Source organism: Nonomuraea sp. NPDC004186, assembly GCF_053603495.1.
Genome location: NZ_JBSGFQ010000009.1, coordinates 162,282 through 207,394, shown reverse-complemented (window position 1 = coordinate 207,394; position 45,113 = coordinate 162,282). Strand labels below are relative to the sequence as shown.

Below are 45,113 nucleotides of genomic sequence, written 5' to 3'. Positions count from 1 at the left end.
ATCGCGGGGGCGGCGCTGGCGTTGGGGCTCGCCCTGGTGCTGCTCGGGGCGCGGGCCGTCGCCGCGGTGTTCAGGCGGACCCCTCCGGAGCCCTCGCCGGAACAGGGGCGCGCGGCTGAGCTGTCGCGGCTTTGACCCTGGTCAGGCGGTGCCGTGGGGGTTGTCGATGACGTAGCGCCATTGCCCGTCCGGGCCGCGGCGGACGACGTCGGTGGCGGTGCCGCTCATGTCGATCTCGGTGCCGTCCCGCGCGGTGCCGCGCATCGACCAGTCGACGATGAGCAGGGCGATGTCGCCGGACACGTACACGTGCTTCGGGCGGGCCTCGATCGGGAGCCCGAAGCTCTGCAGGTGCCGGTTGGCGGCGAGCCGGGCGGGGCCGGTGACGGGGTGGCCGGGGACCGGGACGAGGACGGCGTCGTCCTCGTAGACGTGGTCGAGAGCCTGGGGATCGCCAGAGTTCATCGCAGTGACGAAGCGGGCGGCGGGGCTGTCGGCGTCGCCGGAGAGCACCACGCAAGGCTGGGATGTGTCATGACTATTCATGACAAAATGATCATATCACAGCCTGCCTTTCCCTGGTCGCTGGAAAAGGCAATGGCCCACGAAGGCCTTGTACAGGCGTTCGCGGGGCAGGTCTGGACGTCGCGAGGTAGGCGCGGACAGGACGGTAGCCAGCGCGGCTTCGGGAGTGGGCCACGTCGGCGGGCATCACCGCGGCGATGCGGGTGCGGTGCTTGGTCAGGTAGGTGATCTCAGCCAGGTAGCGGCCGCGTCGGCGAGCTGCTCGCGCGCCTCACGGATGCCCAGCTCGCTACGCCGGCGGCTGTCTGATTGCCGTCTCGGGTGCGGCCGCGTCCGGGGCGGCCAGGTCCCTGTCGCTGGGCGCCATACGGGTACACAATGCACACCCTGTACGGCGGGGGTTCGCTCACTGGGTCCACGTCGTCGTAGGCGAGGGCGACCCGCATGTCCCGCAGCCACGCGTCGGAGGTGCTCGAGCCGATGATCGCCCTCCTACGGCACCTACCCGAGCAGGACCGGTAAGCTCTCGCCGACCTGATCAACCGGTTCGCGCAGGAGGAAAAAACCGGCATCTGACAGCCTGGGAAACGCCCGCAACCCTGGGGTCTCCTGGTCTGACACCGTGTGAACAAAGTCCAGACGCCCGCGTCCTTATGATCGTCCAGCGGGCGGAATTGGGTCGGCTGCCACTCGGCTACCGCTGGTCCGCATGACGCATACCGAGATCGAGGTCACCGGGGAGCTGCTGCGTGACAGCACCCTGACCTTGCCGATTACCCGGTGAGGCTCGGCGCGCGTGGCTGGGACAACCAGCTGTGGCGGCTCGGCGACGACCTCGCCGTCAGGTTGCCCTGGGCGACACAGGACGCGGACGATCAGCTGCGCAAGGAGCACACCTGGGTGCCGGGCGAGCCCGCCGACCGCGCCCCCGTCACACGCGGTGCGGAGACGGGCGACGCCCTGGCCGCCTTCCTGACCGCTCTTCACTAACCCGCCCCGGAAGGGGTGGACACCGTCGGCGGGGGCGCGGAGGGCCGATGGCCGGCTCCTCCGAGTGGGTCGCCCAGCAGCTCGCCGAGGCCACTGAGATGGGGCTCATCCCAGACCCGGACGCCGTCCGCGCGGTCTGGAAGACGCCGCCGCCGCTCCCGACTGGGCAGGCTCGGCGCCATGGCTCCACGGCGACCTGCATCCGGCCAACGTCCTCACCGCGGACGGCACCGCCAACCGCTTCTACGGCACTTACCAACCGACCCCGGACGCCGCGACCCTGCGCCGAGCCCGCGGATGGGCCGTGAACCGCGCCCTCGTCGGCCTCCACGTCAGCGACGTCGGTGTCCATGGCCGGCCAGGCAGCAAAAGGCCACATGGGGTTCGCCTGACAACAAGCCTCCGACGCTCAGGTGCGGTGTTTCGCTGGGCCGGATGACTCGCGAAGCACCAGTTCGGTAGGCAGGCGGATCGCCTCGCCCTCGCGTTGTGATCGTGCGGCGAACTGCTCGATCAAAGGCTCCACCGCGAGCCGACCGGCGTGCGAGCCGGGCCCGGCCAGGGTGGTCAACGAGGGGTGGACGAAGTCGGCGGCGAAGATGTCGTCGAACCCGATCACGCTGATGTCGGCAGGGACTCGAACACCGCGCTGGGCGAGGCGTCGGATGATGCCGATCGCCAGGAGGTCGTTGTGGGCCACGACCGCCGTCGCGCCGGTGCGCAGTGCTCCGTCGGCGGCGGCCCCGCCGCCGGCGACGTTGGGGGCGTACGGACCGATCCGGTGTGCCGTCAGACCGTGCGTTTCGGCCCCGGCGCTCAGTGCCGCCCAGCGCGCCGCGCCTATCCAGGAGCTGGGTGGCCCGGCGCAGTAGGTGAGGGTCTGGTGCCCGAGCGAGGCCAGGTGTTCCAGGATCTGCCGGCAGCCGGCGCCGGTGTCGAACGTCACGCTGGTCAACCCGGGCAGCTCCCGGTTGAACAGGACGATCCGGTGCAGTTTGGCGAGGTCGCGCAGGACCTCGTCGTCGAGTCGGCTGGAGGCCAGCACGAACCCGTCCACGCCGGCGGACAGGTCGCGGATCTGGTTCTCCTCGATGCGCCGGGACTCCTCGGCGTTGACGATCACCAGAGTGACGTCGGACGCCTTCGCGCGCTGCTCCGCGCCCCGGATCAGCTCGAAGAAGTGGGGATTGGTGATGTCGGAGAGCACCATGGCGATGGTGCGGTGGCGTAGTCCCGGAAGAGTGCGGTTCTGCGGTCTGTGCTGGTAGCCGAGCTGCGCGGCGGCGGCGACTATCCGCTGTCGCGTCGCTTCGTTGACCCGGCCGGGCTTGTTGAACGCCCGGGAGACCGTCGACGCGGCCACGCCCGCAGCTTGCGCGACGTCGAAGATGGTGGGCTCCACGAACGCATCTAGCCACGAGAGTGGAAATTTTGGCAACACCTTGCAGAACTTGTCGCAAGGTACCTACGTTGCGATCATGCCGGCCACTCGATGACGTCTCGGACGAGAGGAGCGCGGAGTGTCGCAGCCCGGGCAAAGAGGTCGAGGTGTGCAGCACGACGAGCGCGATATCTCGGGTCGGGCCAGGCGGTGGTACGCGGCTGTGACGGCCGGCGCTCTGCTGGCCGCGTCGCTGACGTCGGTCGGGGTGACACCGGCGCAGGCGGCATCGACCGACTTCACCATCTTCAACGGCCGTACGACCGCTCCGATCCTGATCGACCCGTCCTATGGCGGCGATCACGCCGATCGGGACTACAAGCAGGTGCGCCGCGCGGTTCAGGACCTGCGCCAGGACGTCGCGATGGTGACCGGGGCGATCGATCCCGGTGAGGTGCAGAGCCTGTTCGCCGACGATGAGCCGGCCAAGGAGGCGCGGCTGGCGAAGGCCGACCGGAGCAAGCTCCCGGCTCTGCTGACCGGGGCCGCGGGTCAGAAGACCGCGATCATCGTCGGCCAGATCGGTCAGAGCCGGCTGATCGACGGGATCGTCGGAGCCGGCAAGTTCGAGGAGGCCGCGGGGATCAAGGGCAGGTGGGAGGCGTACGCGACCAAGACCATCAAGAACCCGGTCCCCGGGGTCGACAACGCACTGGTGATCGCGGGCAGCGATGCCCGCGGGACGATCTACGGGATCTACTCGATCTCCGAGGAGATCGGCGTCTCGCCGTGGTACTGGTACAGCGACGTACCGGTCAAAAAGCGCGATGACATCAAGGTCTCAGGCAAGGCCCGGGCCGACGACGGGCCGGACGTCAAGTACCGCGGAATCTTCGTCAACGACGAAGAACGCACCGTCGCGTGGGCGAAGAAGAAGTTCCCCACCGCCAACGGCACGCCTGACGTCAACTACTACCGGCACGTCTATGAGCTGATGCTGCGGCTCGGGCTGAACACGCTCTGGCCGGCGATGCATCTGGCTTCGAGGGCGTTCAACGCGGTCACCGACACCGGGACGTACGACCAGGGGACCCCGGTCAACGCCCGCGAGGCGGCAGCGTTCGGCGTGGTCGCATCCTCCTCCCACGCGGAGCTGATGCTGCGCAACAACGAGGGCGAGTGGCGGCAGTGGTACGCCCGCAACAAGGACGCGCTCGACATCAAGGGCCCGGACGCCGTGGCGGCCTTCGACTATTCGATCAACAAGCCCGCGATCCTGGAGTACTGGCGCCAGCGGGTGGTCGCCAACGCCGCCTTCGAGAACATCCTCGCCCTGGGCATCCGCGGTGTGCACGACAGCGATCCGGTGTTCACGCCCGGCAACCCGTACGGGTTCAAGGACAAGATCGAGATGCTGGCCGACGTCATCCGCGAGCAGCGCAAGCTGATCGCCGCGGTCTACGGCAGCGTCGACGCCGTGCCGCAGGTGTTCATCCCCTACAAGGAGATGAACGATCTCTACAACGCCGGGCTGAAGGACCACATCCCCGGCGACGTGACCCTGATGTGGGCCGAGGACAACCAGGGCTATCTGCGCCAGGTGCCCACCCGTACCGAAGCCGCCCGTTCCGGCGGGAACGGCGTCTACTACCACATCTCCTACTGGGGCGAGCCGAAGAGCTACCTGTGGCTGAACTCGACGCCGATGTCCTTGATGGTGCAGCAGTTGCGTCGGGCGTGGAGTTCCGGTGCGGGGCGCTACTGGATCCTCAACGTCGGGGACATCAAGCCCGGCGAGATCAAGCTCGACCTGTTCGCCAAGCTCGCGTGGGACGTCAAGGGCTATGACGACACGAACATCGCAAGCAGGTTCCTCACCGAGCACGTGCAGCGGGACTTCCGGCTGAGGGGCGCCAACGCCGCCGTGGTCGCCGACGCGCTGGAAAGGTTCGATGCGCTCGAGAACACCAAGCGCGCCGAGTTCTGGGGGGAGATCAACTCGTCCAACGCGAGCTCGGGAAGGATCCACAACGGTCAGGTCTTCCCGTTCAGCGCCACCTCGGACGGGGACGAGCTCCAGCGCTACATCAACGAGTCCGGCAAGCTGGTGGCGATTCTCGAGGATGCTTCCGCGAAGCTCGACCCGCGCTATCGCTCCGCGTTCTATCAACAGGTGCTCCACCGGATCCGGTCCTATCACAACATGGCAGAGCAGATCGGCTACTACTGGAAGAACCAGCTCGCTGCCGCCCAAGGCCGCTACGCCAGCGCGGGAAGCTACGAACTGCTCTCGAAGCAGGCCCGTGAGCGCATCTTCACCGACGAGGACTACTGGAACACGATCAGCGGCGGCAAGTGGGACCACGCCATCGGCCACAGCCATCCCGAAGGCTTCCCGAACGAGGGCGCCGTCATGCTCACCAACGACCGGTATGCCCGGGTGGCCACACCGACCGATGCGGTGGGCGCCGCCGCCGAGGGGAGCAGGGAGCCTGGCCGGGGCACGCTCAGGTTCAACTCGGCCGCGCCCGACGACAAGCGGTTCTTCGACGTGTTCTCCCGGGACGACGTAGCCGACCCGCAGGAGTGGGTCGCCGAGGCGGACGCTCCGTGGATCGCCCTTTCCCGGCGCTCGGGCACGACCGCGACAGAGCAACGCGTCACGGTGACGGTCGCCAGGAACCACCCGGCCACGACGGGGACGATCAAAGTCTTCAACGCCGTCGACGGCGCCAAGACCGGCGACCCGGTCGCGACGTTCACGGTCGACGCGGAGCGGGCAGCCGTGGATCTGCGCCGGGTCGCCGAGCCGGCGCACCTGGAGGCCAACGGATACGTGGCCATCGAGGCCGAGCACTTCTCCGAGAACGTGCGCGGCGCCGACGGGAGCCGGTGGGCCCCCCTTGAGGGCGTGGGGCAGCGCGGGGCGTCCATGGGCAGCTTCCCGGAGATCGCGGCCCGGGTCGACTCCGGCTTCGAGACGACCGCCCGCCTGAGATACCGGGTCTACTTCACCTCCACCGGGAGGTTCACCGGGACCTTCTACCGGATTCCGACGCTGAACGAAGGCACAGAGGACGGCGGCACGCCGCGAACCGCGCGCACGGCGATCGGACTCGACGACCAGGCCCCCAGCCTGCTGCGCGGCAACTCCGTCGCCGGTACGAGCACCAGCACCTGGGGATTCAACGTCATGCATGGAATCGAACCCCTGAACTTCACCGTCGAGGTGACCACGCCGGGGTGGCACGACCTCGTGGTCTACCGCTCGGACGCGGCGATCCTCTTCGACCGGATCATCATCGAGACCCGCGCCGGCTCGGTCGGTGACGGCCTCGTCGGCCCGCCCGAGAGCCCGAACAACATCGCCGCACCCCAGAGGGCCATCGTGGCGCCTCGTCCTGACACGATGCCGGAGCTGCGCCGGCTGCCCGCGATCCGGACGTCGGCAGGCGAGACGAGCACGGTCGAGGGCGTGCGGGATGTGGTGTCCGCGGCCTCCGACAACGAGACCGCCGTGTCGGTCGCGGTGCAGAACGGTCAGGTGCGGGTCACCGGACACCGGGTCGGGACGGCCGAGGTCTCCGTCACCGCCGGTCGTGGTGAGGCGTGGGTGGTGCCTGTCACGGTGGGCAGGGCTGCGGGGGCGCCGGTCGGCGCCTATCTGGAGCGGGACGGTTCGGTCGTCTTCGACGCGGCCGACGCGTTGGAGAAGAGTGCTTTCGCCAACGCGGTCGACAGCAACAACGGGACGCACGGCTGGGCACTGGCCCGCAACGGTCTCCAGGCCGTCCCGCCGGCCGACGCCGGCGCGAAGGCGCAGTGGCTGGCGACCACGGCGGCCCAGGCCGAGGCGTTGTTCGGGGCGGGCCCGACGCAGAAGGTCAACGGGAGCTCCGCGGCGGGAGCACCACCGCGGCTCGACTTCACCGTCGACATCCGGACCGGTGGCACGTACTACCTGTTCGTCAACACGAGCAACCCGAACGCCGACGCCGACTCCTACCACGTGCTTATCGATGGGCGGTGGAGATACCAGTCGAACAAGTCCGGGCCGGAGACCGGGTTCGAGACCTGGTACGGCAGCACGAGCGTCGCCGCGGCCGCGTTGGCGCTCGGGCCGGGTGAGCACACGATCTCGCTGGCGCCTCGCGAGGCCGGGCTGGTGCTCAACCAGATCGTCTTGACCACGGACGACACGCCCGGCCTCACCGGCTTCCAGACCCCCAGCGACCGGAGAGCGAGCGCTTCATGACGCTCTGACACCGAGCGGCGCCTCATCTCATCACGTTGGCCCCTCTAAGCTGGAGCAGCCATTGTGTCCCCCGACTCGCAGGTGTGCCCATGCTCAACCCGGATCCACCGTACGCCGCTCTGATCTTCGACTGTGACGGCACCCTCCTCGACACGGCCGCCGCCAACGAGAGCGCCTGGAGAACGGCGCTGGGGAAGTGGGGCATCGAGCTCGACTCCGGGTGGTATCGCGCCCGCACCGGACTGCCCGCTGATGCCCTGATGACCGAGCTGACGGCGGAGACCGGACGGGAGTTCGACCACGCCGCCGTGCGCGCTGCCGCGCTCGACGCCTACAGCCGGCTCGTCGGCGTGGTGGAGCCGCACGAGCCGGTGGCGGCTGTGGCCCGGGCGCACCACGGGCGGGTGCCGTTGGCGGTGGCGTCGGGCGGCTCGCGGCGCGGAGTGGAGGAGGGGCTGCGGGCCACGGGCCTGCGTCCGCTGTTCGACGCGGTCGTCACCCGCGACGATGTCCGGTACGGCAAGCCCGCTCCGGATGTGTACGTGCTCGCCGCCGAGCGGCTGGAGGTCGACCCGGCGCACTGCGTGGCTTTTGAGGACACCGATGAGGGAGCGGCTGCGGCGCTGGCTGCGGGCATGCGGGTCATCGACGTACGGCCGGCCCTCGGCCGAGCTGCGACTTCGTAACAGACCGCAGCGGTCAGGCGCGCTTGGCCTTGCGCCATGAGTGGTCGTAGAGCGTGGCGCTGTCGAGGGTCGAGGGGCCGCCTTCGTCGCCCAGGGTAGGCCCGTCGACCGTTTTGCGGCTGGAGATGAACCGGTGTTTGCCGGTGGAGTCGATCCCCAGATAAATGCCGACATGGTCGAGGGCTGTGCCGTCGTCCGTGCTGGCGTCCCAGAACAGCAGGTCGCCCGTCTGCAGCTCCGCGTAGGACGTGGGTTTGGCCGTTCCACCGTCGACCACAGTGACCCCCGGGGCGTTCTCATCGGCCATTTGTACGGCTCGGCGGGGGAGTGCGGACTTGCTCAGCGTGTCGCCGATGCCCAGGGGGTATCCGCCGCGGTAGCCAAGGACCATTCTGACGAAACCGGAACAGTCCAGCGATTCCAACTGGCGGGCTTCCGGGGGGTCGATCCTGTCGTCGTAGGTCCAGGCGAGGCCGAGGTAGTCGTTGAAGTCCGAGCCCTCTTCCCGGGTGCCGTCCGGGAGTAAGGGGCCGTAGTGGGCGTCGCCCGCGTAGCGCAGGCCGTCACGGACCTTGGCGGGGGCATCCGCGAGGTACTGCGTGGCGATGTCCAGCAGATCCTCGTCGGTCCTGGCGATGTTGGCCGCCGGCCATGAGGCCGCCCATGGCGCAGAGGGTGACCACGGGCCGGGCAGCAGGCGGACCCAGGCTCGGGTCGAGACGGTCGCTTCGGTCGTTGCCTCGGCGAACTTGCGCTGCTGGCCGTAGGTGACGGCGGTTCGGGCGCCTTCGGTCAGGACAGCGCCGACCCGGCCTTGGCTGTAGTAGAGGCTCTGGCCGGATCCGCCGGGGGAGTAACCGGTGAAGGACTGCCCCGGCGAGCAGGCGGTGGCGTCGGCGAACAGGGTGGTGAAGGAGGTAAATCCTTCTTTCAAGGGGCGGCGGTCCTGCCAGACCGGTGCCCCGGCGAGGGGGTCGGCATGATGCTGCCACCACATCCGGCCGGACGCGTCGAGCGCGTAGACGACTCCCGCTCCGGCGCCGGACGGACTGCGGTAATCCTTCCAGCCCTCGCCGGTCACCAGTCCCGTGCCCGGGCCGAAGGTGGTGCCGCCTGCGACCGGATCGGTGTGGTCGTACCAGCGGACGTGTCCCTTGGTGTTCACGCCGTACAGGATGCCGTCGCGCCCGGTCATCAGGGTGGTGATCGCTGTCCAGCCCGAACGGATGACCTTGCCGCTCCCCGCTGCCCACTGGGCCTCGCCGGTTGTCGGCGAAAGATGGCGGTACCAGTGCAGGTCGCCTGCTTTGTCGAGTGCGTAGATGACCCCGGAACCGGCCGACACGATGTCGACGAAGTCGCCCCAGCCGTGGCCGATGACCGTGCGCTCGCCGGGAGCCCAGCCGCGCTCACCGGTCGCCGGATCCAGGTGACGGTACCATTTCAGGTCCCCGTCGCCGTCGACCGCATAGATCACGCCGTTGCCGCCGGAGAACACCCTGGCCAGCGTGTTCCAGCCGTAGCCGATCTCCTTGCCGCTGTCAGCGACCCAGGAATCCTCGCCGGAGGCGCCGGCGCGGTGGCCGTACCAGCGCAGTTTTCCCCCGCCATCGATGCCGTACACCGGCACGACCGCCGAGCAGGTCAGGGCGGAGGCGGCTACGGCAGGTCGCGGGTTGAGCGTGGACAGCAGGGAAGCTCCGACGATTGCCGCGGCCAGAACGGCCAGATGTGTACGCAGCATGTCCGCAACCTTTCGATCTCACGCCTCGACGCCGCCGGGCTGATCGTAGGAAATGATCTCACGGATGTCCCCGCGGCCAGGCTGCCGCCGACCGCGCCCGCGGGCCTCATCGCGAGGCGCCGTCTTGTGCCGGTGTGCTTCCTGCGGGCGCGTACAGGAAGCACGCCGGATCGGTGGTTCAGTGGCAAGCCACCCTGAGGAGCCAGAGACGGCCGTTGTACGTGGGCTTGCCGCCGTTGTCCTCGGCGTCATCGTGTTGGGCCTTGATGGTCACGCAGAGGTTCTTGCCGTAGACCTTCACCGGACCCGCGTAGTACTTGAAGCTCCCGCCATCGGAGTCCCTCTTGCCTTTCACGTTCTTCACGTAGTCGTCGGCCATGAGGTCGTTCTCCATGTAGATGTCCATCGGGGTGCGCACGCCGTACCGAGGGAGGCCGGGACGCTTGGCGAGGACGGCGCAGTTCCAGCCGGTTCTCGCGTTGTAGTAGAGCTTGATGTCACTCCGGTAGTAGGTCTTTTTGGTTATCGCGTCTTTCAGCGGCAGGGGCCAGCTGCGCACCAGCGAGCCGGTGCAGCCGTACGCACTCGCGTTCGCCGGTGCTGACGCGAGCGCCTGCAGAGCCATGACGGAGGCCGTCGCAAGCACGACCGACAGGGATTTGCGAAACATTCAAAACTCCTGATTCGACGTCAAAGTTGGCCAGTTCAGTGCAGGGGCCGGCCGGTCACCGAGAGCGGTGGCTCCTCTTGGGGGCGGCGCACGGAGGTGGGCGGTTGCGAGGGGTACTCGGGAGCGCAGTGCGTGCCGTTCGGCGGCAGCTTCAGGCTCGTCAGGTACGTCTCGATGTGGTTGCGGGCGCAGGTGCTGTTGCGGTACTGGCCGTGGCCCACGCCGTCGTACTCGAGGATCCTCACGTTGGGGATCTGCGCGGCCGCGGCGTAGTTCCAGGCCGCCGGGGTGCCGACGTCGCGGCGGGCCTTGGGCAGCAGGACCGGCGGGGCTCCCGAAATGTCCAGCCGGTGCTGAGGGTTGGTGACCTTGCCCTGCCATCCCAGACAGTAGACGACGTCCGACCAGAACGGTGAGAGCTTGGTGTGCGGGTAGAGCGCCTCGAGCGCCTTGCGGTACTGGTCGAGCTCCCTGAAGCTGCTGATCTGCCACTTCCAGTCGGAGCACCAGATGGCCGGGTAGGCGTAGCTGACGGTCTCCGCCTTCGGCGTGGCGAAGGCGCGGAGCGTGGCGGGCTTGCCGGCATCGAGGGCCTTCAGGGTCGTCGCGACCTCGAACCAGTTGCCCGCCGGGTCGTACATGCCGTCGAACAGGAACATGCGCAGCTGCTCGGCCGTGATCGGCTCACCGGTGGAGGGGTCCTTCAGCGTCCCCTCGGCCGCCTTGCGGTGCAGCCCGTCCCAGATCGCCGTGACGTTCTCGCCGTTGAGCGGGCAGGCCTGCGTCTCGCCGCACCACGTGACGAACGCCTTGAACGAGCCCTCGAAGTCCTCGGTGGTCGTCTGCAGGTAGCGGAAGGCGGAGGTGATGCTGTGGTCCATGTTCGAGTCGATCGCCATGGCCCGCAGGTTGCGCGGGAACAGCTCCGCGTACTGCTGGCCGACCTGGGTGCCGTACGAGATGGCGAAGAAGCTGATCTGCCGCTCGCCCAGCGCGGCGCGGATGGCGTCCACGTCACGGGCGGCGCTCGTGGTGTCCACGTGGTCGAACACCGGGCCGGTGCGCTCGCGGCAGTTCTGCGACAGCTTCGCGTTGTAGGCCAGCCAGGCCTCGTACTCGCTCTCGTCGGCCGGGTAGGTGACCGGCATCTGCTCCACCAGGTCCCGGTCGCACTGGATCGGGTTGCTCCGGGCGACGCCCCGCGGGTCCACGCTGACCAGGTCGAAGTACTGGCGCAGCGCGCTCTCGGCGGGGATGGCGTTGCGGAGGATGAACGGGTTGATCCCGGAGGCGTCGGGCCCGCCGGGGTGCACGATCAGCACGCCGATCCGCTTGGCCGGATTGAGCGCCTTGAGCCGGCCGATCGCCAGGTCAAGGGTCGGGCCCGAGGGGTTCGCGTAGTCGACCGGCACCTTGATCGTGGCGCACTCGCCGCCATGGTCGCCGCACGCCGCCCAGCTGACCGGGGCGGGGGCGGCCGGCTGGGGGTCCGGTTTGGCCGAGGCGGCCGTGGTGGTCACGGTAGCGAGCATCACACCCGCCAAGAGAGCGCTGACTAACCCTTTTCGCATGGAATTCCTGTCCCAGATCGCTGTTGTCCTGCCGCGGCTTCATTGCTTCCGGTAATGGCTCTGGTCAGAATGGACAACCCACAGGGTACATCATTTTGGAGCGCGTGCTCTGTTATTAGAATGGCCGGGAGAGGTCAATATAGGATCACCAGATGCTCCAGGTAGGGCGGCGGTCGTGAGGCATTGCTGCAGTTCGGACGCCGTGATCATCGGCAGTGACGTGAACCTGCGCGACCGCCCGCCGACGTCCGCCACGGACCATCCCACGGTGAACATGCCATGACCCCGAACGACGCCGCCGGCGAACACCACCCCGCCCGCGGCCGCCCCGACCCCGCCGAACCGCTGCGGCCCTCGGCGATCCTCCGGCCCGGCGACGCCGCGCACGGCCCCACCTGCCACGCCACGGCGGAACCCGGCCTGCCCGCGCCCGCCATGCGCGTACACGACCAGGACGTCGCGCCGCCGCCGGGAGCGCTGGTGCGCAGCGTAGGCGAGATCGCCGGGCTGCCGCCGCGCCGCCACCGCGGCGATCGCGGCGAGGTGGCCGGGCACGACGTCGACCGTATCGACGCTCTCGGCCCGGTCGCGTGGCACACGGCGGCGACCTGGCTGCAGAGCCTGAAGACCGCCGAGACCCGCCGCACCTACCTGGCCGCCCTGTCCGGGTTCCTGGCCTGGCTGAACACGCTGGACGCCCAGCAACGCCCGGCCGGATTGCTGGCCGTCACCGAGGACCATCTGCAGGCCTACAAGGACGACGCGCTGAACGGACGGCTGCGCCACGGCGTGCGCGAGCCCGGCATCCCTGCCGAGCGCGCCGCGCAACTGTATCCGCACATGCTGCGCTCCACCTACATCACCCACGCCTTCGCCCTGGGCATCGCACCCGACAAGGTGCAGGTCGCCGCCCGGCACGCCGGCATCGCCACCACGCTGCGCTACAACCATCCCGACCAGGACCTCGGCGGGCACGTCGCCTACCAGCTCGAAGCCGACTTCGACGACGCGTGAAGGCCGCCACCGTCCCGCCGCGGCACCAGCGAGACCACCGCGGCGATCCCGCCGTGACCAGGCGGTGCTACGGCATGCCGGTGATCGCGCCGTCCAGGCCGGAGCGCTTGAGATCCAGCGTGCTCAGGTCGCATCCCCGCAGGTCGACGCCGTCCAGGTCACACTCACGGAACGAAGTGTGGTCGAGGACCGCACCGGTGAATACCGCATCGGTCAAGGTCGCCGGCTGGATCATCGCACTGCCCAGCCGAGTGAAGGCGATGGTCGCGTTGACCATCTCGCTGAAGCCGAACCCCGCCCTGGTGAGGTCGGCGCCGGCCAGATTGGCGCCGGTCAGGTCGGCACCGGAGAAGATGGCGCCGCGTGCGGAGGCTCGCGACAGATCCGCGCCGGCGAGGTTGGCACCGGCGAAGACCATCTTGTCGAGGTCCAATCCGCGCAGATCGGCGCCGGAAAGGTCGAGTTCCTCCTCCGGGTTGTCGGCGCGCCACTGATTGAAGGCGAACGGCCCCTGCCTCAGGATCCCGACAACCGTCGCCACGCCGGACTCCCCGTCGGGACGCCCCAGCCGCTCAGGACCGTCGGTGGTGTGGGCGTCGAGCGCGGCGACGTCCTCCCTCGCGCCGGCGAGTTCCGCGGCGAGCTCCTCATCGTACGGATACATGTCCGCCATCGCCTCCGTCATCGCGAGGCGGGTGCTCAGCAGTTTCAGCGCGTTGTCCCGATCGCCGTTGCCCTTGGCCAGGTCGGCGAGGCGCCGGAAGGCCAGGCCGGCCTCCATGGCCGTTTCCGGGCTCGTATTCGCCTGGAAGAGCCGGGTACGGATCGCAGAGCACTCGGCCCAGATCTCGTATTCCTTGTCCTTGTGCTCCGGCAGGTCCAGCGCGCGATAGACCTCGCCGAGGTGCTGCAACGAGTTGGCGAGCCGCTGGTCTGCTTCCATGAAGGTCGGGTGCTCGGCCGCGAGCTCGTGGTAGATGTCCACGGCGACCGTGAGCACGGCCTCGGCCTCCCCCAACCGGCCGTCGGCGAACCGGGCCTGGCCGCAGGTGTCGTGCGCGGCGCCGAGGCAGAACCTGGCCTCGTCGCGCTGCGGGTGGGTGACGGCCCACTCCTTGACGGCGGACAGCGACCGTTCGGCCACCTCTCGCGCGGCGCGCGGGAAGTTGTGCCGGATCAACATGGCGACCAGGTTGTCACGGATGGGACGGTGGTGGCCGTTGGCCGCCGACACGTACGGCGCGATCTCTCCCAGGAGCGCCATCCCCGCGTACTCGAAGTCTGGCTCCAGGCTCTCGATGACGGCGAGGACGAAGTGTGTCAGGTCACCCATCCCGTCGACCGCCACCAGGTGCCGGCAGACCCCGACGTAGTCGTCGAACGTGCCGTCGCCGTGTGTCCGGCTGTAGTGCATGTTCATGGCGCGTTCGTGACGGTCGGCGATCGCCGGGCCCTGGTGCTGCGCCAGCATCTCCGCGATCCAGCGGTCGGCGAAGTAGACGGTGTCCCCGTCCCACCCCTCCCACACGTTGAGCAGCCCGAGCTCGGCGAGCCGGGCCGCGGTGGCCTGCACGCTGTTGAGCGCCGCCCGCTTGGGCTTCGGGCGCTCCCTCCGGTCGGGCTTGCTGGTGTCGCAGGCGACGGCCAGGTCGTACGCGGTGACGGGGAAGGTGGAGATCGCGGCCTGGAGCAGGGTCTCTCGCTGTTGCCCTGTCAGCTCGGCCATGATGAGGTCGAGCGGTGCGGTCCCCTGAATCACGGCCGCGAGCCGCGCCCCCGCACTCTCGGGGTTCGCGGACAGCCAGGCGTCGACCAGTTGCAGGGACCGTGGATGCGCCGCGGTCGTGCGGACCACTCGCTCGCGGGTGGCCGGATCCACTGTGGCCAGGAAGGGCAGTCCGGCTGCCAGCTCGGTTCCCGCGGTGAGGTCCAAGGGGTCGAGCCGCAGGACACCGAGCCGGTCGCCCGCGGTCGACGGCGGTAGCGGCGTCCGGCTGGTCACCAGCACCCGGCCCCGGTCGGCGGCCTGGCACAGTCGGTCGAAGACCTCGCCGAAGCCGGGATCCAGGTAGCCCGTGTCACCGAGGTTCTGGCCCAGGTCGTCGAAGAGCAGGACAAGGGGGAAGCTCTTCAGGAGTTGGCAGGTCGTGTCCAACATGGCGTCGTCCGACGGAGCCAGGCCGAGGGTCCCTATGATGCGCGCTTGTTCCGCGGAGAGCTCCTCGCCCCAACCTAAGAAGGCCTCTGTGACACCTCGGAACAGCGTTTGCGGAGCCCATCTGCCCACCACGGCGGCCGCTCCCCAGCCATCGGCCTGAAGCCGCCCGAGCACCTGGCGAGCCAGGGCGCTCTTGCCCGCCCCCGCGCCCCCGTTGATCACGAGCCCGGCCGGACCTGCGGCCAGCATGGTCAGCGCGGCCCGCACGTCCGACTGTCTGACCAGGCCAGGCGATCCGAGCCGCCGCACCTCCGGGCTCATGTTCGTTTCCCCGTTCACCATCGTCCTCCAACAGGCACGACGAATTCGACTGATCAAGCCCCCGAATTCGGGTGAGCTTACTTGATCGTCAGCGATCTCTGAGGGGATCTCTGAAATGAGCCGGTTGAGGAGGGCACGGCTTCACACTCTCAGCGATCGTGCGGGGCGCCCCGCCGTACCAGCGTGAAGTCGATCTCGAAGGATCGGTTCCAGGGGAACGTGACGTCTTCGATCGTCCAGTCCGGGTCGAACCCGTGCAGGATCGGCTGGAGCCGCTCGCGGGCCGCGGCGGCGTCGGGGCCGGTGGCGCGGACGACGGCCTGGTAGCCGTAGTCCTCGGTGAGGCGGTGCAGCAGGAGGCGGCGGGCGGCCGTGCGGTCGAGGGTGTGCTCCCTGTCCCCGACGACGGTCGCCACGGCCGCGGCGACCACCGAGCCGATCGTGTTGCCCGCGGTGTTCCAGCCGCCGTAGGCCACCAGGCCGTCCACGAGGCCTTCCGCCTGCAGCGCCGCGATCAGGTCCGGGTCGCCGCCGTTGGTGTGACGGACGTCCGCCAGCGCGACCGGGACGACGGACTCGCGGACCGCGCGAACCGTCGCCGCGACCGCGCCCTCCGGGCTGACCGCCACCGCCACCGATCCGCTGACCGTCACGCTCTCGTGGAGCGCCGCGACCGATGCCGTGGGCATCGCCGGATACCGGATCACCAGGAACGGCACGCCGGTCAAGACGTTGTACGGCACGGCCACCACCTTCACCGACGCGGGGCTCGACCCGTCCACGGCCTACACCTACACGCTGCGGGCCTTCGACGCGGCCGGCAACCAGTCGGCCGCGAGCGGCTCGGCCTCCGCCACGACCCCGGCCGCGCCGAGCAACCCGGTCAACCTCGCGGCGGGCCGGCCGTACACGGTGTCGCTCGCCGCCTCCCCGTCCTATCCCGACGGCGGCGGCGAGCTGACCGACGGCGCGTACGGCACGGCGTCGTACGGCGACGCCGCCTGGCAGGGCCGCAACACCGGCGCCACCTACTCGATCACCGTGGACCTCGGCGCGCAGAAGACGATCAAGGAGCTGCGCAGCGACTGGCTGCAGACCAAGAGTGTCTACATCTTCTTGCCGAAGAAGGTGACCTACGAGGTGTCGGCCAACGGATCGTCATACACGGCGGCCGGTTCCGTGGCCGCCCCCGCGGCCGGGGACGCCGACCAGGCCCGCACGTACCGTCTCCTCGGGCTGAACACCACCGCCCGCTACGTCCGGATCACCGTCGAGCCGGCCGGCAGCGCCTGGTCCTTCACCGACGAGGTGGAGGTGCGCACCACCTAGCCGGACCAGCCGCGTGGACGGCCGAGGATTCCCCCGGCTATGACCGCGCACGGCCATCATGGCCCGTTGCTCCTTGACGGCGGACGTCGCCGCCGCCATCAAGGAGCTCGTGGACACCTACGCCGCCGTCGCCGACCACGGGCCGACCCGCTGCAACAACGACGCTCTCACCTGCTCAGCGGCCCTGGGAGAGCCCCTCACCCAGGCACCGATCAGGCTGTCGGCGTAGGCGGCTCGTCATGAACGGTGACCCAGTCTGTTGAGAGCGGCCACTCGCGTTCGGGGCGGCGGGGGTGGATACCGACGACGGCCAGCGGCGGCAGGGCATCGAGTTCCGACAGCTCCCGCCATTGGTCCTGGGTCACCTCCAGGTACCGCAGTCCCTTCAGCTCGGTCACCGTGGCGATGTCGGCGACGGATGCCGCCGCGATGTCCAGCGCCCACAGGTTCGGCACCGTACGGAGCGGAGCCAGTTCGACGGGCCGCGCGCAGGTGACCGACAGCGAACGCAGCTCCCGGTTTCGGGCCGGCGCCGTCAGGTCGGGCGACTTCACATCGAGCTCCAGATACTCCACCGGACGGCCACCAAGTGGGGTCAGGTCGGGCGAACCCCTGCTCGACAGCGCCAGCGAACACACGTCGGGCACCGCGGCGAGGAACGCGCAATCCTCCACGTCGACCACCCGGACCTCCTGCACATGTGGACCGGCCTGCATGGCCTGCGCGAGGGAGGGCCGCCTGTCGCTGTACGTGGAGTGTTCGCCGGGCAGATCCGGCAGGTCCGCGTCGATCCACAGGCTCCTGTCGTGATGGCGGTAGTCACCGCGTTCCAGCGCTTCCACCAGACGGCGCAGGAACGTGGTCACCGAGTCGGTGACGTACGTCGGCTCGTTCGTGTAGTCGACTCCGACCTTGATGACCTGTCCTGGACGACCGTTCGGCCCGGGATCCAGGTCCACGGCGAGCCAGTTGCCGCCGGTGTCGAACGCGAACCGGATCCAGCCCGGACGCAGCGGCGACCTGCGGACGGTATTCGGGGGTTCGGTATCGAACACTGTCCGGCGCCAGGGTTCGTACTGCCATTCCTGCGCGATGTCGAGCCACTCGTCATCCTGTTCGCCGATCTCGGAAAGAGGGAGCCACTCGTGCCGGTCGAACAGCGGGTTGACGAGGTCACCGTCGCCGTCGGCGATGCCGTACAGCGCGCGGAGGTCTGGAGGCAGGACAACGCCGAGCTTCTCCTCCACCGCGGCGAGGTCCTCCTCGCTCGCGGGCTCGGGGAGTTCCTCCTCGTATCCGAGGATCTGCGCCATCAGCCGCCGGTAGTGGTGGAAGAGCCGTACGGCCTCGTCCGGATCACCAGCGGGAACCGCATACTCAGGCCCTTCCTGCTCGTCACCCCGATCGGGCGGAACGAAGTCCTCATCGATCACATAAAGGGACGGCGGCTTCTGCCGGGAGGATGTCGCCATGCCACCGCAACCTAGCACCGCCCTGGCACAGGTACGTCCCTGTGCATGGGGAGCCACAGAGGCAATTCAGGATGAGGCCGATGCCGGTGCGCTCGCTGGCAGTCACGGAGCTGTTCGAGCGCGGCGGTCTGGAGGCGTCGTCAGGGGCGTCGGTGATGCGCCCGCGATCGCCTTGCGAAAGCCGGCGTGGCAGGTCGTCTCGGCGTCGTGCGAGATGCGCACCACGCAGTGCCGCCGCCCGGTCTACGACGGGGCGGCACCGGCCGGGGCCGCGCCCGGCGTCAGAGGAAAACGCGAGCGATGTCAAGCCACGTCTGCGCATCATCGCCGACCGCCGTGAGGTCGGTCTGGGCTCGGGACCTGCGGTGGGTGACTCGAAGGCAGAAGTCGAGGGCACTGCCCTGAACCCGTTGCGCGGCATCTTCCGGGCCCCATGCCCAGCTTTGGCCGTCGGGACCGGTCAGCTCGACACGGAACGGCTCTGCCGGAACAGGCAATTGGGCAGCGTAGAACGACAGCTCTCGCCCCACCACTCCCAACGAGGCCACATGCCGGAGCCGACCCGTCGGACGGTGTGAAACACCCAGCGCATCGAAAACGTCCTGCCCGTGAGCCCACGTTTCCATCAGTCGAAGCGGCACCATGAGCGCTGTGGTCAACTGCGAGCCGTACCACGGAAACCCATGGTCCAGCGGAACGTCACGTAGCGCCGCCGCCACCTCGGTTCGACCGGCGCGCCATTGCTCCAGCAGCGCCGATCGCGGTTTGGCCGCTCCCGCGGCGGCGTCGAGATCAGCGTATTGGCTGCCCGCGGCCTCCGCCTGCTTCAGCACAGCGTCGAACGCCTCCGGGGTCCGAATAGCGATGAGAACGTTCGCATCAGCTGAAGCAAGATGAGCGATCTGGTGGGCGATCGTCCACCCCGCTGCCGGAGTAGGCGTCGACCAGTCGGCCTGCGCTGATACCAGGGCGTCGAGCTCATCCCCTTCAGCCACCAAGTCGGGCAGAGCAACGTCGAGCTCAATGCCGGACATATCAAGGCCGTAGTTCAACATCGGTGTCACCTTCAGACATTGACGGCAACGGGTTTGTCCCGTTCGGATGGGTAAAGTTGATCTAGCGTGGTCAGGCTATCTGAGGTTGATCTAGGCGAGCCGAACTATCGTGTAGACCAGACCGGCTGATCAACGTCCTGATCCGGGCGAGCGTCCATCGTTGGTCCTCCCAGCCGGGCCCGTGGCCAGGTCCGCCTCCAGCTGCGTGAACTGCTTCTGGCTGAGCCTCGGCAGCGACGCCGGCCCCTGCGACCGCGGACCGCCCTCGTTCCATGTCCGCCGCCACCGCTGCATCGACCGGACGCTGACCGCAGGTCCTTGGCGATCAGCACACTCGCCTCACCCCGAGCGAACCGCTCCGCGGCCTGGAGCCGTAACCCTTCGCGAAACTCCTGGCGTTCGGCGGTCAGCCCGCTTCCCTCCGGTGACCGCAGCGAACGACCAGCCGTCAGTGTGACTTGGCGCTTCAGCTGGCAAGCGAGTTGATCTCGCCGCTCCCTAGAGCATTCCGGGAGGGACGGGCTCCGCGGTATCGCGCCGCGCCACGAACACGAACTCCCTGCCCGGTCGGTCGGGTGCGTCGCGTACGTCCTCGACGACGAAGCCGTGCTCGTGCAAATCCCGCTCGATCTCCGCACGTTCGCGGAAGCGAAGTGTCGATTCCGAGGTCAGTACGTCCCCGTCCGCAGCGAACACGTGCGTACCCCGGAAACTCACCAGCGGCAGGCTCACGTCCGTCAGCTCGGCCCAGGTCTCGACGTGCCCGACGCCCGGGATGTCCGTCATGCGGTACGTGGTCTCGCGGGTCCACTCCGCCCACTCCTCCCACACGCGCTGCGCCGGATCGCGCGTCTCGAAGACAAGCCGCCCGCCGGGCCGCAGCGCCTCGTACGCGCCGCGCAGCGTCGTACGCCATGCCTGCGGATCGGCGATCGCCTGGGCGACGTTCCCGGTCATCGTCACCAGGTCGATCTGCATGGGCGGCAGGTCCCCCGCGTCGCCGTCGAGCCAGCGCACCCGCTCCGCGCCCGGCTTGCCCCGCGCGACGTCGACGGACGCCCGCGCGGGATCGATCCCGGTGACCGTAATCCCGCGCTCGGCCAGCAACAGCGCGAACACGCCCGTACCGCACCCGATGTCCAGCACGGACCGCGCGCCGAACTCCTCCGCCATCGCGAGATACGCGTCGAGATCGCTGCGGTCCGGATCGAGTGGGTCGTAGATGGCGGCGAGGCGCGGATGCCCGAAATTTGCGTCAATCATGGCGGCGAACGTATGTGGCCCCGAGCCCGCGCGGCCACTGCTTTTTCGGGTTACGGCGCCAAGCGGGCGCGGCGAAGTGCGCCGCTGATCCCGGCGCCCCTTCACCAGAGGCATAGGAATCCGCAGTCGGTGTCCACTCGATCCAGGACACCACTGGCGGAATTCACTGTTCGCCGGGTGACATATGCATCTGTTCGCCAGCGAACTCGTAGCACAAGGTGAAGGTCATGAACTAAATCATCGCGGCTGACTCGGTTCTCCTAGACGGCTTCGTCGCCGGTCCTGACGCCCGGTCCGGTCGAGATAACGGTCGACGGCGGACGTGACCAGGAGGCGGCAGGGTCGACTATCTCTACCTCCCACCGCACCCCGGGGGCGGCGAGGTTGAAGCCGTGCCAGGCGGCAGCGTGTGGGAGGACCTGAAGCGCAACGCGGTCGAGGCGAGTCGAACAGCCGGTCCAGGTCACGAAGTCGCCTGATGTCCGGTAGCCGAGAGCGCTACCAGCGTTACAAGCCGTGAAATCAGTTCGGTGGGCCGGTCGAACCGGCCGTCGACCAGACCAGCGAAAAGAGACCCACGATCATGAAACTGACGACCACCACGCAAGTCTCCGTCGACGGGGTGATGCAGGGAAACGGCCCGTCGAAGGAGGAGCGCATGGCCGGATTCAAGCGCGACGGGTGGGCTATGGGGCACTTTGACGACCAGGCCGGAACGCTCGTCAACCAGATCTACCAGCGTGCCGACGCGTTCCTGTTCGGCCGGTGGACGTATGAGTTTTTTGCCGGCTACTGGGGGACGATGGATCTGGGCAGCGGCCCCATCGCGGATGCCTTGAACACGCGGCCCAAATATGTGGCATCGACCACGCTCACCGAACCGCGATGGGCGGACACGACCGTCCTGTCCGGAGACGTCGCGGCCGCCATCGCAGAGCTGAAGGACAAGCCGGGGGGTGAGCTGCAGGTGCACGGCAGCGGCAGACTGGTCCGCTGGCTGCTGGAGAACGACCTTGTCGATGAGATGAATCTGCTCATCGTCCCGGTGGTCGTCGGGCAGGGCACGCGGCTGTTCCCCGACTCCGGCCCGGACGTCGCGCTCGACCTGGTCGACTCGCGCGCTTTCCCGAAGGGCATAACGCTCCAGGTCTACCGGCCCACCGGACGCCCGCAGTATGCAACGTGACGACCTGGACCCCCTATGGTTACGGCGAGCCGCCATTCCCGACGAGCTCTTACGGATCGCTTGTGCTATATGCGAAGAGTTAACCATCGATTTCGGCACGTAGCGATTTTGATTCTGCTCACCTTCCGGTAACCCATGCAAGTGGCGTTTCTCTCTCGCGCGTGGGCTGCTGGCCGCGGACTGGGTCTCAGCCCGAAATCGCTCCTGGCGACTCGTTTCTTTTCGACTGAGCCGTGTGGTCGGCCCGCTGTCAGGTGCGGTAGCGGCGGGCGGCGGTGTCAGAGCTGACATCCAGGATGGCGGCGATCTCCTCCCAGGTGGCTCCGGCCGCTCGGTCGGCGGCGACGGCCGCGGCCAGGACGGCGCGGGCCTGGGCGAGCAGGGGCAGAACGGGGGTGGTGCAGCCGGCGATCGGCCCAAGTCTCCAGCCGGTTTGCTGGGTGGGCGAGGCGAGCTCATCCGCGTGCAGGTCGAGGGGCAGCCTCTCGGAGGCCTGGGCGAGGTGTTCGGACTGGTCGCGGAGGTGGAGTCGACCGACATCAGCCAGTTGATCTCGCCCTCTGCACGCAAGCTCTCACCGCGACCGAGACGCCGCAGCCCAACCCGCCCGAGGCCATGGCACATGGCGTGTCAAAGTGTCGTCAAGGCTCCGTGGCAGGATGGGGCGAGGACGCAGAACTCATTGCCCTCGGTGTCGCTGTGCGTCGGTCAGGTCGTGCCGCCTCGTCACCGCCATGGTGGTCACGATGTCTCCGGTGGTCTCCGGTTTTTCTTGGTCAACCACCTACCGGAGACCTCGCTCATTGTCGATCTCGACACGCCCGAACATCAGAGGCTCAGCCCACCGTCCAGCGCGCGATCAAATGTTCGGCGATTCCTGGTCGATTTCGGCCAGGAATCGCTCGGAGCGGCGCGCGAAGAGGTAGGCCCCGCGTTCGTCCGATCGGGCGCGGGCTGCTTCGGCGGCGGCTCGCACGACGTCGACGGGTTCGCCGCGGGCGTGCAGCAGGCGCGCGCGCAGCAACAGCAGGAACCCTTCGGCGAAACGTTGGCCGTAGGTCGTGAGGGCCTGGTCGGCTCGGTCGAGGGCGGTTGCGGCCGCGTCGGGCATGTCGGCGGCCAGCCACATCTCGGCGATCAGTCCGTAGTGGTAGGCGATGCCCCATCGCGGCGGGTCGAGGAGGGTCGCGGCCAGGAGTTGTTCGGCCTCTGCCGCCTTGCCGACCGGGTCGTCGCCGGTGAGTGCACAGGCCCAGTGCCAGTCCAGCCAGATGTAGTGCTCGTGCGCGACGCCGGAGCGGTCGGCGCCGGCCGCGATCCACCGCTCGGCCGCCCACATCACCCATCGCGCGTCACCGGCCATCGAGGCCGCCATGGTGTGGTAGTAGGCCCAGACCGACATCGCAAACAGGTCTTCGTCGGCTAGGTACGCCTTGTCGATCGCGGACCGTGCCGTCTCGACATCGCCGTGCAGCGCGGTGATCACGGCCAGCCAACCGATCCGTTCATTCGGCACCCTCCATGGTCCGAGGTCGCCGGCACCATGGTGCCGGCTGGTGTGGCCTTGCGCGCTGAAGAAGCGGTAAGCCTCGCCGATATTGCCGATGTCCCACTGGTACAGGCCCCAGGCATCCCGACCGTACGCCTGGATGGTCGGGTCGGCGGACGCCTGTCCTCGCTCGTACACTCGGTGAGCCCACCTCCCACGGTCCTTCTCGATCGAGGTGTAGGCCCCGACGAGCCGAACGAACAGAAAGTGGACGGCCTCCCTCTCACGGCCGAGCATGCGGGCCAGGTACTCGGCCCGCTCCAGCAGGTCGAACGCCGAACCGCCGTATCCCCCGTGCCTGCTGGCAACAAGGGTGAGCAGTGACAGCACCGACAGCTCCAGGTCCCGCAGGCCGGCCGTGCGCGCGATCTGGGCGGCCGATTCCAGGTGCCGAGCGGCGTCCGCGAACGCGAGCTTGGTCGCCGCACGGCGCCCAGCACGGGCCAGTGCCTGCGCGGTGCGAGCCGGGTCGGCGAGCGGGCCGGCGGCCCAGAGGTGGTAGGCGAGGCGTTCGGCGACAGACTCGTCGTCCGCATGGGTGCGTTCGAGGGCGTCGGCGACCAGCAGATGCAGGTGAATGGTCTGCTGCCGCGTCGTGGTCTCGGTGACCGACTCGCGGACCAGGTCGTGCGCGAACCGTAGCGAGTGCGGGCTTTCCGGCTTGGTTTCCAGCAGACCGAGCGCCTGCAGCGGTTCGAGGCGTTCGAGGCAGTCCGCGACGTCGACGCCGCCTGCGGCGGCGAGCAGGGCGAGATCCACGTCGCGGCCGATGAGCGCGGCGACATGCAGCAGGTCGCGAGCGCTGTCGTCGAGACCGTCCATTCGGTCGCGGATGACGTCTCGTACGGTGGCCGGTACCCCAGCTGGCACTGCTGCCTCGCCGTCGCTCAGCGAGCCGTCATCGCTCAGGAGCCGGGACAGCTCCCGAACGAAGAACGGATTGCCGGCCGTACGGGTATGGATGCCGCGGGCGACATCAGCGCCCGGGTCCTGGCCGATTTCGCGGCGGATGAGCTCGGTCACCTCGGTCAAGCCGAGCGGGCCGAGCCGGATCCTGCGGTGATCCGGCAGCCGACTGGCCGCGGCCAGGACCCGCGACAAGTCAGAGCCGGGTACGGGTACGCGATCACGGAGCGCGCCGATGATCACCGTGCCGGCGGGTAGCCGGGCCGCGAGATGGCCGAACAGCTGGAGCGAGGCGGTGTCAGCCCATTGGAGATCATCGAGGATCAGCAGCGTGGGCCGTTGCGCCGAGGCCTGCCCGACTACGGTGGCGACCTGTTCGAGCAGGCGGAACTGGGCGCCGCTGTCAGGAACCGTTGGCGCGGCCGCGCTGTCGTTTAGCGGTTCGAGGAGGCCGCCGAGATCACTGGCGAGCCATTTCTCCCGCAACGGCGCCGGCAGGCTGTCGAGGATCGGACGGAGCGCCTGCTCCCACGGCCACATCGGCGGTGTTCCATCACCTTCCAGGCAGGAACCCCAGACCACGAACGGGCCGAGCCGGCTCGCCTCGGCGGCGATTTCCTGCAGCAGACGGGTCTTGCCCACGCCCGGTTCGCCTTCGACGATGGCGAGCGCCGAGTGGCCGGTGAGTGCCATCTCGACGGCTTGCCGCAGGATGGCGAGCTCCTCGGCCCGGCCGACCAGCCCGGCCGCCGCTCGCGCCGACGCGCCGTCACCCCCGACGTCCGCACCCGTCACGACCGGCGACGTCGGAGGCTGCGCCAGTACCTGCAGATATGCGGCCTGCAGCGCCGGGCCGGGCTCGACACCGAGTTCGTCGGCAAAGCAGTCGCTGACCGTGCGGAACGCCGACAGTGCCTCCGCACGGCGTCCCGCGGCCCCGAGGATGGCGATAAGGCTGGCCTGCACCGGTTCATGGAACGGCGCCATCGATGCGGCCAGCCGCAACGCCGGCAGCACAGACACCGGCCGGCGCAGCGACATCGCCAGTTCGGCCGCCGCAGCGCACGCGGCGTGGAACTCGTCGTCGAGGGCCGCGAAGATCGGCAACGCGGTTGGCCCATGCGTGAATCCGTCGCCCGCACGGCCCTGCCACAGCCCGAGCGCTTCGACGTAGCGGTCAAGCGCCGTTTCGTGACGATGCTCTGCGAGGGCCTCTTTCGCGGTCTCGACGAGCTCCCGGAAGGCGACCAGGTCCAACATGCCGGAAGGCGCCGTGAACAGGTAGGTGTTGCCGCGGCGGTGCAGGTATGAGCCGGTTCTACGGGAGGGGATCGCGGGTTCGAGGAGCCGCCGCAACGCGCCGACGTACTTCTGGATGATGTTGAGCGCGCTGCTGGGGACGTCGTCGCCCCAGATCAGATCGATCAACTCGCTCGCGCTGATCGGCCTGCCCACTCGAGCCAGCAGCAAGGCCAGCAGATACGCCTGCTGCCGGGGACCGGTATCCAGCTCGACACCGTCCCGCCACACCCGTAACGGGCCGAGGACCTTCAGGCGCAAACCAACGCCACCGACCGGCCGCCCCTCGTCGTCAGGCTGGACCGGATGGACTGGCAAGGCCACGCCGACCCCCCCGGGAACATGACAGATCGTCGGCTGACCAGCCGTCGAACGCGGAGTTGTAGCGCGCAAAAGCCTACCGGTCCAAACCCTGCCCAGAAACCCGTCAAACGTCGATCCGACCAGGCACGCGCCCCAGCCGGCCACCACTCGGGGTGGGGCGTGGCGAGCAGGGTGGCGAGCCAAGGCCGCACGCGGCCGAGAGACCGCAGCGGCCCACCTCGCCGCCGACTTCGATATAGGCCTGGACCCCCTCCGCGTCCCGAGGTGGCGTCAAAACTCATCTACATTTTTGGCCGGTTGGATCTTCAGGTGGAGTCAAAACTCGCCGAGATGTGGCGCCCACACTCACCTACAGAATCAGCCACTCCTCGGCCGCCTCCGCCTCAAGGGGAAGGATGCTTTCGGGGCCCGTGCCGAGCGCGGTGGCGACCCGCATCGCGTCGAAGAGTGTGCCGTCCGAGACCAGCCGCGGGTAGCAGACGGTCCAGTCGGACTCGAAGACCGACCGGCTCGCGTCGAACTCCAGCAGCGGCTCCTCCAGGTCGAAGATCGGACAGTCCCAGACGACCGGCTCGGCGCCGCTGAGGGCGTCCGGGTTCATCCAGGCGGTGTCCTGCGCGAAGCCGAGCTCGTTGATGCGGTTGCCGCCGAAGAACGTCGCATAGACGGCGTCGGAACTCGCCAGCGGACGGCCGAGCAGGATCTCAAAGGCGCCGGTCAGCTGTGCTTGCTACGGGCCCGAAATGTTGGCAGAAGCGGAGTTATACAGGCCCATTGATCAGCGTGGGCGGCTGAGGGCGGCCTCGGCCAGATCCGTCCACGTCTCGGCCGAGGAGTGGGGCACGACGACCCAGTCCTTCATGGCCCTGCCCTGCCCCGAGGGGTCGAACAGGGATGCGCCGGCCAACTGGAGCGCGGCCGCGTGCTCGGGGGTGTCCCTGACCAGCCGGAACACCATCGCGCCGTCGCGCTGCAGGCTCGCGAACACCTTCCCCGCCTGATCTTTGAGCGCGGGACTCCCCATCATCCTGGAGATCCGTACACCCAGGTCGGCCAGCTCGGCGCCGACCTGCTTGAAATCCTCTTCCGCGCCCATCGTCAGTCAGTCAGTCCCAAACTCCATGGCGGTGTGGTCGAGCAGCTCGGCCCCCGCCTTCCGGCAGAACCGCGATCAGGGTAGTCGTCCTGGCGGTACCGATCAAGGCCGGATGCGGAGTGCCGACCGGGTGTGACGCGGAGGAACGCCGAGGAACGCGGAGGAACGCGATGGAACGCCGGACCTGTAGGGAGTCAGGTCGGTGGACCGGGGGTGGCTCCCGGCGATCCCCGGTGTGACCGCTGTCCGCGGTGTTCGCCGCCGCCTGACGCGCTCATCGGAACCAGTCATCGGAGGGTGTCCATGGTGTTGTACCGTCCGTTCGACCAGCCTGGTGGTCACCAGGCCGGCCCTTCGACGATCAAGATGCTCGGCCCGCTCGACGTCCGGCGTGGGGGTTGCCCCCTCGTGCTGCCCCCGCGGCGCAGGAGCCTGCTGGCGCTGCTGGCGTTCAGCCCGGGCAGGGTCGTGACCGCCGAACAGCTGGTGGACGGTTTATGGGGCGAGAATGCTCCGCCCACGGCCTTACGCACGCTGCACGCTCACATCGCCAAGCTGGGCGCGGACCTGTCCCGGCACCGCGGCGAGCGGCCCATCCGGCGGCAGGCCCCCGGCTACCTGCTGCGCGCGGACGCGGTGGACGTCGATGGGGAGCGGTTCGAGGAGTCGGTGACGACGGGGTTGCGGTTCTCGGCGCAGGGGCGGTTCGCCGAAGCGTCGCGGAGTCTGCGCGCGGGGCTGGCGCTGTGGCGCGGGAACGTCGTGTCGGACTGCCAGGTGCACGGTTGGGCCCTGGCCGAGATCGGCTATCTGGAGGGGCTTCGGCTCCAGGCGTACGAGGGGGAGTTCGCCGCGAGCCTGGCGGCGGGCGTCACGGACACGGCGGTCGGCCGTCTGGAGCGGCTGGTGGGCGAGCATCCGCTGCGTGAGCGGCTGTGGGAGCTGCTCATCGTGGCCTTGCGCACGGCCGGCCGCCCCGGGGACGCGCTCGGCGCCTATCACCGGGCTCGCCGCACCCTGATCGACGAGCTCGGCATCGAGCCAGGGGAAGGGCTGCGACACGTCGAGGCGGGCGTGCTGCGAGGCGTCACCGACCCCCGGATGCTGCTCCGCCTGTCGTCAGGCCCGCCGGTGGCGATCACCGACTGCGCATGAGGCCGGTCTCCACGGCGAGGAAGGCGAGCGCGTCGGCGCCCACGGCCACCCCCTTGCCGCGGGACCGGGGTTGGTGGCCGAGGCCGCCGGCGACGTGGAAGAGGACCGTGCCCGGTCCGGTGGCGGCGTGCTGCAGGGCGGCGGCCATCTTGCGCGCGTGCATGTGATCGACCCGCGTGTCGTGCTCGAACACCACGAACATGCACGACGGGTACGTCTCGCCCGGGACGACGTGATGGTAGGGCGAGTACGCCATCAGCCAGTCGAGCTCGGCGGGCACGTCCACGCTGCCGTACTCGAAGCGCCAGGCCGGTCCCATCCCGAAGCGCTCGTAACGCGCCATGTCGGCCAGCGGCGCGATGCAGACGGCGGCGCGGTACAGCTCACGGCGCTGGGTCACGGCGACCGCCGCCAGCAGGCCGGCGTTGCTGGCCCCGATCACGCCGAGCCGGTCACCGCTCGTCCAGCCCTCGCCGATCAGCCACTCGGCTGCCGCGTGGAAGTCGTCGAAGGCGTTCTGCCTGTGCCCCCGCATGCCGGCACGGTGCCAGGCCGCTCCCTGCTCGCCCCCGCCCCGCACGCACGCGACGGCGAACACACCGCCTGCCTCCACCCAGGCCAGGGCGCTCGGCTCGAAGGACGGCGTCACGGCCGCGCCGAAGCCGCCGTAGGCGGTGAGCAGCGCCGGCCGGACACGATCCGGCCCGGACGCGCAGCTCGCCGGCGCCATCACGAAGATCCGGACCTCGGTGCCGTCCGCCGAGACATAGCTTTCCCGCCGCGTGGTGATCGTCGCCTGGGACGTCGTACGCCGGTCGGCGCCGGTTCGCGCCGCCGGTCCGGCGTACCGCAGGACGGTGGGCGCCGTCGTGTGGTCGGTGTAGGTGAACCAGGCGGTGGCGGGTGCGCCGGGCCGTACGGAGACCTCGCGCACCGTCCCGGCTCCCGGCAGCGCGACGCGGTCCAGGCACCGGCCGGACCGGCCGTCCCAGACCGTGACCTCCGACGCCGCGTCGCGCGTGCGCACCACGAACAGCCGGGGCGCGTCCGTCCCGTCGTCCTCCAGCAGGGAGAATCCGGAGATCGCCGCGGCAGGGTCCTCCGGCACCACGTCCCTCCATGACCGGCCGTCCCACTTCGTGGCCGTCGTTCCCAGGTTGCGGGCGGCCATGGCGCGGACGCGGCCCCGCGGTGCCGCGCCGGTGGTGTGCAGGTAGATCTCGCCGGATCGGCTCACCCGCGCGAAGCCGAGCGCCCCCGGGGCGAGCGGGATCGGCAGGAACCGCGGTTCGTCGGGCGGTGAGACGGTCAGGTCCGCGAGGTGCAGCGTGTTCCACGGGGCCGTGCCGACCCTGGCGGACACCACGAGCCAGCGCCCGTGGTACAGCGCGACCCGATGGCTCGTCCTGGCGTCGCCTTCCAGGCCGAAGACCGGCGTGTCCTTCCGGGCGTCGCGGCCCACCCGATGCAGCCACACGCTCCGTACGGCCCCCGGAGACTCGTCGAGACCGCGCCTGACGTAGAAGAACGCGGACTCGTCGGGCAGCCACGCGACGGTCGGGTACCGGACGCCGCCGATCGGCCCGTCGACGATCTCGCCCGAGACGAGGTCGGCGACGAGCAGCACGCCCTGCTCGGTGCCGTCCCGCGACACCTGGCAGGCCAGCAGGCGGCCGGTCGGGGAGAGAGACCAGGAATCGAGCGTGGCGCCGGCGCTTCCCGGCCCGCCGAGGCGTGCCGGATCGAACACGACGCGCTCGCCGCCGTCGTCCCTGCAGTACAGCGCGGCGTGTTCCTGTCCGGGGCGGCGGCTGAGGAAGTACGCCCGAGCTCCGCGCCAGACCGGTGCGGAGTCCGTCCCGGGTGTCATCAGCCGGTCGAGCCGGTCGGCGAAGAACGGCCGGGGCCTGCACGACCTGAGATAATCCTCGGTCAGGTCGTGCTGTGCCCGCAGCCAGCGCCGGCTCTCCGCGCCGTCACCCTCCAGCCAGCGGTACGGGTCCGGGATCACCCGTCCGTGCACGACGTCGGAGTCCTCGCCCCGGCGGGCCGGCGGGTAGGCCCGCGCGCTCATGCGGGCCTTTCGGCGTCGCCGCCCTCGGCGACCGGCACGCCGGCCGGCGCCGCCGCGTGAGCGTGGTCCGGCGTGCGCTCGTCGCCCGCCCGCATGACCCGCAACACCGGAAGCAGGAGCAGCATGCTGACGGCCGACACCCCGCAGGCGACCCACAAGGTGGGGACGATCCCCGCCTGCTGCCCCAGAGCCCCGCCGACGAGCGCCCCCGCGAAGGCGCCGGCCGCGGTGAGCAGTTGCACGCTGACCGACAGCCGCCCCAGGACCTCTTCGGGAATCCGGATCGTGACGAAGCCGAGCAGCCCGACGTTCGCGATCGCGCCGAACAGGTACGGGAGCCCGATGCCCAGGCCCGCCGTGATGGCGGCCACGAGCACGGGCCCGCCCGCCAGCGGAAGCGCCACGGTGCCGATCGCGCCGCCGATCAGGCCCACCATCGTGAGCCGTTCGGTGTTCAGCCGCCGCGAGAGCAGCTCGCTGAGGAACGTCCCCGTCACCCCGGCGACGCCGAGGAGCACGAACAGCAGGCCGTACCACTGCGCCGGGACGTGCAGGACCTTCAACACGTACGGCGCGATCAGCGCGAGGGTCATCCCCATGACGAGCTGCTGGCCCACGAGGAAGGGGACGAGCGCGCGCAGGAAGGGCTGCCCCCACAGTGCACTGAACCCGGCGCCGAGCTCGTGGGCGAAGGAGCGTTCCTGCCGCGCCTGCTGGGCCGGCCGCTCCGGTGTCCTGATCAGAGCGGTGGTGCCCGCGCTGATCAGGCGGGAGACCGTGTCCACCAGGAAGGGGACGACGGGGCCGAGCGCCGCCGCCGGGCCGGCCAGCGCCCTGCCGAGCGTGCCGCCGACGTACTCGCCGCGATTGAGCCGGGCCCTGGCCTTGACGATGTCGCCGGTGCCCACGATGGTCTTGAGGTAGACCAGGTACAGGGTCTCCACCATCACGCCGACCGTGCCGATCACGAACACCAGCGCGCCCAGCGCCCAGATGCTGAGCCTGCCGGTGAGCATCGACACGATGGTCAGGCCGAGGGCCACGGCGACCGTGAGGTCGCACGCGATGAGCACCCGCCGCCGGGAGCGCAGCCGGTCGACCAGGCTGCTGATGAACAACCCGAGGAGCGGTAGGGGAAGGCTGCCCGCAGCGACCAGGAAACCCGTCTCCGCGGGTGAGGCGCCAAGATATTGCACCGCCACCAGGGGGACCGCGATCACCGTGAACACCGAGCCGAAAGCCGAGGCGACCTGGCCGCCCTGGAAGAGCCGGAAATCTCGTGTCATGCCATTCTCCGAAGTTTCAGGCCGGCCGGCGAGTGTGGGCGGCAGACCGGTGCGAACGCTGGGAACGCGGGACCGGGAAGCAAGACGGCCGGCATCCGCTGGTCTCGGTGCCGGCCGCTCGCGTTCGGCGCGGGCGTCAGATCGGACGCCCCGCGTTCATCCGCCTCGATGGCGGCATCAGTTGGTGTTGTTGCAGTTGAACAGGCTCAGCGTGCTCCAGGGAGCATCCTCCGCAAGCTCGACGTCAAGCTCCTGAAGGGCCAGAACTTCCGACATGGGTCACACACCTCCTTCCTTCTCTCGACACCTTCTCCGGCCGGCGGTCGCCGGCCGGAAGCTCAGAGTGGGGCAGGTCAGTCCAGCAGCAGGAAATGGCCGGCCGGGCGGTTCAGCACCCGGTGCAGGGCCAGCAGGACGCCCGCCCCGCCGCTCCAGAGCTCCCCGCTGAACCGCAGCGAGCCCTCGCCGAGGAAACGCACGCCCCGTCGGCCGCCGACGGCGTACTTGACGAGGCCGGTGGCGACGTCGAGCGCGGCGTCCGCCGAGCGCGGATCGTCCATGAGCTCCGCGTGGTCCGCCAGCGCGAACGCCAGGCCCGCCAGGCCGCAGTACAGCCCGGGGAAGGCGCAGCAGTTCTTGCGGACGTCGCTGAGGACGCGTGGCAGCGCCGTCGTGATCCGGGCGTCGCCGACGTCGTCCGGGCCCGCCGCGTACCGGCTCAACGCGAGCGCGACCCCCGCCGAGCCGCTGAACAGGTAGGGCAGGCCGCGATGGGTCTGGTCGCTGTCGCTGAAGGAGAGCGCGCCGTCCGGTAGTTCGATCGCCAGGTCGAGCTCCTCGTGCAGCAGGCGTCTGCCGGCGTGCGCGTAACGGTCGTTCCCGGTCGCCGCGCTCAGCCGGTGCAGGAAGAGGGCGATGCCCGCGCGGCCGTGCAGCAGCCCGCGAGCGTTGCCCGGCCCCAGAGTGGGACGCAGGTCGCCGGCGCGCACGATGGCCTCGCCCGCCGTCGCCGCCAGGTCCAGGAAGCGCGCCTGATCGGTGCCGCGGTGCAGGCGCAGGGCGGCCATGCCGACGCCGGCCCGCCCCTCGCCGAGGGTCGTAGCCGTCTCCAGGATCGGGTGGCGGGCAGCGTGCGCGAGCACGTCACCGGCCTCGTCGAGCAGGCCGAGGTCGGCGAGGACCCAGGCGACGCCGGCCGTCCCGGTGTGCAGGCCCGGCGGGAGGTCGCCCGCGTGGGCCGCCGCCCGGGTGCGAAGGCGCTCGGGCAGCCCGGCAGGGATCGCGGAGCCCGTGACGTGCAGGGCGTGCAGGATGCCGGCCAGGCCGTAGGCGACGCAGAGCAGATTCGTCTCGAATCCCCGTGGCACGGTGGGGAAGTTCCGGTCGAGCTGTTCGGCGTCGATCATGTCCATGAGCCCCAGCCGGACCTCGTCGGCGAACCGGGCGAGACTCTCCCGTGGCCGTTCGTCGAGCTCTCCGGGAGCGGGCAGCGAGCCGGTCCGCGCCGTGTCCCGCTCGTCGTGGAAGCGGGTCGCACGTTGCCACAACGCGGCGGGGACGGGGGCGTGCTTGCCGACGTCCCGGCGCAGCCAGCGCAGGTTGCCGGGGCTGCGCTGGACCACCGCGTGCATCGGCATGACCAGCAGCAGCGCGATGGCGGAGAGCCCGTACTCGTCCCAGGCGAACGGGCCGGACAGGGGGAAGCCGGCCGGTGGCGCGTAGCCGTCCGCTCCCATGGGGATGAGGGGGGCGTCGCGGTGGGTGCACGACTCGAAGTCGACCAGCCTGACGCCGTCGGGGGTCACCATCACGTTGCGCGGGTTGAGGTCGCCGAAGCGGAACCCGGCTCCGTGGAGCCGGGCGAGCGCCTGGTCCAGCTCGGCGAGCACCCTCTCGCATTCGCCGTAGTAGGCGTCGAAGTCGGCCGATGTCCTGCCGGCCTGGATCAGCGGCGAGTGCAGCGCCGCCCACGTGTGCAGCGGTGTTCCGGCGACGAACTCCGTCACCAGGAACTCGTGCTCCCACTCCTGGAAGTAGTCGAGCGGCTGCGGGCAGGCGTCCGGCGCGGCCTGGTACAACTCGGTGAGCACGCGGTGCTCCCGGCGCAGCCGTTCGACGGCCGTGCTGCGATCCCAGTACAGGCCGTTGTGCGCGCGTGCCTCCTTGATGAACACGGTGCGGCCCGTCCGGGTGTCCTTGGCCTCGTAGGCGCCACCGGCGTTGCTGGGCTGGAGGACCTGCACGATCTCGTAGCCGTGGATCACCGGCGGGCCGTTGCGCGGCCGCCCGGCCGGCTTCGCGAAGGGGTCGCCGATGCCTGGGGGCAGCGTGAAGGAGACGCCTCTGGAATCGGTCACGTCGCGGCCGTAGCCGTCACGTACCAGGCTCTCCCTGCCGCCGTCCGCCCGCAGGCCGCCGCGCGCCTCGAACGCGCCGTAGCGGTAGTACACCGTGCGCGAGTCGCGGAAACGGCGGTCGGACAGGACGTAGGGCCCCTCCTCCCCGGCGAGTTCGCCGGCCAGCCGTTCCATCAGGCGCAGGGCGCTCCGCTCGTCGGGGTACAGGGCGCAGAACTTGCCGGCCTGCGGCCTCGGTCCGTGCTTGTGGTGCATGAACAGGAAGAACACCTCGGCCGACAGGTGCTTGAAGGCCACCCGCTCCGCGTGGCAGGCGCGGGCGACCGCGTCCAGTACGAGGTCGGCGCGTTCGAGGCGGGCGGAGACGTGCACCTTCCACCCCTGGTCCGGCGTGACCACGTCGGGATGGGTCCACCTGGTCCACACGTCATGCGTGGCGGAGGTCCAGCCGTCGGAGACGGACCTGGGGGCGAAACGCCTCCCTGGGTCCGGCAGCCAGGACAGCGGCGCGTAGAACTCAGGATCCGCCTGCGCGTAACTGTAGAAGCCGAGCATTGGTATGTCCCCGTTTCACTGACCCGACCGGTACGTCGCTGGTTCTTTGGTATCCGGGGGGTGTTGCCGGGCCGTTGCCACGCAGGTGGAGGCGGTCGGGGACACGGGCAGGGGCACAAGGGCCGCTGCGGGCCGTTGCCTGCCGCGCGGGAAACCGCCGTGAGCCGCAGGGGCCGGAGAGGCCTCAGCCGTGATGCTCGACGAGGCGGGTGAGCAGGTCGATCAGGCTCTGCCGGTCGGCCGGGGGGAGCGGGGAGAGGAACTCGTCCTGGGCGGCGGCGAGCAGCCGGTCGAGGTGGGTGAGTTGGCTCCGGCCTGCCGCGGTGATGGTGATGATGTTGCGACGGCGGTCGTCCGGGTCGGGTGCGCGCTCGAGGAGTTGCCGTTCGGCGAGGTCGTTGACGGTCGCCACCATGTCGCTGCGGTCGATGCCGGTACGGCGGCCGAGGGCGGCCTGGCTGGCCGGGCCGTACTCCTCCAGCGCGGCGAGCAGGGCGTAGTGGTAGCGCCGAAGGCCGGCTTGGCCGAGCGCCTGGTCCACGATCCGGTTGGCGATCTGCGCCGCATGGTTGGTCAGCCTGCTCGGCAGCGTACGCAGCCGCTGTGGCGGCGGCCCCTCTGGCGTGTCCACGGGGACAATCTAGCAAATTGTTGGCCCTACCCACGATTAAGTGTACTGTTGGCCGCACCAACGTTGGTCTAACCAACATTCTCGTGGAAGGTGGATAACTGACATGCCGACGACGAATTTCGCAATGGTGAGCCTGGACGCGTCGATCCGGGGGCGCACGCTCTACCCCGGTGACGAGGGCTTTGAGGAGGCCTGCTCCGGCTGGTTGCTGACGGTCGAGCACCGGCCCGCGGTGGTCGTGATCGCCGCCGACGCCGATGACGTGGCCGCCGCCGTCCGGTTCGCGGCGGAGGCGGGACGCCCGGTCGCGGTGCAGTCGACGGGGCACGGTAAGTCGGTGCCCGCGGATGGGGCCGTGTTCATCGCCACCGGGGAGCTGCGCGAGCTGTCGGTGGACCCGCGTGCCGGCACCGCGAGGATCGGAGCCGGGCTGCGGTGGGGTGAGGTGCTCACCGCGGCGGCCGAGCACGGCCTCGCACCGCTGTGCGGCTCCTCCGGCCAGGTCGGGGTGATGGGCTATCTGACCGGCGGCGGGCTCCCGCTGGCCGGCCGTACGTACGGCTTCGCCGCCGACTACGTCCGCTCGCTCGACATCGTCACCGCCGACGGCCTGCTCCGCACCGTCTCGCCGGCCCAGGAGCCCGACCTGTTCTGGGCGGTACGGGGTGGCAAGAGCAACTTCGGCGTCGTGGTCGCGGCCGAGATCGAGCTGCTGCCGCTGCGTACCGTCTACGGTGGCGAGCTCTACTACCCGGTCGAGGACCGCAGGCGCGCCGCCCACGTGCTCGGCTCCTACCTGGCCTGGGCCAAGGAGCAGCCGGAGGAGATGTCGTCCTCTGTGACGTTGCTGCGCTTCCCTGACGTGCCGCAGTTGCCCGAGGAGTTCCGTGGCCGTTCGTTCGTGCAGGTCCGGGTGGTCTACATGGGGGACGAGGAGCAGGGTGCGCGGCTGGTGGAGCCGTTGCGCGCGCTCGGCCCGGAGAAGGACACCTGCGACGCCAGGCCGTACACGCAGATCACCGAGATCTACCAGGACCCCAAGAACCCGGTCATGGCGCACCTGCGCAGCGCGTTGTTGCACGAACTGGACGACGAGGCCGTGGAGGAGCTGGTCTCGTTCATCGATCCGTCGAAGCCCGGGGGCCCGTTCCCCGGCATCGAGCTACGTCACCTGGGCGGGGCGCTGAACCGGCCGCCCGGCCGCCCGCACGCGGTCAGCACCCAGGGCGCGGCCTTCCACCTGTGGATGCGGATGCCGGCTCCGGCCGAGCAGGCCGACGCGGTGCGCAAAGCCGCCGACGAGGCGCTGGAGCGGCTGCGGCGGTGGGACACCGGCGCCGCGCTTCCGGGATTCCTGTTCGACCACGACTCGGCTCCCGAGCGGGTCAGGCGGGCCTACACCGAGGCGGACTACCGGCGGCTGGCCGCGCTGAAGGCGACGTACGACCCGGACCAGCTTTTCCGGATCAACCACAACATCCCGTCGTCGAGCGCCTCGACGGACTGATCGGCCGTACATCGATCACGAGGTCGGCGCTGCGCTGAGCGGCGTCGCGATGGCCTCCAGGCCCTTGCGCTCGGCCTTGACCCCGAACAGCAGCTCGACCAGCCCCGCCACGATCATCACGATGCCGCCGATGGAGAACGCGAGCGCCGTGTCCCCGGGCACCCCGGTCTCGACAAGGGAGGCGAAGACCAGCGGGCCGGCGATGCCACCGGCGGCGGTGCCGATCGCGAAGAAGAACGCGATGGCCAGGGCCCTGGTCTCCATGGGGAAGATCTCGCTGACGGTCAGGTACGCCGAACTGGCCCCGGCCGAGGCCACGAAGAGCACCACGGACCAGCACGCGGTCAGCGTCACGGCGTTCAGCAGGCCCTGGTCGAACAGCCAGGCCGTGCCCAGCAGGAGCAGCCCGGACCCGATGTACGTGGCCGAGATCATCGGGATCCGGCCCACGGTGTCGAAGAGGCGGCCGAGCAGGAGCGGGCCGAGGAAGTTCCCGACCGCGATGACGGCGAAGTAGTAGCCGGCATTCGTGTCGATCTTGAAGAAGGTGGCCAGGATCTGCGCGTACCCGAAGGTGATCGCGTTGTAGAGGAACGCCTGGCCGATGAAGAGCGACAGGCCGAGGATCGTACGTTGGGGATAGAGCGCCACCATCGTGTGGGCGATCCGGACGAAACCGATGGACTTGCGCTGGTGCACGGTCACCGACTCCTTCGGCTCCGGCAGGTCGGCGCCGATCTGCCGCTCGATGCCGCCGACGATCTCCTCGGCCTCCTTCTCCTTGCCGTGGATGAACAGCCAGCGCGGGCTCTCCGGTACGTGCCGCCGTACCAGCAGGATCGCCAGGCCCAGCACCACGCCCAGGCCGAACGCGACGCGCCAGCCGATGTTCACCGGCAGGCCGCTCAGCAGCGGCACGGTCAGCAACGCGCCACCGGCGGCGCCGAGCCAGTAGCTGCCGTTGATGATGATGTCGATGCGCCCCCGGTGGTGGCTGGGGATGAGCTCGTCGATGGCGGAGTTGATGGCCGCGTACTCGCCGCCGATCCCGAACCCCGTCATGAACCTGAACAGGAAGAACCACCACGCGTGGAAGGAGAACGCGGTCATCAGGGTCGCCGCCAGATAGACGACCAGCGTGATGAGGAAGAGCTTCTTCCTGCCGAACCTGTCGGTCAGCCAGCCGAAGAACAGCGCACCCGAGCAGGCGCCCGCGACGTAAAGCGCCGCGGCCAGGCCCGCGACCTGCGCCTGAGTGATCTCCAGGCCGCTGCCCGGCTTGGCGAGCTGCCCTGAGAGGTTGCCCACGATGGTGACCTCGAGCCCGTCGAGTATCCAGACGGTGCCGAGCCCTATGACGATCATCCAGTGCCAGCGGGACCAGGGGAGCCGATCAAGGCGCGCGGGCACTTTGGTGGTTATGGTGCCGGTCTCCACGTCGCTCATAAGCTTTTGTGGCTACCCGCGTTCTTGCCAGGTAGGCTTCCTGGCCGATCATGTGGCTGGGCGTCCCGGTATTTGTCCCGGATCTCGGGGAGTTGCCGGAATCCGGCTGACCGGTAGGTGGCGACGGCGCCGACATTGGAGCTCGGGGTGCAGACGATCGCGCTCGACGAGCCCAGCTCCTGGAGCGCGGCCGCCGCGGCGACGGTGACCGCCTTGCCGTAGCCGTGACCGCGATGCTCCCGGTGCACGCCCATCGGCTCGAGTAACCCGGGCTTGCCCGGACCGGCCGACCACACCGTCACCGCCGCCACCGCGTTGCCCCGGTCGTCGTACGCGACCAGGCACCGGGCGTCGGCGTACGGAGATCCGGCCGCCATCGCGTGCCAGCGCTCGTCCGTGAACGTCGACCCGTCGAAGGATGCCCGCTGTACGGCGGACCGCACGTGCGCCTGCTCCGGCCCGATCACCTCGATCCGCACCCCTGGATCCTTCACCGGCTCCGTGAGGTCGCGGCGCAGCGGTGTCCACGGCTCGTCGGCCTTCCAGCCGTTCTCGGACAGCAGATCCTGGACCAGCGCGGACATGGGCGCTTCGACGTTCACCTTCCCCTCGATCAGCACGCCGCGCTCCGGCTCGGTCATGTCCTCGACCAGCCGCTGCGCCAGTTCCTCGTCCCGCTGGGCGTCCGGCGCGATCGTCAGCCGCAACAGGTCGGGCTGGTCCAGCAGCCCGATGGCGAGAATCCGGCCGTCCCGGCTCCACGTACGGACCGCCGCGGCCGTCGCCTCCGCGCCGAACCGCCAGAACCAGCCCAGGTCCCCCGGATGCAGTTGCGTCGGCGCCCCTTCGAGCTGCCACTCCCGCAGCACGCCCACAACCTCGCTCAGCCCGCCGACTCCCGGCTCACCCGACACCATCGCCATGACCCCGATCACACTCCATCGCACCGGCACTCCGCACCCGGTTTTCGGCCGGCCGGCGTGAGGCCTCAGCTTCGTGGTCGCGGGTCAGATGGCGGTGGAAACTGCTGGGAAAATTGTCGTGTCCCAGGGCGACGGGCCGTGTGCCGGAGAGCGAGATCTACCATGAAGTACCTGCTGCTGAAGCACTACCGAGGTGGCCCGGCCCCCGCTGTCGACCACGCGCCGATGGACCGGTGGACGCCGGAGGAGGTCGACGCGCACGTGCAGTACATGCGCGACTTCGCCGCCCGCTTGGAGGAGACGGGGGAGTACGTCTCCAGCCAGGCACTGGCGCCCGGGGGCGCGTTCGTGCGGTACGACGGCGAGGGGCGCCCGCCGGTGACCGATGGGCCGTTCGCCGAGACCAAGGACCTCATCGCCGGCTGGATGATCATCGACGTGGAGTCTTGGGACCGCGCGGTCCAGCTGGCCGGGGAGCTGTCCGCCGCTCCCGGGGCCGACGGCGAGCCGATCCACGAGTGGCTCGAGGTTCGACCGTTCCTCACCGAGTCGCCCACGGTGGCCGAGTGAACGAGTCGCTGCTGCGGGAGCTCGTGCCCGCGGTGATCGGTGTCCTCGTCCGACGCGGAGCCGACTTCGCCTCGGCCGAGGATGCCGTGCAGGAGGCCCTGATCCGGGCGCTGGAAACCTGGCCCGACGATCCGCCCCGCGAGCCCAAGGCATGGCTCGTCGCGGTCGCGTGGCGCAAGTTCCTCGACGCCGCCCGGGCCGAGGCGTCGAGGCGGGGACGAGAGCTCACCGTGGAGGTCGAGCCGCCCGCCGGTCCGGCGCCCGCCACGGACGACACGCTGCGGCTCTACTTCCTGTGCGCGCACCCCACCCTGCCGCCGAGCTCGGCCGTGGCCTTGACGCTGCGCGCGGTAGGTGGCCTGACCACGCGGCAGATCGCGACGGCGTACCTCGTCCCCGAGGCGACCATGGCGCAGCGGATCAGCCGGGCCAAGCGGCGGATCGCGGGGCTGCCGCTCGACCAGCCCGGTGATCTCGGGACGCTGCTGCGCGTTCTCTACCTCGTCTTCAACGAGGGCTACGGCGGAGACGTCGACCTGGCGGCCGAGGCGATCCGCCTCACCCGCCAGCTCGTCGCCCTGACCGACGAGCCCGAGGTCGCGGGGCTGCTCGCGCTCATGCTGCTGCACCATGCGCGCCGCGTGTCCCGTACCGGACCGGGAGGCCGCCTGGTGCCGCTCGGCGAGCAGGACCGATCGCGCTGGGACACCGGCCTGATCGCCGAGGGGGTGACGATCCTGCAGACCGCGCTGGCCCGCGACCGGCTGGGCGAATACCAGGCACAGGCCGCGATCGCCGCCCTGCACGCGGACGCTCGGAGCGCCGCCGAGACGGACTGGGTGCAGATCGTGGAGTGGTACGACGAACTGCTGCTCCTCACCGGCAGCCCGGTGGTGCGGCTCAACCGCGCAGTGGCGGTCGGGGAGGCCGACGGGCCGCAGGCCGGCCTGGCGGCGCTGGCTGACGTGCAGCCCGACCTGCCCCGTTACGCCGCGGTGACGGCATACCTGCACGAGCGCGCCGGCGACCTCGAGCACGCCGCCGACCTGTATGCCGAGGCCTCCCGCGCCGCCACCAGCGTGCCGGAGCGCGACCACCTCACGCGCGAGGCCGCCCGGGTGCGGCAACTGCTGCGTTCGTGAGTACGCCATCACGTTGGAGCTCGCCCTTGCTCGCGGAGGGCAGGGCCGAGGCCGAGCATGGCACCAGTCAGTGGCGGCTGTGCTATCCGTGGCCGGCCACGGCGACCGGTGAGAGGGATTCGAGGCCCTCGTGCCGTTCTACGCGGCGGCGGCGCGCGGGGGGAAGGCGGTCGTGGGCGGGGTGAGCTGACTCGCGCCTGCGCGGTTCGCGGGCCCGAGCCTGGTGGGCCAGGATGGCTCGCATGCCTACCGTGCCCGAAGATCACGTTGAGCCCGCGCATCCGTCCCGAGTCAACGACTATGACGGTTTCGCCGAGGCGTACACGGCCGAAAACGAGGCCGGCATCATGAACGCCTATTACGAGCGGCCCGCCATCCTGGCCCTTGCCGGGGAGGTGTCCGGCCGGCGGATCCTCGACGCCGGCTGCGGCTCGGGCCCGCTGTTCGAGGCGCTGCGTGACCGGGGTGCCGTCGTGTCCGGCATCGACAGCAGCACCGGGATGCTGGAGCTGGCCCGGCGGCGGCTCGGTGACGGTGCTGACCTGCGGGTGGCCGACCTGCGTGACCCGCTGCCGTTCCCCGACGACGCGTTCGACGACGTGATGGCGTCCCTGGTGCTGCACTACCTGGAAGACTGGGGGCCGACGCTCACCGAACTGCGGCGCGTGCTGAGGACCGGCGGCCGGCTGATCGTGTCCGTCGACCATCCCTTGATAATCCACGCCATGCACCGCCTGGCCGGGCGCGAGGTCAGCTATTTCGCGACCCGCAACTGGAGCGAAGAGTGGACCATGGGCGGAGAGACCGTCCCGATGAGTTTCTGGCACCGGCCGCTGCACGCGATGACCGACGCCTTCACCGCGGCCGGTTTCCGGCTGGCCGTCATCAGCGAGCCACAGCCTGTGCCGGCCGCCCGCGAGCTGTTCCCCGACGACTACCGCCTCCTCGCCCGTACCCCGAGCTTCCTGTTCTTCGTCCTGAATGCCGACTGAGGACCTGCTCTTAACCGATCACGGGAGGTGTTGCGCGGGCCGCTGTCGGCTGCGGGCGGCCCAGAACGTACAGGCCCTGCGGGCCGGCAGCGCACAGCGTGCTCGCGTCCGCGAGCCAGGCGCAGGGCCGCGATGATCGCCAGCCTCCTGACCTGCACGCCACACCTGCCGACCGGGACTGACTCCCTGGCGTGTGCCCCCGCAACCTTGGCATCGGCACCGTGCCGGTGGGTTCCACCGCCGCACGGGTCGCTCTAGCTGGAGGGGAGCTGGTAGTGCGACACCACGACCTGGCCGTCGAGGACGTGCGAGTCGACGAGCCGCAGCTTGTGGCGCTGCTCCGGCGCGGCGAACAGCTTCCGGCCGCCGCCGAGCACCACCGGGTGTACGGCGACGTGGTACTCGTCGATGAGCCCCAGCTCGGTCAGCGCCGCCGCCAGCGCGGAGCCGCCGGTGAGGAGCAGGTCCCCGCCGCCCGGCCTGGCCTTGAGGGCGGCGACCTCCTCGGCCAGGTTGCCGCTGATGACGCGACTGGTCCACTCGTCACCCGGGTACGTACGCGAGAAGACGATCTTCGGCGTGGCGCGCCAGAACGGCGCGAAAGCGGCGACATGCGGATCGTCCAACAGTGACTCGGCGTTCGGCCAGAACCCCACCATCATCTCCCACACCGGACGTCCGAACAGCAGAGTGTCGACCCTCTTGTCCAGACCTTCGGAGTACGCCGACAGCTCTGGCCCCATCATCGGCCAGTCGAACTCCCCGTCGGGTCCGTCGATGAACCCGTCCACCGACGCGTGCACCCAGTAGATGATCTTGCCCATGAGTTGCCTCCTCTTGTCTGTGCGGTCATAGGTAGGTCGGAGCCGGTCGCTGTTTGTTGACATGCGATGGCGAGCAGGCTCGGCATGCCAAGGCGACCCTTCTGCGTCGCTGTCGCTGCCTGCGACTCTGGCCTGCCGCGACAGGCCGGGACATCCGTGCAGACCCCCTGACCGCCACGGAAGGGGCACGGATTCGCCACGGAGCCCGTCCGTACACTCTTGACGTCGGCGTCCACCGCCGACCACCACTCCGCTCTGGTGAACGCCGCGGCATTGACCTGGGCATTCAGCCTGATCGCTCGGTGTTCCGGTGGGGGTCCCCTAACGGAACACCGCCACGATCACGCGGCCGTCAGCCTGTGGCCCCTCGTCCTTGCCACCGTCTTGAACCGGACCGCCGTGGCCGGCACCGCCAGGACGCGGATGCCCTCGTGCAGATGCCCGACTGGCTAGCCACCGCGGATGGCCCGGCTTGCGCTCGACCGGGCTGCGCGACAGGTACGGCTGGCGCGGCGTGATCCGCTCGACCGGGAACAGCAGGAGCACGGCGAGCACCAGCGTGACCCCGCCGTGCAGCCGCTCTCGGGGACGAGGGGGATGGCGCGTGGCTCGTTCATGACGAAGCACGATTGGCGCCGAATGTGCGCATTGTCCGCCGAATGTCGGCGTTTCTCGACGGCGGCCACCGTCGGCGCGACCGTGACACAACCATGACGCGGCGCGTACGAGGCGGGGACACGGGCGGTCGACAGTGGATCCGGTTGACCGGCGGGCGAGTTGCGGAGCGTGCGGTGAAACCCGGGGCGTGTCGCGAGTGTTGTTGATCGAGGATGACCCGGTCGTGCGGGAGGGCCTTGAGCTGGCCCTGATCCGAACCGTCCACCGTGGGACTGGAATCCGTGTCCGGACAAGCCGGAGATGGACTGCAGCACGGTGACCGTACCGACCGACTGGTCGAAGCCGAAGGGACCGACCATCCAGGTGGCCCTGGCCCTGGCCCTGGCCCTGGCCCTGGCCCTGGCCCTGGCCCTGGCCCTGGCCCTGGCCCTGGCCCTGGCCCTGGCCCTGGCCCGGCGCAAGGCCACCGATCCGACCGCTCGCGTCGGGTCGATGCTGTTCGGCCGGGGTGACCCTGGCGACTCCGGCGTCTCCTCATCAAGCAGGGCGAGATGAACCGGCCGGAGATGCTGTGACCGTCCGCTGGGACAGAACGTTGCGACAAAGGCGATCACGAGAAGGAGAAGGCGTGGCTGATGACGGAGAATGGGACCGGCGTTCGCTGTTCCGGGGCGCCGCCGTGCTGGCCGGTGCCGCCGCGACCGCGCCGCTGCTGGGCAAGGCAGCCACGGCGGCCACGGCGTCAGCCGGCAGCGGTGACGCGGACGCGCTGTTCAAGGCCGGGGAGTTCGAGCAGGCCGGCCGCGCGTACGAGGAGATCCTGAAGACAGACCCCACGAACGTGCATGCGGCCCGCCAGCGCGGCTATGTAGGGCTGCTGTCCAACCAGTTCCCCGACGCCGAGAAATACCTCAAGATGGCCATCGACCTGGCGCCCGACGACAAGGAAGCCAACAAGCTTCTGGGTGACTGCTACATCCGGCAGGACAAACTCGCCCTCTCCGCACCACACTGGCAAGCGGCCGGCGTGGACGCCTACGCCAAGTGGTTCGCGGCGGTCAGCGGCGAGTCGTATCAGATCCACGGCGACATCGCGCGGCTGCCATTCCAGCAGATGGACCCGTTCCCGCTGGTAGAGGCCTCGGTCAACGGCGGACCGCCGAAACGCTTCCTGCCCTACACCGGCGCCGGGTGGCTGGGCATGTCCGCGAAGGTAGCCGACGAGGCCGGGCTGAGCCCCGTCGCCAGTCAGAAGATCGATTACTTGGGCGGCACCGCATGGCAGTACTTCGGGGTGCTGGACTCCTTCAAGTTGGGCGACATCGAACTGCGCAACATCCCCGTGGAGTGGTCGGAAACAGATACGCCCGAGGAGTCCAACGACGGCATCATCGGCACGTGGGTCTTCTACCACTTGCTGACCACCTTCGACTATGCGGGCCGGTCGCTGATTCTGCGCCGCCGGACCCCCGAAACGGCGAGGCAGGCACGCGCCGCCGCCAAACGGGCGGGCGCAGAGCCCTTGCCGCTGTGGCTGGCCCGTGAGCACATGCTGCACAGCAGGGGCAGCATCGCCGGCTCCGGGACACGGGTGGTGGCCACGCCCATCGGCGGAACCGGCGAGATCGCCGCGGGCATGTCCGAGGAATCGGCCAAGCAGTTGGGGATCCGCACCGACTACGACCGCCCGGTCGAGACTTTCGCCCACAGCCACCCGGTGGTCGCGTACCCCTGCTACCCGAAGGAGATCCGCCTCGGCAACGCCTCCGCCAAGGAGGTCTACTGCATGGTGAACCCAAGCCAGCGGCTCGCCCCATACGGGTTCGACGTGCTGGCCCACTTCTCCCACAGCTTCTACAAGCCCTACAACGTCACCCTCGATTTCACCGACATGAACCTCTACATAGCCCGCGGCAAGGCCACCTGATCACCGCGACTGCACGGGCGTAATTGGAGCTACCTGGAGCTGCCGGCTCATACGAGCGACGGGGTAAGGGCAAACGAGACACCCTTCCCCCGTCGCCCGATGCCGCACATGGTGGTGTCCCGGACACCGCAGCAGCCATGCGCGGCCGGAACCCACCGAGCCGCTGAGCAAGCAGGGCAGCAACCCCGGCGAATCGCTGAGCAAGCAGAGCAGAGCAGCAATCCCGGTGAATGGCTGAGCAAGCAGAGCAGAGCAGCGAGCCCGGCGAGTCGCTGAGCGAGCGGGGCAGTGAGCCCGGCGTCCAGCGCTCTC

35 protein-coding genes are annotated in these 45,113 nt (G+C 69.6%); 14 read left to right on the top strand and 21 right to left on the bottom strand.

Annotated features, from left to right (window positions below):
- Positions 1-141 precede the first annotated feature (141 nt).
- The gene (locus ACWEPL_RS10635; protein ID WP_449909601.1) at positions 142-546 is read right to left on the bottom strand and encodes a YybH family protein; all 405 of its coding nucleotides are present in this window, start codon (positions 544-546) and stop codon (positions 142-144) included.
- 759 nt (positions 547-1,305) lie between these two features.
- Between ACWEPL_RS10635 and ACWEPL_RS10630 the strand changes: the two genes are divergently transcribed.
- Complete coding sequence (locus ACWEPL_RS10630; protein ID WP_363973456.1) at positions 1,306-1,515, top strand: protein kinase family protein; 210 nt, start codon at positions 1,306-1,308, stop codon at positions 1,513-1,515.
- A gap of 409 nt (positions 1,516-1,924) precedes the next feature.
- Here ACWEPL_RS10630 and ACWEPL_RS10625 read toward each other — a convergent pair whose 3' ends face one another.
- Entirely contained in the window at positions 1,925-2,917 is a 993-nt protein-coding gene (locus ACWEPL_RS10625; RefSeq protein ID WP_452435893.1) for a LacI family DNA-binding transcriptional regulator, read from the bottom strand.
- A 202-nt stretch (positions 2,918-3,119) separates the two neighbouring features.
- Between ACWEPL_RS10625 and ACWEPL_RS10620 the strand changes: the two genes are divergently transcribed.
- Entirely contained in the window at positions 3,120-7,151 is a 4,032-nt protein-coding gene (locus ACWEPL_RS10620; RefSeq protein ID WP_452435892.1) for a glycosyl hydrolase 115 family protein, read from the top strand.
- 89 nt (positions 7,152-7,240) lie between these two features.
- Entirely contained in the window at positions 7,241-7,837 is a 597-nt protein-coding gene (locus tag ACWEPL_RS10615; RefSeq protein WP_452435891.1) for an HAD family hydrolase, read from the top strand.
- Positions 7,838-7,850: 13 nt separating this feature from the next.
- Here ACWEPL_RS10615 and ACWEPL_RS10610 read toward each other — a convergent pair whose 3' ends face one another.
- The 3 genes from ACWEPL_RS10610 to ACWEPL_RS10600 form a co-directional block, all read right to left on the bottom strand.
- On the bottom strand, positions 7,851-9,581 hold the full coding sequence (locus ACWEPL_RS10610; protein WP_452435890.1) for a tachylectin-related carbohydrate-binding protein: 1,731 nt from the start codon (positions 9,579-9,581) through the stop codon (positions 7,851-7,853).
- Between the two features lie 178 nt (positions 9,582-9,759).
- Positions 9,760-10,251: a hypothetical protein gene (locus tag ACWEPL_RS10605; RefSeq protein WP_452435889.1), complete on the bottom strand. Its 492-nt coding sequence runs from the start codon at positions 10,249-10,251 to the stop codon at positions 9,760-9,762.
- 35 nt (positions 10,252-10,286) lie between these two features.
- Positions 10,287-11,771, bottom strand: a complete 1,485-nt coding sequence (locus ACWEPL_RS10600; RefSeq protein WP_452435888.1) for an alpha/beta fold hydrolase — start codon at positions 11,769-11,771, stop codon at positions 10,287-10,289.
- Positions 11,772-12,101: 330 nt separating this feature from the next.
- Here ACWEPL_RS10600 and ACWEPL_RS10595 point away from each other — a divergent pair, with 330 nt between their 5' ends.
- Positions 12,102-12,836 (top strand): hypothetical protein, encoded by a 735-nt coding sequence (locus ACWEPL_RS10595; protein WP_452435887.1) that lies wholly within the window; start codon positions 12,102-12,104, stop codon positions 12,834-12,836.
- 67 nt (positions 12,837-12,903) lie between these two features.
- Here the strand turns inward: ACWEPL_RS10595 and ACWEPL_RS10590 are convergent, their stop codons facing one another.
- Entirely contained in the window at positions 12,904-15,315 is a 2,412-nt protein-coding gene (locus ACWEPL_RS10590) for a pentapeptide repeat-containing protein (protein WP_452435886.1), read from the bottom strand.
- A gap of 149 nt (positions 15,316-15,464) precedes the next feature.
- Entirely contained in the window at positions 15,465-16,004 is a 540-nt protein-coding gene (locus ACWEPL_RS10585; RefSeq protein WP_452435885.1) for a DUF4127 family protein, read from the bottom strand.
- Here ACWEPL_RS10585 and ACWEPL_RS10580 point away from each other — a divergent pair.
- A complete protein-coding gene (locus tag ACWEPL_RS10580; RefSeq protein WP_452435899.1) occupies positions 15,934-16,644 on the top strand; it encodes a discoidin domain-containing protein in 711 nt (236 codons plus the stop codon). The genes ACWEPL_RS10585 and ACWEPL_RS10580 overlap by 71 nt on opposite strands.
- Before the next feature lie 73 nt (positions 16,645-16,717).
- Entirely contained in the window at positions 16,718-16,873 is a 156-nt protein-coding gene (locus tag ACWEPL_RS10575; RefSeq protein ID WP_452435884.1) for a hypothetical protein, read from the top strand.
- Here ACWEPL_RS10575 and ACWEPL_RS10570 read toward each other — a convergent pair.
- The 3 genes from ACWEPL_RS10570 to ACWEPL_RS10560 all read right to left on the bottom strand — a co-directional run bounded on the left by ACWEPL_RS10570 (position 16,857) and on the right by ACWEPL_RS10560 (position 20,434).
- Positions 16,857-18,116 (bottom strand): SMI1/KNR4 family protein, encoded by a 1,260-nt coding sequence (locus ACWEPL_RS10570; protein WP_452435882.1) that lies wholly within the window; start codon positions 18,114-18,116, stop codon positions 16,857-16,859. The genes ACWEPL_RS10575 and ACWEPL_RS10570 overlap by 17 nt on opposite strands.
- 281 nt (positions 18,117-18,397) lie before the next feature.
- Positions 18,398-19,171, bottom strand: coding sequence for a TIGR03084 family metal-binding protein (locus ACWEPL_RS10565; RefSeq protein ID WP_363973488.1), 774 nt, complete (start codon positions 19,169-19,171; stop codon positions 18,398-18,400).
- A gap of 498 nt (positions 19,172-19,669) precedes the next feature.
- Positions 19,670-20,434, bottom strand: coding sequence for a class I SAM-dependent methyltransferase (locus ACWEPL_RS10560; protein ID WP_452435881.1), 765 nt, complete (start codon positions 20,432-20,434; stop codon positions 19,670-19,672).
- A gap of 583 nt (positions 20,435-21,017) precedes the next feature.
- Between ACWEPL_RS10560 and ACWEPL_RS10555 the strand changes: the two genes are divergently transcribed.
- The gene (locus ACWEPL_RS10555) at positions 21,018-21,620 is read left to right on the top strand and encodes a dihydrofolate reductase family protein (protein ID WP_452435880.1); all 603 of its coding nucleotides are present in this window, start codon (positions 21,018-21,020) and stop codon (positions 21,618-21,620) included.
- Positions 21,621-22,479: 859 nt separating this feature from the next.
- Here the strand turns inward: ACWEPL_RS10555 and ACWEPL_RS10550 are convergent.
- The 3 genes from ACWEPL_RS10550 to ACWEPL_RS10540 all read right to left on the bottom strand — a co-directional run bounded on the left by ACWEPL_RS10550 (position 22,480) and on the right by ACWEPL_RS10540 (position 26,794).
- Positions 22,480-25,698 (bottom strand): AAA family ATPase, encoded by a 3,219-nt coding sequence (locus tag ACWEPL_RS10550; protein WP_452435879.1) that lies wholly within the window; start codon positions 25,696-25,698, stop codon positions 22,480-22,482.
- 349 nt (positions 25,699-26,047) lie between these two features.
- Entirely contained in the window at positions 26,048-26,299 is a 252-nt protein-coding gene (locus tag ACWEPL_RS10545) for a hypothetical protein (RefSeq protein WP_452435878.1), read from the bottom strand.
- A gap of 177 nt (positions 26,300-26,476) precedes the next feature.
- A complete protein-coding gene (locus ACWEPL_RS10540) occupies positions 26,477-26,794 on the bottom strand; it encodes a hypothetical protein (RefSeq protein ID WP_363973506.1) in 318 nt (105 codons plus the stop codon).
- Between the two features lie 303 nt (positions 26,795-27,097).
- Between ACWEPL_RS10540 and ACWEPL_RS10535 the strand changes: the two genes are divergently transcribed.
- Positions 27,098-27,949 carry an AfsR/SARP family transcriptional regulator gene (locus tag ACWEPL_RS10535; protein ID WP_452435877.1) on the top strand — a complete coding sequence of 284 codons (852 nt, stop codon included), beginning with the start codon at positions 27,098-27,100 and terminating at the stop codon, positions 27,947-27,949.
- Here ACWEPL_RS10535 and ACWEPL_RS10530 read toward each other — a convergent pair.
- The 5 genes from ACWEPL_RS10530 to ACWEPL_RS10510 all read right to left on the bottom strand — a co-directional run bounded on the left by ACWEPL_RS10530 (position 27,933) and on the right by ACWEPL_RS10510 (position 34,852).
- On the bottom strand, positions 27,933-30,023 hold the full coding sequence (locus tag ACWEPL_RS10530) for a prolyl oligopeptidase family serine peptidase (protein ID WP_452435876.1): 2,091 nt from the start codon (positions 30,021-30,023) through the stop codon (positions 27,933-27,935). The two genes, ACWEPL_RS10535 and ACWEPL_RS10530, sit on opposite strands and share 17 nt — an antisense overlap.
- Complete coding sequence (locus tag ACWEPL_RS10525) at positions 30,020-31,309, bottom strand: MFS transporter (protein WP_452435875.1); 1,290 nt, start codon at positions 31,307-31,309, stop codon at positions 30,020-30,022. Before ACWEPL_RS10525 ends, ACWEPL_RS10530 begins: the two co-directional genes overlap by 4 nt.
- Positions 31,310-31,486: 177 nt before the next feature.
- Complete coding sequence (locus tag ACWEPL_RS10520) at positions 31,487-31,585, bottom strand: class III lanthipeptide (protein ID WP_350730711.1); 99 nt, start codon at positions 31,583-31,585, stop codon at positions 31,487-31,489.
- A gap of 77 nt (positions 31,586-31,662) precedes the next feature.
- Positions 31,663-34,221 carry a class III lanthionine synthetase LanKC gene (lanKC, locus tag ACWEPL_RS10515; protein WP_452435874.1) on the bottom strand — a complete coding sequence of 853 codons (2,559 nt, stop codon included), beginning with the start codon at positions 34,219-34,221 and terminating at the stop codon, positions 31,663-31,665.
- Positions 34,222-34,405: 184 nt separating this feature from the next.
- Complete coding sequence (locus tag ACWEPL_RS10510; protein WP_452435873.1) at positions 34,406-34,852, bottom strand: MarR family winged helix-turn-helix transcriptional regulator; 447 nt, start codon at positions 34,850-34,852, stop codon at positions 34,406-34,408.
- Between the two features lie 103 nt (positions 34,853-34,955).
- Between ACWEPL_RS10510 and ACWEPL_RS10505 the strand changes: the two genes are divergently transcribed.
- The gene (locus tag ACWEPL_RS10505) at positions 34,956-36,359 is read left to right on the top strand and encodes an FAD-binding oxidoreductase (RefSeq protein ID WP_452435872.1); all 1,404 of its coding nucleotides are present in this window, start codon (positions 34,956-34,958) and stop codon (positions 36,357-36,359) included.
- Between the two features lie 15 nt (positions 36,360-36,374).
- Here ACWEPL_RS10505 and ACWEPL_RS10500 read toward each other — a convergent pair whose 3' ends face one another.
- Together ACWEPL_RS10500 and ACWEPL_RS10495 are read right to left on the bottom strand one after the other, a co-directional pair.
- A complete protein-coding gene (locus tag ACWEPL_RS10500; protein ID WP_363973527.1) occupies positions 36,375-37,805 on the bottom strand; it encodes an MFS transporter in 1,431 nt (476 codons plus the stop codon).
- On the bottom strand, positions 37,802-38,752 hold the full coding sequence (locus ACWEPL_RS10495; RefSeq protein ID WP_452435871.1) for a GNAT family N-acetyltransferase: 951 nt from the start codon (positions 38,750-38,752) through the stop codon (positions 37,802-37,804). Before ACWEPL_RS10495 ends, ACWEPL_RS10500 begins: the two co-directional genes overlap by 4 nt.
- 138 nt (positions 38,753-38,890) lie before the next feature.
- On the opposite strand from ACWEPL_RS10495, the gene ACWEPL_RS10490 reads away from it, so the two are divergent.
- The 3 genes from ACWEPL_RS10490 to ACWEPL_RS10480 all read left to right on the top strand — a co-directional run bounded on the left by ACWEPL_RS10490 (position 38,891) and on the right by ACWEPL_RS10480 (position 41,432).
- Positions 38,891-39,298 (top strand): YciI family protein, encoded by a 408-nt coding sequence (locus tag ACWEPL_RS10490; RefSeq protein ID WP_452435870.1) that lies wholly within the window; start codon positions 38,891-38,893, stop codon positions 39,296-39,298.
- A complete protein-coding gene (locus ACWEPL_RS10485) occupies positions 39,295-40,440 on the top strand; it encodes an RNA polymerase sigma factor (protein WP_452435869.1) in 1,146 nt (381 codons plus the stop codon). Before ACWEPL_RS10490 ends, ACWEPL_RS10485 begins: the two co-directional genes overlap by 4 nt.
- A 233-nt stretch (positions 40,441-40,673) precedes the next feature.
- On the top strand, positions 40,674-41,432 hold the full coding sequence (locus ACWEPL_RS10480) for a class I SAM-dependent methyltransferase (RefSeq protein ID WP_452435868.1): 759 nt from the start codon (positions 40,674-40,676) through the stop codon (positions 41,430-41,432).
- A 254-nt stretch (positions 41,433-41,686) separates the two neighbouring features.
- On the opposite strand, the gene ACWEPL_RS10475 is transcribed toward ACWEPL_RS10480, so the two are convergent.
- Positions 41,687-42,256 carry a dihydrofolate reductase family protein gene (locus tag ACWEPL_RS10475; protein ID WP_452435867.1) on the bottom strand — a complete coding sequence of 190 codons (570 nt, stop codon included), beginning with the start codon at positions 42,254-42,256 and terminating at the stop codon, positions 41,687-41,689.
- Between the two features lie 933 nt (positions 42,257-43,189).
- Between ACWEPL_RS10475 and ACWEPL_RS10470 the strand changes: the two genes are divergently transcribed.
- Positions 43,190-43,429: a hypothetical protein gene (locus ACWEPL_RS10470; RefSeq protein ID WP_452435866.1), complete on the top strand. Its 240-nt coding sequence runs from the start codon at positions 43,190-43,192 to the stop codon at positions 43,427-43,429.
- Between the two features lie 73 nt (positions 43,430-43,502).
- Positions 43,503-44,801: an aspartyl protease family protein gene (locus tag ACWEPL_RS10465; protein ID WP_452435865.1), complete on the top strand. Its 1,299-nt coding sequence runs from the start codon at positions 43,503-43,505 to the stop codon at positions 44,799-44,801.
- Positions 44,802-45,113: the final 312 nt, after the last annotated feature.

Coding starts and splice junctions, on each gene's coding strand:
- ACWEPL_RS10635 (WP_449909601.1), bottom strand. CDS start 546: ATGAATAGTCATGACACATCCCAGCCTTGCGTGGTGCTCTCCGGCGAC.
- ACWEPL_RS10615 (WP_452435891.1), top strand. CDS start 7,241: ATGCTCAACCCGGATCCACCGTACGCCGCTCTGATCTTCGACTGTGAC.
- ACWEPL_RS10610 (WP_452435890.1), bottom strand. CDS start 9,581: ATGCTGCGTACACATCTGGCCGTTCTGGCCGCGGCAATCGTCGGAGCT.
- ACWEPL_RS10605 (WP_452435889.1), bottom strand. CDS start 10,251: ATGTTTCGCAAATCCCTGTCGGTCGTGCTTGCGACGGCCTCCGTCATG.
- ACWEPL_RS10595 (WP_452435887.1), top strand. CDS start 12,102: ATGACCCCGAACGACGCCGCCGGCGAACACCACCCCGCCCGCGGCCGC.
- ACWEPL_RS10590 (WP_452435886.1), bottom strand. CDS start 15,315: ATGAGCCCGGAGGTGCGGCGGCTCGGATCGCCTGGCCTGGTCAGACAG.
- ACWEPL_RS10585 (WP_452435885.1), bottom strand. CDS start 16,004: ATGCCCACGGCATCGGTCGCGGCGCTCCACGAGAGCGTGACGGTCAGC.
- ACWEPL_RS10570 (WP_452435882.1), bottom strand. CDS start 18,116: ATGGCGACATCCTCCCGGCAGAAGCCGCCGTCCCTTTATGTGATCGAT.
- ACWEPL_RS10565 (WP_363973488.1), bottom strand. CDS start 19,171: ATGTTGAACTACGGCCTTGATATGTCCGGCATTGAGCTCGACGTTGCT.
- ACWEPL_RS10560 (WP_452435881.1), bottom strand. CDS start 20,434: ATGATTGACGCAAATTTCGGGCATCCGCGCCTCGCCGCCATCTACGAC.
- ACWEPL_RS10555 (WP_452435880.1), top strand. CDS start 21,018: ATGAAACTGACGACCACCACGCAAGTCTCCGTCGACGGGGTGATGCAG.
- ACWEPL_RS10545 (WP_452435878.1), bottom strand. CDS start 26,299: ATGAACCCGGACGCCCTCAGCGGCGCCGAGCCGGTCGTCTGGGACTGT.
- ACWEPL_RS10540 (WP_363973506.1), bottom strand. CDS start 26,794: ATGGGCGCGGAAGAGGATTTCAAGCAGGTCGGCGCCGAGCTGGCCGAC.
- ACWEPL_RS10535 (WP_452435877.1), top strand. CDS start 27,098: ATGGTGTTGTACCGTCCGTTCGACCAGCCTGGTGGTCACCAGGCCGGC.
- ACWEPL_RS10530 (WP_452435876.1), bottom strand. CDS start 30,023: ATGAGCGCGCGGGCCTACCCGCCGGCCCGCCGGGGCGAGGACTCCGAC.
- ACWEPL_RS10525 (WP_452435875.1), bottom strand. CDS start 31,309: ATGACACGAGATTTCCGGCTCTTCCAGGGCGGCCAGGTCGCCTCGGCT.
- ACWEPL_RS10520 (WP_350730711.1), bottom strand. CDS start 31,585: ATGTCGGAAGTTCTGGCCCTTCAGGAGCTTGACGTCGAGCTTGCGGAG.
- lanKC (WP_452435874.1), bottom strand. CDS start 34,221: ATGCTCGGCTTCTACAGTTACGCGCAGGCGGATCCTGAGTTCTACGCG.
- ACWEPL_RS10505 (WP_452435872.1), top strand. CDS start 34,956: ATGCCGACGACGAATTTCGCAATGGTGAGCCTGGACGCGTCGATCCGG.
- ACWEPL_RS10500 (WP_363973527.1), bottom strand. CDS start 37,805: ATGAGCGACGTGGAGACCGGCACCATAACCACCAAAGTGCCCGCGCGC.
- ACWEPL_RS10490 (WP_452435870.1), top strand. CDS start 38,891: ATGAAGTACCTGCTGCTGAAGCACTACCGAGGTGGCCCGGCCCCCGCT.
- ACWEPL_RS10480 (WP_452435868.1), top strand. CDS start 40,674: ATGGCTCGCATGCCTACCGTGCCCGAAGATCACGTTGAGCCCGCGCAT.
- ACWEPL_RS10475 (WP_452435867.1), bottom strand. CDS start 42,256: ATGGGCAAGATCATCTACTGGGTGCACGCGTCGGTGGACGGGTTCATC.